Source organism: Streptomyces paludis, from assembly GCF_003344965.1.
Taxonomy (GTDB): Bacteria; Actinomycetota; Actinomycetes; order Streptomycetales; family Streptomycetaceae; genus Streptomyces; species Streptomyces paludis.
The window spans coordinates 5850525-5907651 of record NZ_CP031194.1; the positions used below are offsets into that span (position 1 = coordinate 5850525).

The window sequence follows — 57127 nt, forward strand, 5'->3', positions numbered from 1 at the left end:
CTCGCCTACGAGCGGATCCGCCACGGCGCCTTCACCACGCTCGGCGCCGCCTCCGGCGCGGTCGCGGGCCTCGTCGCCATCACCCCGTCCGGCGCCAACGTCAGCCCCTTCGGCGCCATCCTCATCGGCGTCGTGGCCGGCGCGGTCTGCTCCTGGGCCGTCAGCCTCAAGTACAAGCTCGGCTACGACGACTCCCTCGACGTCGTCGGCGTCCACCTCGTCGGCGGTGTCATCGGCACCCTGCTCGTCGGCCTGCTGGCCACGGACGGCCTCGGCGGTCTGGAGCAGTTCGGCAAGCAGGCGGTCGGCGCCGTCTCGGTGATGGCGTACTCCTTCGTCGTCTCCTGGATCCTCGCCAAGATCGTCGACGCCACCATCGGCTTCCGGGCCTCGGAGGACGACGAGACCAGCGGTGTCGACATGGCGTACCACGCGGAATCCGCCTACGACTACAGCGCGGTGGGAGGCTCCCCGGCCGGCCGTAGTAGCGTCGCCGCCCCGACGGAGACCCTCGCCACGGCGACGAACAAGAAGGTGGACGCATGAAGCTCATCACCGCAGTCGTGAAGCCACACCGACTGGACGAGATCAAGGAGGCGCTCCAGACCTTCGGTGTCCAGGGCCTCACGGTCACGGAGGCCAGCGGTTACGGCCGGCAGCGCGGCCACACCGAGGTCTACCGGGGCGCGGAGTACACCGTCGACCTCGTACCGAAGATCCGTATCGAGGTACTGGTCGAGGACGACGACGCCGAACAGCTCATCGATGTGGTGGTCAAGGCCGCCCGCACCGGCAAGATCGGTGACGGCAAGGTATGGAGCGTGCCGGTCGAAACGGCGGTCCGGGTCCGGACCGGCGAACGCGGCCCGGACGCACTTTAGAGACGGGAACGACTGGGTGACGAGCCTCGAAGAGACCACCGAAGAGACAGACTCGGGACCCAGCGGCTACGCGGCGGCCCGGCTGCGCCTCCTCCAGGAGAAGGCGCAGTCCGGGCCGCCGCGCCGTGCCGCGCTGGCCCGCCTCACCGACGACTGGCTGAACGCGCTGTTCACCACCGCCGCCCGGGAGGCAGGCGTCCGCGGCGCCGCCCTCGTCGCCGTGGGCGGCTACGGACGCGGCGAACTCTCCCCGCGCAGCGACCTCGACCTGCTGCTCCTCCACGACGGAAAGTCCGCCCCCGGCGCCATCGCCGCCCTGGCCGACCGCGTCTGGTACCCCGTATGGGACCTCGGACTCGCCCTCGACCACTCCGTACGGACCCCCGCCGAGGCGCGCAAGACGGCCGCCGAGGACCTCAAGGCACAGCTCGGGCTGCTCGACGCCCGCCATGTCTCCGGCGACCTCGGCCTGGTCACCGGCGTCCGCACCGCGATCCTCGCCGACTGGCGCAACACCGCGCTCAAACGCCTCCCCGCCCTCGACGAACTCTGCCGCGAGCGCGCCGAACGCCTGGGCGAGCTGCAATTCCTGCTGGAACCCGACCTCAAGGAGGCCCGGGGCGGCCTCCGCGACGCCACCGCCCTGCGCGCCGTCGCCGCCTCCTGGCTCGCCGACGCCCCCCGCGAAGGGCTCGCCGACGCCCGCCGCGCGCTCCTGGACGCCCGGGACGCCCTGCACCTGACCACCGGCCGCGCCACCGACCGGCTCGCCCTCCAGGAACAGGACCCCGTCGCCGCCGAACTCGGCCTGCTCGACGCAGACGCCCTGCTCCGCCAGGTCTACGAGGCCGCCCGTACGGTGTCGTACGCCTCCGACGTCACCTGGCGCGAGGTGAACCGGGTGCTCCGCTCCCGGTCCGTACGGCCCCGGCTGCGCGCCATGCTCGGCGGCAAACCGGTCCCCGAGCGCACCCCGCTCGCCGAAGGCGTCGTCGAACACGACGGCGAGGTCGTCCTCGCCCGTACCGCCCGCCCCGAACGCGACTCCGTGCTCCCGCTGCGCGCCGCCGCCGCGGCCGCCCAGGCCGGGCTGCCGATCTCGCTGCACGCCGTACGCCGGCTCGCCGCCGCCGCCAAACCACTGCCCGTACCGTGGCCCGCCGAGGCCCGCGAGGAGCTGGTCACGCTGCTCGGCGCCGGCGAGTCCACCGTCCCCGTCTGGGAGGCGCTCGAAGCCGAGGGGCTGATCACCCGGCTGCTGCCCGACTGGGAACGGGTCCGCTGCCGCCCCCAGCGCAACCCCGTCCATACCTGGACCGTTGACCGCCACCTCGTCCAGACCGCCGTCCAGGCGTCCTCGCTGACCCGCCGTGTAAGCCGCCCCGACCTCCTCCTCGTCTGCGCCCTCCTCCACGACATCGGCAAGGGCTGGCCCGGCGACCACTCGGTGGCCGGCGAGGTCATCGCCCGCGATGTCGCCGCCCGGATCGGCTTCGACCACGACGACACCGCCGTCGTCGCCACCGTCGTCCGCCACCACCTGCTGCTCGTCGACACCGCGACCCGGCGCGACCTGGACGACCCCGCCACCGTCGGCTCCGTCGCCTCCCGCGTCGGCTCCCTCACCACCCTGGAACTCCTGCACGCCCTCACCGAGGCCGACGCGCTGGCCACCGGACCGGCGGCCTGGTCGTCCTGGCGCGCCTCGCTCGTCGCCGACCTCGTCGCGCGCGTGGCCGCCGTCCTCGCCGGCGAGGACCCCGCGGAGCCCGAACCCGCCGCGCCCAGCGCCGAGCAGGAACGCCTCGCCGTCGAGGCGCTGCGCACCGGCGGGCCCGTACTCGCGCTGCACGCGCAGACCGAGCCCGCGCAGGACGGCGACCCCGGGGGCGCCCCCGAACCCGTCGGCGTCGAACTCCACATCGCCCTGCCCGACCGGCCCGGGGTGCTGCCCGCCGCGGCGGGAGTCCTCGCGCTGCACCGGCTCACCGTACGGGCGGCCGATCTGCGCGCGATCGAACTGCCCACCGAACTCGGCACCTCGGAAGTGCTCCTGCTGAGCTGGCGCGTCGCCGCCGCCTACGGCTCCCTGCCGCAGGCCGCCCGGCTCCGCGCCGATCTCGTACGGGCCCTGGACGGCTCCCTCGACATCCGCGCCAGGCTGGCCGAGCGCGAGGCCGCCTACCCGCGCCGCCGGGGCGTCCAGGCCCCGCCGCCGCGGGTCACCGCCCTGCCCACCGCCTCCCAGCACGCGACCGTCATCGAGGTCCGCGCCCAGGACGCGCCGGGCCTGCTGCACCGCATCGGCCACGCGCTGGAGACGGCGCGGGTACGGGTGCGCAGCGCGCATGTCTCCACCCTGGGCGCCAACGCGGTCGACGCGTTCTACGTGACGACCGACCGCGGGCGCCCCCTCCCGGCGGCGGACGCCGCCGAGCTGGCACGCGCGGTCGAGAGCGCGTTGCGCGGCTGACGCCGCGTGTGGCCCGGGGACGGCGCGCGTACGGCCGGGACGGCGGTCACCCGTCCCGGCCGTACGGCCTGCCGGACCTTGGCTGTCCACAGGGGCAGACCCCACCGCGTGCGGCCGGATACCCTGGGGGACGGTCCGTTCGTTCCGTACAACGGTCCCCACCCACCCGCCCCCGACCTGAGGATCCGCGACCGCCGTGTTCGACACTCTCTCCGACCGCCTCGCAGCCACATTCAAGAGCCTCCGGGGCAAAGGGCGCCTCAGCCCGGAGGACATCGACGCCACGGCCCGTGAGATCCGTATCGCCCTGCTCGAAGCCGACGTGGCGCTGCCTGTCGTCCGCGCCTTCATCGCGAAGGTCAAGGAGCGCGCGGCCGGCGCCGAGGTCTCCCAGGCGCTGAACCCGGCCCAGCAGGTCGTCAAGATCGTCAACGAGGAACTCGTCGGCATCCTCGGCGGTGAGACCCGGGTGCTGCGCTTCGCCAAGCAGCCGCCGACCGTGATCATGCTCGCCGGCCTCCAGGGCGCCGGTAAGACCACCCTCGCCGGAAAGCTCGGCCTCTGGCTCAAGGGCCAGGGCCACACCCCGCTGCTCGTCGCCTGTGACCTCCAGCGCCCCAACGCCGTCACCCAGCTCTCCGTCGTCGCCGACCGCGCGGGCGTCGCCGTGTACGCCCCCGAGCCGGGCAACGGCGTGGGCGACCCGGTCACGGTCGCCAAGGACTCCATCGAGTACGCGAAGACCAAGCTGCACGACATCGTCATCGTCGACACCGCCGGCCGGCTCGGCATCGACGAGGAGCTGATGAAGCAGGCCGCGGACATCCGCGACGCCGTCAGCCCCGACGAGATCCTCTTCGTCGTCGACGCGATGATCGGCCAGGACGCGGTCAACACCGCCGAGGCGTTCCGCGACGGCGTCGGCTTCGACGGTGTCGTCCTCTCCAAGCTCGACGGCGACGCCCGCGGCGGCGCGGCCCTCTCGATCGCGCATGTCACCGGCAAGCAGATCATGTTCGCCTCCAACGGCGAGAAGCTCGACGAGTTCGACGCGTTCCACCCGGACCGCATGGCGTCCCGGATCCTCGACATGGGTGACCTCCTCACCCTCATCGAGCAGGCCGAGCGGACCTTCAGCCAGGCCGAGGCCGAGAAGATGGCCTCCAAGCTGGCGAGCAGCAAGGGCGGCAAGGACTTCACGCTCGACGACTTCCTGGCGCAGATGGAGCAGGTCAGGAAGATGGGCTCCATCTCCAAGCTGCTCGGCATGCTGCCCGGCATGGGGCAGATCAAGGACCAGATCAACAACATCGACGAACGCGACGTGGACCGTACCGCCGCGATCATCAAGTCCATGACGCCCGGCGAGCGCCACGACCCGGTCATCATCAACGGCTCACGCCGCGCCCGTATCGCGCGCGGCTCGGGCGTCGAGGTCAGCGCCGTCAAGAACCTCGTCGAGCGCTTCTTCGAAGCCCGCAAGATGATGTCCAAGATGGCCCAGGGCGGCGGGATGCCCGGCATGCCGGGCATCCCGGGCATGGGCGGCGGCCCGGGCCGGGCGAAGAAGAAGGCCAAGCAGGCCAAGGGCAAGCAGCGCTCGGGCAACCCCATGAAGCGCAAGGCCGACGAGGCGGCGGCGGCGGAGCGCCGGGCGACGGGTCAGCCGGCGGCGGAGCCGGCCCAGTCGTTCGAACTTCCCGACGAGTTCAAGAAGTTCATGAGCTAGTCCCTCCCGGTGGGGGCCGGTTCGGGGTGCGGCTGGTTGTCCCGTGTGCCGGGGGCCGGGGCACTCCGGAGGCGCATCCCCGGATGCATGATTTACGCCGCCGCGCGGGCCGGTTCTTTGACTGCGGACCGTTCAGCGGCACAAATCACGCTCTACATCCGGGGACGTCACCTCCTGCGACCCCGGCCCCCTCCCGCCGGTGGTCGGCCGGGCCACGAACTCCCCGGGCCGGGGCCGGTGGGTCTGTGCGGGCGGGGAAGGGGGCACCGCAGGGGGTGCGTGTCCGGACGTAAAGCGCGATTTGTGCCGCTGAGCGAGACCCGCGGGTACGGTCCGGCCCGCACGCGGCGTAAATCGTGCAGTCCGGGCATGTGCCACCGGAGGGGACCCCGGTGACAACCCGCAGGTACCGCCGGGTCCCGCCCAAGACGGACAAGGCACCCCGCCCCGCTACCGCGTACGCGCGATCAGGTAGCGGAAGACGTTCGGCATCCAGACCGTGCCGTCGCGGCGCAGGTGTGGGTGGAGTGCCTCGCCGATTTCCTTCTCCACCTGCCGACGGTCCGTCGCCCCGATCGCTCCGTCGAAGACGCCCGTCGACAGCAGTCCCCGGACCGCGCTGTCCTGGTCCGCGTAGCCGAAGGGGCAGGCGACCCGGCCCGAGCCGTCCGGTTCGAGGCCGGCGCGGGCGGCGACGTCCTCCAGGTCGTCGCGGTGCGCCGGGTGCCAGCCGTCCTTGCGGAGGCGGTCGGTGAGGCGGCCCGCGACCCGGAGCACCGCGTCCGTGGCGCAGCGTTCGGGTGGGCCCCAGCCGGCCAGGACCACCGGGGTGCCGCGGCCGGCCAGCGGGATGGCCGTGCGGAGGGCCGGGGTCAGCCCCGAGGCGTCCCGCGCCGCCGAGCCGATCGGCTGGAAGGCGGTGATCAGGTCGTACGGGGAACGGCCGGGCTCCTCCGCGGCGTCGGCCAGCGCGGCGTCGGCGATCCGGTCGGCGGGCAGCAGGGTGCCGGGGCCGTGCTCCCGGGCCGCGCCCAGCCGCTCGCGGGCCAGCGCGAGCCGTTCCGTGTCGGAGTCGACGCCGGTCACCCGGGCGCCGCGGGTGGCGGCGAGCACCAGGGCGAGCCCGGAGCCGCAGCCGAGGCCGAGCACCCGGGTCCCGGCGCGGACCTCCAGGCGTTCATACACCGCTTCGTAGAGCGGCACCAGCATCCGTTCCTGGATCTCGGCCCAGTCACGCGCGCGCGTGACCGGGCCGTCGTCGCGCTGGATGAGCGTAGGTGTCATGGATAGCGCCCCAATCCGCCGAGAGGTCCGTGGTGTCCTGCTGGACAGCCCCCCGTGTATCCGCGCGCTCACATCCCCCGAATGCCAGGGAACTCCCCATCCGGGCCCGCGTCCAGTGGGTGACGGGCCATGTCGGGCGGGTGGGGCCGGTGGCCGGAGGGCGGGCCGCGGGGGGCTGTACGGGGCCCGGCGAGCGGTTCCGGCCATCTCCGGGAGCCGTCCCCGACTCCGGTGTACGGGAAGTGCCGAGGCCGGGCGGCCGGGCCGGGCTCCGGCGCGGTGCGGCGGCGGGCGGATTAGGCCATACGGGTGTGGATCGGCGTGGTGGCGGGCCGGTCCGGAAGCGTCGCGCCGATGTCCGGGGCGGTGCGGGAATTGGATTGTGCCCCCGGTACTGTCACCGTCGGGGACCGTGCCCGCCGGTGGTGGTGCCGCCCGGCCGGTGACCGGCGCGAAGGGCGCGGGGAGCCCGTAGACGTAGATCGTCTACGCGTGGCTGCGTACCCGGCGCTACGTACCGGCTTGCGATGGGCTGCGAGGCTTTCTCCGCAGATCGACGCACCCGCCCTCGTCAGGACGCATCAAGGGCAACTGACGGGTACGTGCAAATTATTTGGGATGCCCCGTAATGGAACCCGGGAGGGTTCCGGCTCGTTGTTCACGACGTGAGCACGACACCACCTGTTCTCGCCGCAGAGCTGGCACAGGCGTGGGCCGATATTCAGCGGTCCCACCCCGAGCTGCCGGATCTTGCCGCGCCAGAGTCCCTGATCGGAGAGTCGTCGTCCGCCTGTGGCGCCGAGCTCTCCTTCGAACGACTGCTTCACGAAGCGGTCCACGGCATCGCCGCGGCCAGAGGTGTCCGGGACACCTCGCGCGCGGGCCGCTACCACAACCGCCGATTCCTGGCGATCGCCGAGGAGATGGGCCTCGACCATCCCGATGAACCGCATGCGAGCAGCGGTTTCTCCCTGGTCGCGCTCAGCCCCGAGGCCAAGCGCCGGTATCGCCCGACCATCGAGCGACTCCAGCGCGCCCTCAAGGCGCACACGGTCGCGACAGCGGCCGACACCAAGCGCAGCTTCCGGGGGCCGGCCGCCCGGCACGGCTCCTCCGGGGGCGGTGTCCGCGTCAAGGCGGTCTGCGACTGCGGCCGGAACGTACGGGTCGTCCCGTCCGTCCTCGCCCAGGCGCCGATCGTCTGCGGGGGCTGCGGCAAGCCCTTCCGTATCCCGGAAACGGTCGCCGCCGCGAGCTGAGCCCGTCCCGCGGGTCCTGCCGCACCCCGGGCCGGTCAGGTCCCGGTCAGGGGTGTGGCAGAATGGCCAGCCGTACTCGACAGTCGCACAGGACCCCTCTCTCCTCCGGCTGACGCGTCCATCGGGCGGATCGGGTACCGCAACCCCACGCGGCTCCCGCAATGCCCAACCACGTCAAGACCAGGAGACACCACTCCAGTGGCAGTCAAGATCAAGCTGAAGCGTCTGGGCAAGATCCGTTCGCCTCACTACCGCATCATCGTCGCCGACTCCCGGACCCGCCGCGACGGCCGGGCCATCGAGGAGATCGGTCTGTACCACCCGGTGCAGAACCCCTCGCGCATCGAGGTCGACTCGGACCGCGCGCGCTACTGGCTCTCCGTCGGCGCCCAGCCGACCGAGCCGGTTCTCGCGATCCTGAAGCTCACCGGTGACTGGCAGGCGCACAAGGGCCTCCCGGCCCCCGCGCCGCTGCTTCAGCCGGAGCCGAAGGCCGACAAGCGGGCGCTCTTCGAGGCGCTCACGAAGGACGGCGACGAGCCGAAGGGTGAGGCCATCACCCCGAAGGCCAAGAAGGCCGACAAGAAGGCGGACGAGGCCGAGTCCTCGGCGGCCCCCGAGTCGACGGTCTGAGCATGCTCGAGGAGGCTCTTGAGCACCTCGTGAAGGGCATCGTCGACAATCCGGACGAAGTGCAGGTCGCCTCGCGCAACCTGCGGCGCGGCCGGGTGCTGGAGGTCCGGGTCCACCCCGACGACCTCGGCAAGGTGATCGGCCGCAACGGCCGCACCGCACGTGCTCTGCGGACCGTTGTGGGCGCCATCGGCGGCCGCGGCATCCGCGTCGACCTCATCGACGTGGACCAGGTCCGCTGACACCGCAGAACACCGGCACGGGCCGGGGAGGGCCACCGCCTTCCCCGGCCCGTGCTTTTTTGCTCAATGACCGCCGCGAAGAGGTGCTGTAGTGCAGTTGGTAGTCGCGCGGATCGGCCGCGCCCATGGCATCAAGGGTGAGGTCACCGTCGAGGTGCGCACGGACGAGCCCGAACTGCGGCTCGGGCCCGGCGCCGTACTCGCCACGGACCCGGCCGCGGCCGGACCGCTGACCATCGAGACCGGCCGGGTGCACAGCGGCAGGCTGCTGCTGCGCTTCGCCGGGGTACGGGACCGTACCGGCGCCGAGGCGCTGCGCAACATCCTGCTGATCGCCGAGGTCGACCCGGAGGAGCTGCCCGAGGACCCGGAGGAGTACTACGACCATCAGCTGATGGACCTGGATGTGGTCCTGGCCGACGGTACGGAGATCGGCCGGATCACCGAGATCACCCATCTGCCCTCGCAGGACCTGTTCATCGTGGAGCGGCCGGACGGCAGCGAGGTCATGATCCCGTTCGTCGAGGAGATCGTCACCGAGATCGACCTCACCGAGCAGCGGGCCGTCATCGACCCGCCGCCGGGGCTGATCGACGACCGGGCGGAGATCGCCTCCTCCCGCGACGACGCCGCGGTGGACGGGGACGCGGGGACGGGCGCCGGGGACGGCGACCGATGAGGCTCGATGTCGTCACGATCTTCCCGGAGTACCTGGAGCCGCTGAACGTCTCGCTCGTCGGCAAGGCGCGCGCCCGCGGGCGGCTCGATGTCCACGTACACGATCTGCGGCGGTGGACGTACGACCGGCACAACACGGTGGACGACACCCCGTACGGCGGCGGACCCGGCATGGTCATGAAGACCGGGCCCTGGGGCGACGCGCTGGACGAGATCCTCGCGGACGGGTACGAGGCGGACGCCCGGGGTCCGGTCCTCGTGGTGCCCACCCCCAGCGGCCGGCCGTTCACCCAGGAACTGGCCGTCGAGCTGTCCGAGCGCCCCTGGCTGGTCTTCGCGCCCGCCCGGTACGAGGGCATCGACCGCCGGGTCGTCGACGAGTACGCGACCCGGCTCCCGGTGGTCGAGGTGTCCATCGGCGACTACGTACTGGCCGGCGGTGAGGCGGCCGTACTGGTGATCACCGAGGCCGTGGCCCGGCTGCTGCCCGGGGTCCTCGGCAACGCCGAGTCGCACCGCGACGACTCCTTCGCCCCCGGCGCCATGGCCGACCTGCTGGAGGGGCCCGTCTACACCAAGCCGCCCGAGTGGCGCGGCCGGGGCATCCCGGACGTCCTGCTCAGCGGCCACCACGGCCGGATCGCGCGCTGGCGGCGGGACGAGGCGTTCCGCCGTACGGCGCTCAACCGGCCCGATCTGATCGAACGGTGCGACTCGGCCGGCTTCGACAAGAAGGACCGCGAGACGCTCTCCATCCTGGGCTGGTCGCCCGAGCCCGGTGGCCGATTTTGGCGCAGGCCCGACGGCGTGGAAGAATAGGCCGCTGCTGTGCGTCCGGCGTGCGCCCCTGCCACAGGGGGACCGACGCCCGCCCGGCGTGAACGGCACTCATACTCTCTCCCGATCATCCGCTGATGACCTGTGGCATCAGCGAGGAAGCAGACCCACATGTCCAACCTGCTCAGCACGGTCGACGCCGCGTCGCTCCGCAGCGACCTGCCCGCCTTCCGCCCCGGCGACACGGTGAACGTCCACGTGCGTGTCATCGAGGGCAACCGCTCCCGTATCCAGCAGTTCAAGGGTGTCGTCATCCGCCGTCAGGGCTCGGGCATCAGCGAGACCTTCACGGTCCGCAAGGTCTCCTTCTCCGTCGGCGTCGAGCGCACCTTCCCGGTGCACAGCCCGATCTTCGAGAAGATCGAGCTGGTCAGCCGCGGTGACGTGCGCCGCGCCAAGCTGTACTACCTCCGTGAGCTGCGCGGCAAGGCCGCGAAGATCAAGGAGAAGCGCGACAGGTAGTCGCGCCGGGTCCACAAGGCGGCCGGATAAGATCTGGCCCCGATGGACACCGATACGCAAGCGAACGGACGCGACCGCTCTTCCGACACCCCCGAGGTGGACGGAGAGCGGTCGCGTTTCGCGCGTTTCGGCCCCCTGGGGCTTTCGCTCTCCTGGCGGCGCGCGGGCCTGCTGAGTATTGCCTGCGCCGTTTTCGTACTGCTTTTCAGCACCTTCGTGCTCCAGCCGTTTCTGATCCCCAGTGGCTCGATGGAGCCGACCCTCCAGGTGGGGGACCGGGTGCTCGTCAACAAGTTGGCGTACCGTTTCGGTACCGAACCGGAGCGCGGTGATGTGGTCGTGTTCGACGGGACCGGATCCTTCGTCCAGGAGCCCCCGGAGGAGAACCCCGTCGCCACCCTGCTCCACGGCGCAGCCGCGGCCCTCGGTCTCGCCGAGCCGGCCGAGACCGACTTCGTCAAGCGCGTGGTCGGTGTGGGAGGCGATCGGGTGGTCTGCTGCGACAAGGGGGGCAGGGTCGAAGTGAACGGCAGAGCGGTCGAGGAACGGTATCTGTACCCGGGCGACGCGCCCTCCGAGGTCCCCTTCGACATCGTGGTGCCCGGGGGAACCCTCTGGGTCATGGGCGACCACCGCGCCAACTCGCGGGACTCCCGTGACCACCTCGGCGAGCCCGGCGGCGGCATGGTGCGCGTCGGCAGAGTGATCGGCAGAGTGGACCGGATCGGCTGGCCGCTGGGCCACTGGGGCTCCCTGGACCGTACGGACGCCTTCCGGGACGTGTCCGGGCCCGGAGGCTCGCATGGGTAAGCGTGGACGTACCGCGGCCCACGGGTCCGACACCCGGCTGCCCACCGGCAGCCGGCCCACCACGGGGCGGGCGCTGCCGGGCCGGGCCGAGCGGCGCAAGCTCGCCCGCCGGGTCAAGACGCGCCGGCAGCGCAACGCGATGAAGGAGATCCCGATCCTCATCACGGTGGCGCTGCTGATCGCCGTCGTCCTCAAGACATTCCTGGTGCAGGCGTTCGTCATCCCGTCGGGCTCCATGGAAGCGACGATCCAGGTCAGCGACCGGGTCCTGGTGGACAAGCTGACGCCGTGGTTCGGCTCGAAGCCGAAGCGCGGCGATGTGATGGTCTTCAAGGATCCCGGCGGCTGGCTCGAAGGCGAGCAGACCCCGCCGGACACCTCGCCCGCCGTGATCAAGAAGTTCAAGGAAGGGCTGACCCTGATCGGGCTGCTGCCGTCCGCGGACGAGCAGGACCTGATCAAACGGGTCGTCGGGGTCGGCGGCGACACCGTCAAATGCTGTGACGCGGCCGGCAAGGTCACCGTCAACGGCATGCCCCTCAACGAGCCGTACCTCTACCCGGGCAACGCGCCCTCCACGATCCCGTTCGAGGTGAAGGTCCCCGCCGACCGGTACTTCGTCATGGGGGACCACCGGTCCAATTCGGCCGATTCGCGCTTCCATCTCCAGGAGGGATTCAGCGGTACGGTCTCCCAGGAGGAGGTGGTCGGGCGCGCGGTCTACATCGCCTGGCCCTTCGGGCACTGGAGCGGACTGGAACAGCGCGACACCTACTCCTCCGTTCCCGACGTGCCCACGGCCCCCGCCGGGCCCGCTGTGCCGCCACCGGCACTGGGGCTGTCGAATAGTGTGTCCTCGCGAGATCTGAACGGATTGCTGCGGCTCCCGAGCCCTGCGGAACTCCCGCTCGTTATGGGAGTGGTGGGCCTGTCCCGTCTCCGGGACAGGCGATCTCACGGAGTATTCGCACGGAGTAAGGAGTGGATGTGGGGGATGTGGCGGTCGGCGCACGATCCGGACACGACGATCCCGAGGAGGGACGCGAGCAGCTCGCCGAGTCGCCCGAAGCCGTGACCGACGAGACGATGCGCATCAGAACGATCGGCGGTGAGGCGGGTTCCCTCCCGGGCTCCCTCCCGGGTTCCGGCACCGGAGGCGGGACGGCCGGCCGGACCGGCGGCGGGTCCGGCGGTGGCGGGGACCAAGGCGGTGACCAGGACGGCAGGGCCGATGACGGCGCGGCGGATGTGCGCAAGCAGCGCTCCTTCTGGAAGGAGCTGCCGCTCCTCATCCTGATCGCGCTGGCGCTCGCGCTGGTGATCAAGACCTTCCTGGTCCAGGCGTTCTCGATCCCGTCGGACTCGATGCAGGACACCCTCCAGCGGGGCGACCGGGTGCTGGTGGACAAGCTCACCCCCTGGTTCGGCTCCGAGCCGGAGCGCGGCGAGGTCGTGGTCTTCCACGACCCGGACAACTGGCTGGGGGACACCCCGGTCGCGGACCCGAACGCGGTGCAGAAGTTCCTGAGCTGGATCGGCCTGATGCCGTCGTCCGAGGAGAAAGACCTGATCAAGCGGGTCATCGCGATCGGCGGCGACACGGTGGAGTGCAAGAAGGGCGGCAAGGTCCAGGTCAATGGACACCCGCTGAACGAGACGGATTACATCTATCCGGGCAACACCCCCTGTGACGACAAGCCCTTCGGTCCCCTCAAGGTGCCCAAGGACCGGATCTGGGTGATGGGCGACCACCGGCAGAACTCGCTGGACTCGCGCTACCACCAGGAGTCGGGCCGGGACGGCACCGTACCCGTCAGCAAGGTCGTCGGCCGCGCGTTCGTGGTGGCCTGGCCGGTCAACCGCTGGTCGACGCTGCCCGTGCCCGGTACGTTCGACCAGTCCGGGCTGAGCGCGGCGGCGGCGCTCGCTCCGGCCGCGGTGCCCGGCGCACTCGGCCTGGCCGGAGCGGTCCCGATCGTGCTCTGGCGCAGGCAGAGGCTTACCCGCGGACGTACCGACGGGTAGGGTGCCGTCCCGGACCGTCTGTCTCCGAGGACGGAGTGATCGTTCTCCGGAACGGGGGAGGCTGGGATGAGCGGAACACCGGGACGTACGAACAGCGGCCACGGCCGCCTCGGCAGTGTGCTGTCGGGGCTGGCCGTGGCCGTCGGCTGTGTGCTCTTCCTCGGCGGGTTCGCCTGGGCGGCCGTCGAGTACCGGCCGTACGCCGTGCCGACCAACTCGATGGACCCGACGATCAAGGCCGGGGACCGGGTGCTGGCACAGCGGATATCCGGCGACCAGGTGCGCCGGGGCGATGTGGTGGTCTTCAGCGATGAGCAGTGGGCCAATATGCCCATGGTCAAGCGGGTGGTCGGGGTCGGCGGCGACAAGATCGCCTGCTGTGACGGCGACGGCCGGCTGACCGTGAACGGCAAGGCGGTCGACGAACCGTATGTGAAGGGGATGCTCGGCGGCCGGGCGTCCTCGTCCGACTTCTCCGCGACCGTCCCCTCCGGCCAGCTGTTCCTGCTCGGTGACGAGCGCAGCGGCTCCCTGGACTCCCGGTTGCATCTGGAGGACGCGGCGCAGGGCTCGGTGCCCCGTACGGCGGTGACCGCGCGGGTGGACGCGGTCGCCTGGCCCCTGGGCGGGACGATCGCGCGGCCCGACGGCTTCGCGGCGCTGCCGGGCGGGGTGTCCCGGCCGGGGCCGGTGGGGCTGATCGTCGCGGCGGTGCTGGCGGGGACGGTACTGATTCTCGGCGGCGCGGCCTACGGACCGGTGGCGGGGTGGCTGTCCCGGGCGCGGTCGGGCCGGGGCGCCGGAGCGGATCGGAGTACGGGCCGGAGTACGGGCCCGACGGGCCGCGGAACGGAAGGGACGGCCGCCGATGCAGGGCGATGACGCGGTGAGGGACGGGGCTGGGGCCGAGGCCGGGGAGGCGTCCGGGACAGCCGGGCCGCCCGCCGACGAGCGGCGGAAGGTGGCCCGGGTGGTGCTGCTGGACCCCGAGGACCGCATTCTGCTGATGCGGGGCCATGAGCCGGGGGACCCGGAGAACGGCTGGTGGTTCACGCCCGGCGGGGGCCTGGAGGGCACCGAGAGCCGGGCGGAGGCCGCGCTGCGCGAGCTGGTCGAGGAGACCGGGATCACCCGGGTGGAGCTGGGGCCGGTGCTCTGGCACCGGACCTGCTCCTTCCCGTTCGACGGCCGCCGCTGGGACCAGGACGAGTGGTACTTCCTGGCCCGTACGGCACAGACCGAGACCGCCCCCGGCGGGCTCACCGAACTGGAACTGCGCAGCGTATCGGGGCTGAGGTGGTGGACCTCCGCCGAACTGTCGGCGGCGCGTGAGACGGTGTATCCGACCAGGCTCGCCGAGCTGCTGCGCACGCTGCTCGACGAGGGTCCTCCGGGTGCACCGGTGGTCCTCGCCCCCGAAAGCGTCTAGTGGGCGCGGGGGCCGGAGCACAATGGGGGGACGTACGGCTGAAGGGGAACATGCCATGAGCGCCGAGGACCTCGAAAAGTACGAGACCGAGATGGAGCTGAAGCTCTACCGGGAGTATCGAGACGTCGTCGGTCTGTTCAAGTACGTGATCGAGACCGAGCGGCGTTTTTATCTCACCAATGATTACGAGATGCAGGTGCACTCTGTGCAGGGTGAGGTCTTCTTCGAGGTCACCATGGCCGATGCCTGGGTCTGGGACATGTACCGGCCGGCCAGATTCGTCAAGCAGGTGCGTGTACTGACGTTCAAGGACGTGAATATCGAGGAGCTGAACAAGAGCGACCTCGAAATGCCCGGGGGGTGACGTAACGGGCGCCGCTCACTCCGGAGGGTGAGCGAGTTTTCCACAACCGCCGCCCTGTCCACCAAGATCCACCAGCTTCGGGCGGACCCGGCAGAGTCGGTGCCGGAGGTGGTGCCGATATGAACGCTACGGGGGCGCTCGGGCGATACGGCGAGGATCTGGCGGCGCGACGGCTGGTCGCGGCGGGGCTGACGGTGGTGGCCCGCAACTGGCGGTGCGGCAGGACCGGCGAGATCGACATCGTGGCCAGGGACGTGGAGTCCCGGGGCCACGAGGTGCTCGTCGTCTGCGAGGTGAAGACCCGCAGAGCGGATTCGTTCGAGCATCCGATGGCCGCGGTCACTCCGGCGAAGGCCGACCGGCTGCGCCGGCTCGCCGCCTGCTGGCTGGAGCGGTGCGGCGGACCGCCCCCGCCCGGCGGCGTACGGATCGACCTGATCGGTGTCGTGCTCCCCGCCAGGGGCGCGCCCGTGGTCGAGCACGCGCGGGGGGTGGCCTGATGGGATTCGCGCGTGCGTGCTCGGTCGCCCTGGTCGGCGTCGAGGGAGTGGTCGTCGAGGTCCAGGCCGATCTGGAGCCGGGAGTGGCCGCCTTCACCCTGGTCGGACTGCCCGACAAGAGCCTGGTGGAGAGCCGGGACCGGGTCAGGGCCGCGGTCGTGAACTCCGGCGGGGAGTGGCCGCAGAAGAAGCTCACGGTCGGGCTGAGCCCGGCCTCCGTACCGAAGAGCGGCAGCGGCTTCGACCTCGCCGTCGCGGCGGCGGTGCTGGGCGCCGCCGAGCGGATCGATCCCCGGGCCATCGCGGATCTGGTGCTGATCGGCGAGCTGGGGCTGGACGGCCGGGTCAGGCCGGTGCGCGGGATCCTGCCCGCGGTGCTCGCGGCGGCCGAGGCCGGCTACCGGCAGGTCGTTGTCCCGGAGCACACGGCGGGCGAGGCGTCGCTGGTGCCCGGGGTCTCGGTCCTCGGAGTGCGGAGCCTGCGCCAGCTGATCGCCGTCCTCACCGACTCACCCGTCCCCGACGAGCCGCAGGAGCCGGAACCGGGCCGCCCGGACCCCATGCTGGCCGGGCTGCTGGTGCCCGGCGCGGGAGTCGGCACCGGCCTCGCGATCAGCGCCGGAAGCCCGGACCACCGCCCCGACCTCGCGGACGTCGCCGGCCAGGACGCGGCCCGTACGGCGCTGGAGGTGTCCGCGGCGGGCGGACACCATCTGCTGCTCCACGGGCCGCCGGGCGCGGGCAAGACCATGCTGGCCGAGCGGCTGCCCGGTGTGCTGCCGCCCCTGACCGAACAGGAGTCCCTGGAGGTCACCGCCGTGCACTCGGTCGCCGGGATGCTACCGCCGGGGGAGCCGCTCGTGCGCTCCGCGCCCTACTGCGCGCCGCACCACTCGGCCACCATGCAGTCCCTGGTCGGCGGCGGCAACGGACTGCCCAGACCGGGCGCGGTCTCCCTGGCCCACCGGGGTGTGCTCTTTCTGGACGAGGCGCCCGAGTTCTCCGGCCGGGCGCTGGACGCCCTGCGGCAGCCGCTGGAGTCCGGGCATGTGGTGGTGGCGCGCAGCGCCGGGGTGGTGCGGCTGCCCGCGCGCTTTCTGATGATCCTCGCGGCCAACCCCTGTCCGTGCGGACGGCACACGCTGCACGGCGCCGGGTGCGAGTGCCCGCCCTCGGCGGTCCGCCGCTATCAGGCACGGCTCTCCGGACCGCTGCTCGACCGGGTGGACCTGCGGGTCGGCGTCCAGCCCGTCGGCCGGGCGGACCTGCTCGGCCAGGGCGGCCGGGGCGAGTCGACGGCGGTGGTCGCCGGCCGGGTGCGGGAGGCCCGGGAGCGTTCCGCGCACCGGCTGGCCGGCAGCCCCTGGGCCGTCAACAGCGAGGTCCCCGGCCATGAGCTGCGCACCCGCTGGCCGGTGGAGCCCGGCGCGCTCGACGCGGCCGAACGGGACCTGGAGCGCGGTCTGCTCACCGCGCGCGGGGTGGACCGGGTGCTGAGGGTGGCCTGGACGGTCGCGGATCTCGCCGGCCGCGACCGGCCGGGGGCGCGGGACGTGGCCCTGGCGCTGGAGCTGCGCACCGGCGTCGCGCGCGGCACGGTGGCCGGGGCGGGAGCGGTGTCATGACGGCCGCGGGAATGGACGAGCGGCTGGCCAGGGCGGCCCTCACCCGGGTGTTCGAGCCGGGGGACGAGTGCGGCGGCCAGTGGCTGCGGCGGTTCGGCGCGGTCGCGCTGCTGGAGCTGCTGGCCACGTCGGACGCCGGGCCCCGGGATCTCGCCGGCGCCACCGAGCAGCGGCTCGGCGGCTACCGGCTGCGGGCGCGGGCGGCCGTCCCCGAGCGCGATCTCGCGGCCGTCGCGGGGCTCGGCGGCCGGTTCGTCTGCCCGGGCGACCCGGAGTGGCCCAGCCAGCTCGACGACCTCGGAGCGGCCCGGCCCATCGGGCTCTGGGTGCGCGGCCGTTCGGACCTGCGTATCTGGTCGCTGCGGTCCGTCGCCGTCGTCGGCGCCCGCGCGTGTACTCCGTACGGGGCACATATGGCGGCCGGTCTGGGCAGCGGGCTGGCCGAGCGCGGCTGGGTCGTGACCTCCGGCGCCGCGTTCGGGGTTGACGGCGCGGCCCACCGGGGCGCGCTGGCGGCGGGCGGTGCCACCGTCGCCGTACTCGCCTCCGGGGTCGACCGCGCGTATCCGCCGGGCCACGCGGAACTGATCGGACGCATTGCCGAACAGGGCCTGCTGGTGGCCGAGTTGCCGCCCGGCGACCACCCCACGCGCAGCAGATTCGTCCTCCGCAACCGGGTCATCGCCGCCCTCACCCGGGGGACCGTCGTGGTGGAGGCCGAGTACCGCAGCGGGTCCCTGGTCACCGCGCGCTGCGCGCAGCGGCTCGGCCGGTTCACGATGGGGGTCCCGGGACCGGCCACCAGCGGGCTCTCCGCCGGTGTGCACGAACTGCTGCGCGGGGAGGGCGTGCTGGTCACGGACGCGGCCGAAGTCGCCGAGCTGGTGGGCGACATCGGTGAGCTGGCCCCCTCGCGCCGCGGTCCCGTCCTCACCAGGGATCTGCTCGATCCGGTCAGCGCCCGGGTCCTGGAGGCGCTGCCGGCCCGGGGGAGCGCGGAGGGGAAGGAGATCGCGCGCGGCGCCGGCACGACCGTCGACGAGGCGCTCGGCAGGCTGTACGAACTCCACTCGTTGGGGTTCGTCGAACGGAGGGGCGACGGGTGGCGGCTGGCGGCGCGGCCGACTCCGGCCGGTGCCGCGCGGCGAGGCGGTACTTGACCTGGGGCATTCGGGTGAAAAGGTGAGAGCGATGATCCTTGCTCCGCCGTCGGTGACGTCCGGAGGGCCGGCGCGACCCACGTCGGCCCCGGATCGAAGGTGTGACCGACGGACCGCACCGGAGGGGACCACGCCGTCCGCTCCTCGCACAGCGCGACCTCTCAGTCACGCTACGCTCACCTGCATTCCGGCACGACAGATGTCCCCCACACGTACAGACCGTCCACCCCGGCACCCGCACCCCTCCCGCACCCCACGCCCCCACACTTCACGGCAGAACGGCTCAAGGCGACGCATGCCCCAGCACACCTCCGGGTCTGACCGCGCGGCAGCGCCCCCGGCTGCCCGGAGCGGCGTGCGGCCCCCCGCGCCCTCGTCGCTCGACGAGCTGTGGCGGTCGTACAAGGCCACGGGCGACGGGCGGTTGCGCGAGCAGTTGATCCTGCACTACTCGCCGCTGGTGAAGTATGTCGCCGGCCGGGTGAGCGTCGGGCTGCCGTCCAATGTCGAGCAGGCCGACTTCGTCTCCTCCGGGGTCTTCGGACTCATCGACGCCATCGAGAAGTTCGACATCGAGCGGTCGATCAAGTTCGAGACGTACGCGATCACCCGGATCCGCGGTGCCATGATCGACGAACTGCGCGCCCTGGACTGGATCCCGCGCTCCGTGCGGCAGAAGGCGAGAGCGGTCGAGCGGGCCTACGCCACGCTGGAGGCGCAGCTGCGGCGGACGCCCTCGGAGGGCGAGGTGGCCGCGGAGATGACCATCACGCTGGAGGAACTTCACTCGGTTTTCAGCCAGTTGTCCCTGGCGAACGTCGTGGCGCTGGAGGAGCTGCTGCATGTCGGCGGCGAGGGCGGCGACCGGCTCAGCCTGATGGACACCCTGGAGGACACCGCCGCCGACAATCCGGTGGAGGTCGCCGAGGACCGTGAGCTGCGGCGGCTGCTGGCACGCGCCATCAACACCCTCCCGCACCGGGAGAAGACCGTGGTCACGCTCTACTACTACGAGGGTCTCACCCTCGCCGAGATCGGCCATGTCCTCGGGGTGACCGAGAGCAGGGTCAGCCAGATCCACACAAAGTCCGTGCTCCAGCTCCGGGCGAAGCTGGCCGACGTCGGACGCTGACGCTGTGCCGCCGCGACCGGATCCGTAGAGTAGTGGTGTGCCCAGGATTCGAGCGGCCTCCGTGGCCGAGCACCGGACCATGCAACGAGGCGCCCTGCTGGACGCCGCGCGCTCCCTGCTGTCCGAAGGTGGTACGGAGGCGCTGACCTTCCCCGCCCTCGCCGAGCGCACGGGTCTCGCCCGCTCCTCCGTCTACGAGTACTTCCGCTCCCGCGCGGCCGTCGTGGAAGAGCTGTGCGCGGTCGACTTCCCGGTCTGGGCGGCCGAGGTGGAGGCGGCGATGGACGCCGAGGACACCCCCGACGCCAAGATCGAGGCGTATGTCCGCACCCAGCTCGCGCTGGTCGGCGACCGGCGCCACCGCGCTGTCGTCGCCATCTCCGCGAGCGAGCTGGACGCGGGCGCCCGGGAGAAGATCCGGGCCGCGCACGGCGGGCTGATCGCGATGATCGTCGAGGCGCTGGCCGAACTGGGCCACGACCACCCCCGGCTCGCCGCGATGCTCCTCCAGGGCATCGTGGACGCGGCGGTCCGCCGTATCGAACTCGGCGCGGCCGAGGTGCCGCCGGAGATCGTCGAGGCGGCGGTCTCCATGGCGCTGCGCGGCGTACGGGGCTGAGACCCGCGCGACCGGCCCGGGCTCGGGCACACCCCGTACCGGAAGCAGCCGCGACGGGCCCCGGCGCAGCAGTGACAGCGGGTTGAGATAGACCCTGCCCCGCAGCAGTCCCCAGTGGAGGCAGCCCGTCGCGCAGTGCGAGGGACCCGCCGCCACCGTGCCGACCGGCAGGCCCGGCCCCACCTCGTCCCCCTTCGCCACCAGCGGTTCCACCGGCTCGTAGGTGATACGCAGCGGAGGGTCGCCGGTGCCGGACAGGGTGATCGAGACGACCCCACGGCCCGCGACCCGGCCCGCGAAGGAGACCCGGCCGGCCGCGGCGGCCCGTACCGGAGTGCCCGCGCGGGCGGCGAGATCCACCCCGCGGTGCCCCGGGCCGTACGCCGACGCGGGTGGCCGCCAGCCGCGCTCCACCACGGGCGGCGGGCCCACCGGCCAGACGCGGCGCCCGTCGGGGACCCGGTCCGCGGGCGCCGCCGGGTCCGCCGGGTCCGCGCGGTCCGCCGAGGCGGCCGACGCGGTGTGCCGTGACAGCGGCGCGAGGCCGGCTGTGAAGCCGAGGGCGAGGGTGAGGGTGAGCGCGAAGGTCAAGGTGAGGACGAGGGTTACGGTGGGGGCCGACCGGCGTGCGGGAAGCCCGGGAACACGGACAGTGGTCATGCCCCACACCCTCGCGCGGACCGCCGGGAGCGCGCGGATCATGGCCCGGTTCTGTGGAGTACCGACCGGTTGTGGACAGCTCCGTCACCCGGGGGTGCGAAGGTCCCGTACACTTCATGTGGCGATCCGGGCCACCGGATCGACTTCGCACGCCCCGCCATCGGCCTCTTGTCGCCGATGACAGCGCTTCTCGGTCCTCCGCGGCACAGCGCGACCGGGGCGTCAGGCGCGACTGCCGTCCGGCGGACGCGACAACCGAGTACCTCAAGGAGTACGGCCATGGCCGTCGTCACGATGCGGGAGCTGCTGGAAAGCGGCGTCCACTTCGGTCACCAGACCCGCCGCTGGAACCCGAAGATGAAGCGTTTCATCTTCACGGAGCGCAACGGCATTTACATCATCGACCTGCTCCAGTCGCTGTCGTACATCGACCGCGCCTACGAGTTCGTCAAGGAGACCGTCGCCCACGGCGGCTCCATCATGTTCGTCGGTACGAAGAAGCAGGCCCAGGAAGCCATCGCCGAGCAGGCGACGCGCGTGGGCATGCCCTACGTCAACCAGCGCTGGCTGGGCGGCATGCTCACCAACTTCTCCACCGTCTACAAGCGCCTTCAGCGTCTGAAGGAGCTTGAGCTCATCGACTTCGAGGACGTGGCCGCCTCCGGCCTCACCAAGAAGGAGCTGCTGGTCCTCTCCCGCGAGAAGGCCAAGCTGGAGAAGACCCTCGGTGGTATCCGCGAGATGCAGAAGGTGCCCAGCGCCGTCTGGATCGTCGACACCAAGAAGGAGCACATCGCCGTCGGTGAGGCGCGCAAGCTCCACATCCCGGTCGTCGCGATCCTCGACACCAACTGCGACCCCGACGAGGTCGACTACAAGATCCCGGGCAACGACGACGCGATCCGCTCCGTCACCCTGCTCACCCGCGTGATCGCCGACGCCGTCGCCGAGGGCCTCATCGCCCGCTCCGGCGTCGCCACCGGCGACTCGAAGCCGGGCGAGAAGGCCGCCGGCGAGCCCCTCGCCGAGTGGGAGCGCGACCTTCTCGAGGGTGAGAAGAAGGACGACGCCGAGAAGCCCGCCGAGGCTCCGGCCGCCGCTGCCGCCGAGACCGAGGCCCCGGCTGTCGCCGAGACCGAGGCGCCGGCCGCCGAGGCACCCGCCGCCGAGGCCGCCCCGGCCGCGGACGCCGAGCAGGCCTGACCTTCACCGGTTCGGCAGTCGACGGCGGGGGCCCACCCGGACAGGAGCTGGGCCTCCGCCGTCAACCCGTAGATCTTTCAGACCTTCGAGAGAGAATTACAGATCATGGCGAACTTCACCGCCGCTGATGTCAAGAAGCTCCGCGAGCTGACCGGTGTCGGCATGATGGACTGCAAGAAGGCGCTGGACGAGGCCGACGGCAACGTCGACAAGGCCGTCGAGCTGCTCCGCGTCAAGGGTCAGAAGGGCGTCGCCAAGCGCGAAGGCCGTTCGGCCGAGAACGGCGCCGTCGTCTCCCTCATCGCCGACGACCACACCTCCGGTGTGCTGGTCGAGCTGAAGTGCGAGACGGACTTCGTCGCCAAGGGCGAGAAGTTCCAGGCCGTCGCCGGTGCGATCGCCGCGCATGTCGCCGCGACCTCCCCGGCCGACCTGGCCGCGCTGCTCGCCTCCGAGATCGAGGCCGGCAAGACCGTACAGGCCTACGTCGACGAGGCCAACGCCAACCTCGGCGAGAAGATCGTCCTGGACCGCTTCGCGCAGTTCACCGGCGGTTACGTGGCCGCGTACATGCACCGCACGATGCCCGACCTCCCGCCGCAGGTCGGCGTCCTCGTCCAGCTGGACAAGGAGAACGCCGAGGTTGCCAAGGACGTCGCGCAGCACATCGCCGCCTTCGCGCCGAAGTACCTGAACCGCGACGAGGTCCCGGCCGAGACGGTCGAGAACGAGCGCCGCGTCGCCGAGGCCACCTCGCGTGAGGAGGGCAAGCCCGAGGCCGCCCTTCCGAAGATCATCGAGGGTCGCGTCAACGGCTTCTTCAAGGACATCGTCGTCCTGGAGCAGGCGTTCGCGAAGGACAACAAGAAGTCCGTCCAGAAGGTGCTGGACGAGGCCGGTGTCGCCCTGGAGCGCTTCACGCGCATCAAGGTCGGCGTCTGAGTCCGTACGCGATCAACCTAAGACCCCGATAGGGTCTGAGGCAGTCGTCCGCGTCACGCGCCGGACGATCGCAGATCTGACGAGGAGGCCATTGCCGTACAGGGAACCGCAAGGACCCCCCGGCAATGGCCTTCTTCGTATGTGCACGAGGAGATCTCCATGAATCAGGCCGACCACAGCGACGAGGGCACGAAGCACAGCACGAAGCACGGACGTTTCATGCTGAAGCTGTCCGGTGAGGCGTTCGCCGGCCGGGGCGCGCTCGGCGTCGACCCCGACGTCGTCCACGCCGTGGCCCGCGAGATCGCCGCCGTCGTCCGGGACGGCGCCCAGATCGCGGTCGTCATCGGCGGCGGCAACTTCTTCCGCGGCGCCGAACTCCAGCAGCGCGGCATGGACCGGGCGCGCTCCGACTACATGGGCATGCTCGGTACGGTGATGAACTGCCTGGCCCTCCAGGACTTCCTGGAGAAGGAGGGCATCGACTCCCGCGTCCAGACGGCCATCACCATGGGCCAGGTCGCGGAGCCGTACATCCCGCTGCGGGCCGTGCGCCATCTGGAGAAGGGCCGGGTCGTCATCTTCGGCGCCGGCATGGGCATGCCGTACTTCTCCACCGACACGACCGCCGCCCAGCGCGCCCTGGAGATCGACGCCGAGGCGCTGCTGATGGGGAAGAACGGGGTGGACGGGGTGTACGACTCCGACCCCAAGACCAACCCGGCCGCGGTGAAGTTCGACGCGCTGGAGTACAGCGAGGTGATCGCCGGTGATCTGCGGGTCGCCGACATGACCGCCATCACGCTGTGCCAGGACAACAAACTGCCGATCCTGGTCTTCGAATTGCTGACCGAGGGCAATATCGCGCGCGCGGTCAAGGGTGAGAAGATCGGCACACTCGTGAGCGACCAGGGCACCCGCGACTGACCACAGGTCGGCCGCCCGGGCCGCCCCGCACGGGGATGGACAAAGCCTGTCCGGTCGGAGACCGTGCAGGACAGGACGCGACGCAGGATCCGCCGGCCGAGACGCGCCGGGCCACTCAAAGACACGCAGGAGCAAGTGGTGATCGAAGAGACCCTCCTTGAGGCCGAGGAGAAGATGGAGAAGGCCGTCGTAGTCGCCAAGGACGACTTCGCCGCGATCCGTACCGGGCGCGCGCACCCGGCGATGTTCAACAAGATCGTGGCGGACTACTACGGTGCCCTGACCCCGATCAACCAGCTCGCCTCGTTCGCCGTGCCCGAGGCGCGGATGGCCGTGGTGACCCCGTTCGACAAGAGCGCGCTGCGCAATATCGAGCAGGCGATCCGTGACTCCGACCTCGGTGTGAACCCGAGCAACGACGGCAACATCATCCGCGTCACGTTCCCGGAGCTGACCCAGGACCGCCGCAAGGAGTTCATCAAGGTCGCCAAGACCAAGGCCGAGGACTCCAAGATCTCGATCCGCGCCGTGCGCCGCAAGGCCAAGGAGACCATCGACAAGCTGGTCAAGGACGGCGAGGTCGGCGAGGACGAGGGCCGTCGCGCGGAGAAGGAGCTGGACGACACCACCGCGAAGTACGTCGCGCAGGTGGACGAGCTGCTCAAGCACAAGGAAGCCGAGCTGCTAGAGGTCTGATGAACGACTCTTCCCGGGGGGCCCCGCCGACAGCCGGTTACTGGGGACCGACCGACCAGGGGGCCGCCCCGGCGGGTCCCGCGTACGACGGGCAGTCCGCACAGCAGACTCGGCCCATGCCCATCGTGCCCGACGGATTCGGCGACGAATCCCATGCCGAACTCCGTGACGATCCTCCGCAGGAGCCCATGGCCGTCCCGTCATCGCCCCCGCCACCGCAGAAGAAGCGGGCCGGCCGTGACCTGCGGGCGGCCATAGGAGTCGGCGTCGGACTCGGCGCGGTGGTCGCGGCGTCCCTCTTCATCGTCAAGGCCGTCTTCATCGGCGTCATAGCGGTCGCGGTGGTCATCGGGCTCTGGGAGCTGACCTCGCGGCTGGACGAGAAGAAGGGCATCAAGGCCCCGCTCGTACCGCTGGCCGTCGGCGGCGCCGCGATGGTCGTCGCCGGTTACGCGCGCGGCCCCGAGGGCGCCTGGGCCGCCATGGCGCTCACCGGGCTCGCGGTGCTGGTCTGGCGTATGACACAGCCGCCCGAGGGCTATCTGCGGGATGTGACCGCGGGGGTCTTCGCCGCGTTCTACGTGCCGTTCCTGGCGACCTTCGTCGCGCTGATGCTCACGGCGGACGACGGACCGCAGCGCGTGCTGATGTTCCTGGTGCTGACCGTCGTCAGCGACACGGGCGCGTACGCCGTCGGCTGGCGCTTCGGCACCCACAAGCTGGCGCCCCGGATCAGCCCCGGCAAGACCCGGGAGGGTCTGGGCGGCGCAGTCCTCTTCGCCATGGTGGCCGGCGCGCTCCTGATGGAGTACCTGATCGACGGCGGCTACTGGTGGCAGGGGCTCCTGCTGGGCCTGGCGGTCGCGGCCAGTGCCACGCTGGGCGACCTGGGCGAGTCCATGATCAAGCGGGACCTCGGCATCAAGGACATGGGCACCCTGCTGCCGGGCCACGGCGGCATCATGGACCGGCTCGACTCCCTGCTGCCGACCGCTCCGGTGGTCTGGCTGCTGCTGGTGCTCTTCGTCGGCTCCTGACCAGGAGCCCTGACCGGGGCCGGACCGGTCCCCGACCAGGGGCCGAGCGGCCCGGGGGGTTCGTTGTCCACAGGACGGCGGGCCCCCTTCGTACGTCTGCGACACTGGACGGACCATGCCTGTACCTGGAGAACTCACTTTCGTCGCGCCCCGCGGAGCCAAGAAGCCCCCGCGGCATCTCGCCGACCTCACCCCCGACGAGCGCCGCGAGGCCGTCACCGCGATCGGCGAGAAGGCGTTCCGCGCCAAGCAGCTGTCGCAGCACTACTTCGCGCGGTACGCCCACGACCCCGAGCAGTGGACCGATATCCCGGCCGCCGCGCGGCAGCGGCTCGCGGCGGAGCTGCTGCCGGACCTGATGTCGGTGGTGCGGCACATCTCCTGCGACGACGACACCACCCGCAAGACGCTCTGGCGGCTGCACGACGGCACCCTGGTCGAGTCCGTGTTGATGCGCTACCCGGACCGGGTCACGATGTGCATCTCGTCCCAGGCCGGCTGCGGGATGAACTGCCCGTTCTGCGCCACCGGACAGGCAGGTCTCGACCGGAACCTCTCCACGGCCGAGATCGTGCACCAGATCGTCGACGGGATGCGGGCCCTGCGCGACGGCGAGGTCCCCGGCGGGCCCGCGCGGCTCTCGAACATCGTCTTCATGGGGATGGGCGAGCCGCTCGCCAACTACCGGCGGGTCGTCGGCGCGATCCGCCGGCTGACCGACCCCGAGCCGGACGGGCTGGGTATCTCCCAGCGCGGGATCACGGTCTCCACGGTCGGTCTCGTGCCGGCGATGCTGCGCTTCGCGGACGAGGGCTTCAAGTGCCGCCTCGCCGTGTCCCTGCACGCGCCGGACGACGAGCTGCGCGACACCCTCGTCCCGGTCAACACCCGCTGGAACGTAGCGGAGGTGCTGGACGCCGCCTGGGAGTACGCGGAGAAGTCCGGCCGCCGTATCTCCATCGAGTATGCCCTGATCCGGGACATCAACGACCAGGCGTGGCGCGGCGACCGGCTGGGCCGGCTGCTCAAGGGCAAGCGCGTGCACGTCAATCTGATCCCGCTCAACCCGACGCCCGGCTCCAAGTGGACGGCCTCGCGCCCGGAGGACGAGAAGAAGTTCGTCGAGGCGATCGCCGCCCATGGCGTGCCCGTGACCGTACGGGACACCCGGGGCCAGGAGATCGACGGGGCGTGCGGACAGCTGGCCGCCTCGGAGCGGTAGTACGGCCGGAGGGTAACCTTGGGCCGAAACGCATTGCTATTTTCCGACAGGGGAGCGCCACAGCGCTGAGAGTGCGGCACGTATCCGTGGAAGCGGACGGCGGTCGCAGACCCTCTGAACCTTGCCCAGGTCATTCTGGGTAGGAAGTTCGGACACCACTCAAGCTGTTGCGCCCTGCCCCGGTTCCGGTCCCGCCGGACACCGGGGCAGGGCCGCGTCTTCTCCTGGACATCCCAGGAGGAAAACACCAGTGAGCACCATCAGGAACAGCCCCGTCAGACTGGCCGCCGTCGCACTCGCGGCCGCGCTCGGTGTCTCGGCGCTCGCCGCCTGCGGCGGGTCCGACAGCGCCGGCGGAAGCGGTGACGGAGGCTCCGGCGGCAAGGGGTCGAAGACCGTCACCCTCGTCAGCCACGACTCGTTCAACGCCTCCCCCGCCGTGCTGAAGGCGTTCACCGCGCAGACCGGCTACACGGTCAAGGTCCTCAAGAGCGGGGACGCGGGCGAGGCCCTCAACAAGGAGATCCTCACCAAGGGCTCGCCGCAGGGCGATGTCTTCTTCGGCGTCGACAACACCCTGCTCTCGCGCGCCCTCGACAACGGCATCTTCACACCGTACGAGGCGAAGGGCCTCGGCTCGGTCGAGGCGGCGGCTCAGCTGGACGCGGACCAGCACCGGGTCACGCCCATCGACACCGGCGACATCTGCGTCAACTACGACAAGAAGTACTTCGCCGACCGGAAGCTCGCGCCGCCCGCGTCCTTCGACGACCTGGTCAAGCCCGCGTACAAGAACCTGCTCGTCACCGAGAACGCCGCGACCTCCTCGCCCGGCCTCGGCTTCCTCCTCGGCACGGCCGCGCGCTACGGCGACGACGGCTGGCAGGACTACTGGAAGAAGCTGAAGGCCAACGGCGTCCAGGTCGTCGACGGCTGGGAGCAGGCGTACAACGAGAACTTCTCCGGCTCGGCCGGCGGGAAGAAGGCCAAGGGCGACCGCCCGCTCGTCGTCTCGTACGCCTCCAGCCCGCCCGTCGAGGTGCTGTACGCCGATCCGCAGCCCAAGACCGCCCCCACCGGCGTCGCCACCGGCACCTGCTTCCGGCAGATCGAGTTCGCCGGGCTGCTCAAGGGCGCGAAGAACGAGGCCGGGGGCAAGGCCCTGCTGGACTTCCTCATCAGCGAGAAGTTCCAGGCGGACATGCCGCTGAACATGTTCGTGAACCCCGTCGTCAAGGGGGTCGCGCTGCCCGCCCTGTTCACGGAGTTCGGCGCGACCGTCGAGCGGCCGGAGACCCTCGCCCCCGCGAAGATCGCCGCCAACCGTGACCAGTGGGTCCAGTCGTGGTCCTCGCTCGTCGTGAAGTAGCGCGGGCGACCGGGCCGGAGCGGACCGTCCGGGGCCGGTGGGCTCTCCGGGCCCGGCGGGCCGCGCGCGCCCACGCGCCGCGGCTCGCCCTCATGGCCGTGCCCCTCGCCTTCTTCGCCGTCTTCTTCGCCTACCCCGTGGCCGCGATCGTCGGCCGCGGGCTGAGGACCGGCGACGGCTGGCAGTTCGGCCGGCTCGCCGCGGTGCTCGGCCGCCCGGACATCCTCGGCGTCCTGTGGTTCACCACCTGGCAGGCGCTCGCCTCCACGGCGCTCACCCTGCTGATCGCCCTGCCCGGCGCCTATGTGTTCGCGCGCCTGGACTTCCCCGGCAAGGCGGTGCTGCGCGCGGTGGTCACCGTGCCGTTCGTGCTGCCGACCGTCGTCGTCGGTACGGCCTTCCTCGCGCTGCTCGGGCGCGGGGGGCTGCTGGACGAGCTGTGGGGGATACGGCTCGACACCACCGTCTGGGCCATCCTCCTCGCCCATGTCTTCTTCAACTACGCGGTGGTCGTACGGACCGTGGGCGGCCTGTGGTCGCAGCTCGACCCGCGCCAGGAGGAGGCCGCGCGGGTCCTCGGCGCGGGCCGGTTCGCGGCCTGGCGGCGGGTGACCCTGCCCGCGCTCGCGCCGGCCGTCGCCGCCGCCGCGCTGATGGTCTTCCTCTTCACCTTCACCTCCTTCGGCGTGGTGCAGATCCTCGGTGGACCCGGCTTCTCCACCCTGGAGGTGGAGATCTACCGGCAGACCGCGCAACTGCTCGACCTGCCCACCGCCGCCGTGCTGACGCTCCTCCAGTTCGCCGCCGTCGGCGCGATCCTGGCCGTCCACGCCCGGACCGTACGGCGCCGGGAGAGCGCCCTGCGGCTGGTCGACCCCGCGCGGACCGCTGGCCGGCCGCGCGGGCGGGGCCAGTGGGCGCTTCTCGGCGGCGTCCTCGGATCCGTCACCCTGCTGATCCTGCTGCCGCTCGGTGTGCTGGTCGAACGCTCCCTCGACGGACCCGGCGGGTACGGCCTCGGCTTCTACCGGGCGCTCGGGTCGGTGGAGGCGAGCGGCGGCACCTTCCTCGTACCGCCGCTGGAGGCGGTCGGCAACTCGCTGCGGTACGCGCTGGTAGCGACCTTGATCGCGCTGGTGATCGGGGGGCTGGCCGCCGCCGCGCTGACCCGCCGGGCGGGGCCGCTGGTGCGGGGCTTCGACGCGCTGCTGATGCTGCCGCTGGGGGTCTCCGCCGTGACCGTCGGCTTCGGTTTCCTGATCACCCTCGACAAACCGCCGCTGGATCTGCGGGCCTCCTGGATCCTTGTCCCGCTCGCCCAGGCGCTGGTCGGTGTGCCGTTCGTCGTACGGACCATGCTGCCCGTGCTGCGGGCGGTCGACGCGCGGCTGCGCGAGGCGGCGGCGGTGCTCGGCGCGTCCCCGGTACGCGCCTGGCGGGAGGTCGATCTGCCGCTGGTACGGCGGGCGCTGCTGGTCGCGGCGGGCTTCGCGTTCGCGGTGTCCCTGGGCGAGTTCGGCGCGACGGTCTTCATCGCCCGCCCCGACCGGCCGACGCTGCCGGTGGCCGTGGCCCGGCTGCTGGGGCGGCCCGGTGAGCTGAACTACGGGCAGGCGATGGCGCTGTCCACGGTCCTGATGGTGGTGTGCGCGGTGTCGCTGCTGGCGCTGGAACGTATCCGTACCGACCGCTCCGGAGAATTCTGATGGCCCTGCTGACCCTGTCGGACGTGACCGTACGGTTCGGATCCGGCCCCGGAGCCCGCTCGGCGCTCGACGCGGTGGATCTGGAGATCGCCGAGCACGAGATCGTCTGTGTGCTCGGCCCGAGCGGCAGCGGCAAGTCCACGCTGCTGCGGGTGGTCGCCGGACTCCAGCGCCCGGACGGCGGGCGGGCGCTGCTCGACGGCGCGGACCAGGCGGCGGTGCCGGTGCACCGGCGCGGGGTGGGGCTGATGTTCCAGGACCACCAGCTCTTCCCGCAGCGGGACGTGGCCGGCAACGTCGCCTTCGGGCTGCGGATGCGCGGCGCGTCGCGCGGCGAGCAGAGCGCCCGGGTCGCGGAGCTGCTCGATCTCGTCGGACTGCCCGGCGCCGGTCCGCGCGCCGTCGCCGCGCTCTCCGGCGGCGAACAGCAGCGGGTCGCCCTGGCGCGGGCGCTCGCGCCGCGCCCCAGGCTGTTGATGCTGGACGAGCCGCTCGGCCAGCTCGACCGGGGGCTGCGGGAGCGGCTGGTGGTCGAGCTGCGTGGGCTGTTCGGACGGCTCGGGACGACCGTGCTCGCCGTCACCCACGACCAGGGCGAGGCGTTCGCGCTCGCCGATCGGGTCGTGGTGATGCGCGACGGCCGGATCGCCCAGACCGGCACCCCGCTGGAGGTCTGGCAGCGGCCCGCCTCAGCCTTCGTGGCCCGCTTCCTCGGCTTCGACAATGTCGTGCCGGCGACGGTGAAGGGCGCCTGGGCCGCCACGGTCTGGGGCCCGGTTCCCGTACCGGACGGCTCCCCGGAGGGCGAGCGGACGCTGCTGGTACGGCCGGCCGGCGTACGGCTCGGGGACCCGGCCGGCGGACTGCGCTGCACGGTCGGGGCGCGGGCGTTCCGGGGCGGGCGCGTCGCCGTGACGCTGCGTCCGGATGGGGGACGGCCACCAATCGAGGCCGAATGCGGTCTGCGCGAGGTGCCGGACGAGGGGGCCGCGGTGGGGGTCTCCTTCGCCGCGGAGGATGTGGTGGTGCTGGCGGGCGGGGACGACACCGGGGACTGACCCGGCCGGGACGACGCGGAGAACCGCCCCGGGCCGGCCGATGCGCATCGGCCGGCCCGGAACGGTCACCTCGACCCGGTCACCTCGTCAGCGGGACCGCCGCCAGCGAGGCCACCGCCCAGGTCAGCGGGGCGAAGACCGCCACGATCGCCGTCGCCCGTACCGCCGCAGCCGTACGGACGAGGGTGACCGGGGCGCCGACCAGGCGCAGCGACCGGGTGATCGCGGCGCGGCTCTGGCGCGCCTCCAGCGTGGCCGTCAGGACCGTCGCGGCCGTACAGCCGATCACCAGGACGGCGCCCAGGGCGGTGAGCGGGCCGAAGGGGCGTTCGTCGCCCGGACCGTACAGGGAGTTCGCGGCGAGCACCCCGGAGAGCACCGCGCACAGCACGCCCAGCGGCCGGCCGATCCGGCGCGCCTCGGCCATCAGCGTGCGGCCGGCCAGCAGCCGGAGCGCGCCCGGGCGCAGGATCTGGAGCAGCCAGCCGCACAGATACGTGATGCCGGGGCCGGCCAGCGCGAGCCCGACGGCCGTCAGGGTCCAGCCCGCCAGCACCCCGGCCGGACTGCCGTCGAAGTGGCCTGGGAGCGGCAGTACGGAGCCGCCGCCGCCCCGGCTCGCGTAGGTCTCGACGGCGAGCCCCGCCGCCGTGAGCGCCACGCCCCAGGGCAGTCCGGACGGCGCGGGCGCCGGGGCCGGAGGGCGTACGGGCGGCAGCCGGGTCGCGCCGTCGGCGGCCGGGGCGACGGCGGTGTCCGTCTCCGGAGCCGTATCCGCCTCCGCTGCTGCCTCGGAGGAGGACGCGGACGCGGATGTGGAGACGGCTGCGGGCGCGGTGCGCCGGGGGCGGGGTCTGCCGGCTTCGGCGTGTTCCCCCCGCAGCGCCAGCGCCGTCGCCGCCGTCGCCAGTACGGGCACCGCCGCGAGCAGCGTCAGCGCCGCGCCCAGCGGCAGCGGCCGGCCGGCGGCGAGCAGCTCCGCCGCGTCCCCGTCGAACGGCAGCCCGGTGAGATCACCGCGCAGATGGAGGAAGAGGAGCAGCGCGACGGCGCTCCCCAGCGTGCAGGACACGGCGGTCGAAGCGGCGGCCAGCGCCGTCATCCTGGCCGGTCCGAGGCCCACCGCGGAGAGCCCGGCGCGCAGCCGGACGCTCGGGTCTGTACGGGCCACGGCGACCGCGAACTGGACCGCCGCCGCCAGCGGGATCAGGCACCACAGCAGCCGTACCGTGGACCCGGCGGGGTGGCCCATGGCCCAGCCCAGCGTGCACAGCAGCAGGAAGCCGACCCCGGCGGAGGCGGCGGCGACCAGCAGCCGGCGGAGCTGGATCAGCAGATGGGTGCGGCGGCCTAGACGGAGAGCGAGCACGCGGCCCGGCCTTCCGCCTCGGACGGGCGCGCCGCGGTGACACGGCGGCCGTCGACCAGGGTGATCACACGGTCCGCGAGCGTCGCGACCTCCGTGTCCAGCGTGGCCAGCACCACCGTGATGTGGTGCGAACGGGCCGCGGTGGTCAGCGTGCGGAGCACCTGGGCCCGGTCCGTGCGGTGCAGCGGAGCGGTCGGCTCGTCGGCGAAGAGCACCGCGGGCTCGGTGACGAGGGCGCGGGCGACGGCGACCCGCTGCCGCTGCGACTGGAGCAGCGCGAAGGGACGTTTACGGGCGTACGGGCCGATGTCGAGGCGCTCCAGCCACTCCATCGCGGCGGTCTTGGCGGCCCGGTGCGACGCCCCGCGCATCAGCAGCGGCAGGGCCGCGTTCTCCCAGGCGCTCAGCTCGGGGACGAGGGACGGCTCGGGGCCGATCCAGCCGAACCGGTCGCGGCGCAGCCGTTCGCGGAGCACGGCGCTCATGGTGTGGAGGGGCGTGCTGTTGAACCAGACCTCGCCGCCGCGCGGGACCAGCTGGCCCGACAGGCATCTCAGCAGGGTCGTCTTGCCGCTGCCGCGCGGTCCGTTGACGGCGAGGATCTCGCCCTCGCGCACGCCGAGCGAGACCTCGTCGAGGGCGGGTGATCCGTTGTGGGAGTAGTGCAGGGAACGCGCCCAGAGCACGTCGTTGTCCGGCGGGGCCACCATGGCGTACACCTCGGTTCTGGTCTGACGTACCTGGCACGCTAGGGACGTGGGACCGGGTGTGCGGACAGCACACGGCCCGAATGCCGTCCTTCTCACTCGAAAGAGGGCAAACGGGCCGCCGGGGTGAAGTGCCGGTGACGGCGCCGGATCAGAGCTTCGTCCACGCCTCCGCGAGGACCGTGCGCAGGATCCCCTCGATCTCGTCGAACGTCGACTGGTCGGAGATGAGCGCCGGCGCCAGCTGCACCACCGGGTCGCCCCGGTCGTCGGCGCGGCAGTACAGCCCGCTGTCGTACAGCTTCTTGGAGAGGAAGCCGTACAGGACGCGCTCGGTCTCCTCGTCCGTGAACGACTCCTTGGTGTCCTTGTCCTTCACCAGCTCGATGCCGTAGAAGAAGCCGTTGCCGCGGACGTCGCCGACGATCGGCAGGTCGTGGAGCTTCTTCAGGGTGTCGAAGAACGCGCCCTCGTTGTCGAGGACATGCTGGTTGAGACCCTCGCGCTCGAAGATGTCGAGGTTGGCGAGGCCGACGGCGGCGGAGACCGGGTGGCCGCCGAACGTGTAGCCGTGCAGGAAGGTGTTGTCGCCCTGATAGAACGGCTCGGCCAGCCGGTCGGAGATGACGCACGCGCCGATCGGGGAGTAGCCCGAGGTCATGCCCTTGGCGCAGGTGATCATGTCCGGGACGTAGTCGAACTTGTCGCAGGCGAACATCGTGCCGAGCCGGCCGAAGGCGCAGATGACCTCGTCGGAGACGAGCAGTACGTCGTACTGGTCGCAGATCTCCCGGACCCGCTGGAAGTAGCCGGGCGGCGGCGGGAAGCAGCCGCCCGCGTTCTGCACGGGCTCCAGGAAGACCGCGGCGACCGTGTCGGGGCCCTCGAAGAGGATCTCCTGCTCGATCTGGTCGGCGCACCAGCGGCCGTACGCCTCGGGGTCGTCCCCGTGGATCGGCGCCCGGTAGATGTTGGTGTTGACGACCTTGTGCGCGCCCGGGACGAGCGGCTCGAAGGGCGCCTTGAGGGCGGGCAGTCCGGTGATGGACAGGGCTCCCTGAGGGGTGCCGTGGTAGGCGACCGCGCGGGATATGACCTTGTACTTGGTGGGCTTGCCGGTCAGCTTGAAGTACTGCTTGGCGAGCTTCCAGGCGGTCTCGACCGCTTCGCCGCCGCCGGTGGTGAAGAAGACCTTGTTGAGGTCGCCGGGCGCGTAGTGCGCGAGCCGCTCGGCCAGTTCGACGGCCTTGGGGTGGGCGTACGACCACACCGGGAAGAAGGCCAGCTCCTGCGCCTGCTTGTAGGCGGTCTCGGCCAGCTCGTGACGGCCGTGCCCGGCGTTGACGACGAACAGCCCGGAGAGACCGTCGAGGTAGCGCTTGCCCTTGTCGTCGTAGATGTAGGTGCCCTCGCCACGCACGATGGTGGGCACGGGCGCGTTCTCGTACGACGACATGCGGGTGAAGTGCATCCACAGGTGGTCGTACGCGGTCTGGGAGAGGTCCTTGCTCACGGCTATCGGGTTCCCCACATGTAGGTCTGCTTCTTCAGCTTGAGGTAGACGAAGCTCTCGGTGGAGCGCACGCCGGGGAGCGCGCGGATCCGCTTGTTGATGACCCGCAGCAGATGGTCGTCGTCCTCGCAGACGATTTCCACCATGAGGTCGAAGGAGCCCGCGGTCATCACCACGTACTCGCACTCGTCCATCGCGGCCAGCGCGTCCGCGACCGACTCGGTGTCGCCCTCCACATTGATGCCGACCATCGCCTGCCGCCGGAAGCCGACGGTGAGCGGGTCGGTGACGGCGACGATCTGCATCACGCCCTGGTCGATCAGCTTCTGTACGCGCTGGCGCACAGCCGCCTCGGAGAGGCCGACGGCCTTGCCGATCGCGGCGTACGGACGCCGTCCGTCCTCCTGGAGCTGCTCGATGATGGCGAGGGAGACGGTGTCGATCGTCTGGGACGATCCGCTGGAATCTGCGCTACGGCTGGCCACGCGGTTCACTGTGCACTGCGAGTCGTCGGTCCCGCAAGCCCGTATCGATGAAATTCGTTGTCGTGAGGTGCGAATAACACCGAATCCGAAGTTGTGGAGGGTCGGGCCTGTCGAAAGCGTCGACCGACGGAATAAGCTGGCTGCCCTGCCCGTGGGGATCGACACGGGTGCACCGAAACTGGAGGGATGGCAGTGACCACCGAGCTGCGCCGGCTGCGTAACTACATCAACGGGGAATTCCGGGACGCCGCGGAGGGCGGCACGATCGAGGTGGTCAACCCGGCCACGGGCGAGCCGTACGCCACCTCTCCGCTCTCGCGAGAGGCCGATGTCGACGCCGCGATGGCCGCCGCCGCGGCGGCCTTCCCCGCCTGGCGCGACTCGACCCCGGCCGAGCGCCAGAAGGCCCTCCTCAAGATCGCGGACGCCTTCGAGGAGCGCGCCGAGGAGCTGATCGCCGCGGAGTCGGAGAACACGGGCAAGCCCCTGGAGCTGACCCGTACCGAAGAGATCCCGCCGATGGTCGACCAGATCCGCTTCTTCGCGGGCGCGGCCCGGATGCTCGAAGGCCGGTCGGCGGGCGAGTACATGGAGGGCCTCACCTCCATCGTCCGCCGCGAGCCGGTCGGGGTCTGCGCGCAGGTCGCGCCCTGGAACTACCCGATGATGATGGCCGTGTGGAAGTTCGCCCCGGCCCTCGCCGCGGGCAACACCGTCGTCCTGAAGCCGTCGGACACCACCCCCGCCTCGACCGTGCTGATCGCCGAGATCATCGGCGCGATCGTGCCCCCGGGCGTCTTCAACGTCATCTGCGGCGACCGGGACACCGGGCGCGCGATGGTCGAGCACCCGACCCCGGCGATGGCCTCCATCACCGGGTCCGTCCGGGCCGGCATCCAGGTCGCCGGGTCGGCGGCCAAGGACGTCAAGCGGGTCCATCTGGAGCTGGGCGGCAAGGCGCCGGTCGTGGTCTTCGAGGACGTCGACCTCGCGAAGGCCGTCGAGGACATCGCGGTCGCGGGCTACTTCAACGCGGGCCAGGACTGTACGGCCGCCACCCGCGTCCTGGTCCAGGAGTCGATCCACGACGACTTCGTGACCGCGCTCGCCAAGGCCGCCGCCGACACGAAGACGGGCGCGGCCGACGACGAGGACGTGCTGTACGGCCCGCTCAACAACGCCAACCAGCTCGCGCAGGTGTCCGGCTTCATCGAGCGGCTGCCCGCCCACGCCAAGGTCGAGGCGGGCGGCCACCGGGTCGGTGACAAGGGCTACTTCTACGCCCCGACCGTTGTCTCCGGCCTCCGGCAGGACGACGAGATCATCCAGAACGAGGTCTTCGGACCGGTCATCACCGTCCAGTCCTTCACGGACGAGGCCCAGGCCCTGGAGTACGCCAACGGGGTCGAGTTCGCGCTCGCCTCCTCGGTGTGGACCAAGGACCACGGCCGTGCCATGCGGATGTCCAAGTCGCTGGACTTCGGCTGCGTCTGGATCAACACCCACATCCCGCTGGTCGCGGAGATGCCGCACGGCGGCTTCAAGAAGTCCGGCTACGGCAAGGACCTCTCGGCGTACGGCTTCGACGACTACACCCGGATCAAGCACGTGATGACGTCCCTCGACGGCTGACACACCCGGACCCGACGCCCGCCACCGACCGGGGTGGCGGGCGCCGGGCGCTCCCCGGCTGCGTTTGTTGGCCCCCGGCGATACGGGCATCCTGGGTGGTGAGGGGACCGCGGAGGCGAATCGAGGGCGATGAGCACGGGTGGCAACACTTCTCACGACGGGCTGAGGGGCCGCCGCGAGCGGGAGTCCGCGGCCGTCGTCACCGTGGACGCGCGCGGGATCGTCACCGGATGGAGCAAGGGCGCCGCGTCTCTTCTCGGCTACGCGGCCGAGCACGCCGTAGGCCGCCCCGCCGCCCGGCTGCTCGCCACGGACCGGGCCGGGGCCGCCGACGCGGTGGCGGCGCTCCGGCGCGCGGACGTGTGGCGCGGCACCGCGGCCCTGCGGCACCGGGACGGCGGCCGGCTGGAACTCGGCCTGGTGGCCTGCCCGCTGCTGGCCGCCGACGGCGCCGTCCGGGGGTACGTGGTGACCGTCAACGCCATGGCGCAGCCGCCGGGAGCCGACCCGCTCACCGTGGACGCGGCCGTCGCCCAGGCCCCCGTCGCCCTCTCCTCCTTCGACACCGAAGAGCGCTACATCCGGCTCAACGACGCCGCCTGCGCGATCCTCGGCATGCGCGAAGAGGACCTGCGCGGACGGCACTTCGCCGACACCATCGACCCCGGCGACCACGACAGCGCGCACTTCCTGGAGCATCTGCGCCGGGTGAACCGGACCGGGCGGCCCGTGCACTACGAGAGCTACACCAATGCCCTGACCTCCTCCCGCGTCCACGCCTGGAACATCCACATGTGGCCGGTCCGGGACCCCGGCGGCCGTCAGCAGGGCGTCGCCATGCTGGCGTTCGACAGCAGCGAGCAGTACTGGGCCAGACAGCGGCTGCTGCTGCTCAAGGAGGCCGGCACCGCCATCGGCACCACGCTGGACGTGGTCCGCACCGCCGAGGAACTCTCCCAGCTCGTCCTGCCCGTCCTCGCCGACTTCAGCAGCGTCGACCTGCTGGACTCCGTACTCCAGGGCGACGAACCGGCCGAGGGACCGCTCGACACCGCCGTACGGCTGCGCCGGGCGGCCCACCGGGCCGCCGACCCCCGTATCACCTCCGGCGCCGTCGCGCTCGGCGGCCTCGAAACCTACCCGGAGTCCTCCCCGCCCGCCCGCTGTCTGGCCACGGGCCGGCCCACGCTCAGCCGGCGGGGCGACGCCGACTTCGCCCTGTGGATCGGGGAGAACGCGACCCGGGCGAAGATGGTCGGGGAACTCGGCGTGCACTCCCTGATGGCCGTGCCGCTGCGGGCGCGCGGCATCACCCTCGGGGTGGCCGTCCTCACCCGCGCGCAGCGCCAGGAACCCTTCGAGCAGGACGATGTGGTGCTCGCCGAGGAGCTGGCCGGCCGCGCCGCCGTCTGCATCGACAACGCCCGCCGCTACACCCGGGAACACACCACGGCGCTCGCCCTCCAGCGCAGCCTGCTCACCCAGCGGCTGCCGGACCAGGCCGCCGTGGAGGTCGCCTCCCGCTATCTGCCCGCCGGCTCCCGCGCCGGGGTCGGCGGCGACTGGTTCGATGTGATCCCGCTCTCCGGGAACCGGGTGGCGCTCGTCGTCGGTGATGTCGTCGGCCACGGAATCCACGCCTCCGCCTCCATGGGGCGGCTGCGTACCGCCGTACGCACCCTCGCCGATGTGGATCTGCCGCCCGACGAACTGCTCACCCACCTCGACGACCTGGTGAGCCACCTCGCCGACGACGACAGTTACGCGACGGCCGCCGAGACCACCGGCGAGCTGGGCGCCACCTGTCTGTACGCCGTCTACGACCCGGTCTCGCGCCGCTGCGCGATGGCCTCGGCGGGGCATCTGCCGCCCGCGCTCCGGCTCCCGGACGGCACCGTCGAGCTGTTCGACATCGTCGTGGGGCCTCCGCTGGGCATCGGGGGCGTGCCGTTCGAGGTCACCGAACGGGAGCTGCCCGAGGGCAGTGTGCTCGCGCTCTGCACCGACGGGCTGATCGCCGGCCCGGACCGCGATGTCGAGGCGGGCCTGGAGCGGCTGCGCGCGGTCCTGGCGGCGGAGCCGGCCGGGGGACCGGCTTCGGAACCTGCCTCGGGCCCGGCTTCGGGACCGGCCTCGCGGGAGTGCCCGTCGCTGGAGGCCCTCTGCGACCGGGTGATGACCACGCTCCTGCCCGGCCGCCCGACCGACGACGCCGCGCTCCTCGTCACCCGTACCCGCGCGCTCCACTCCGACCAGGTCGTCTCCTGGGAGCTGACCGGGGACCCGGCGCAGGTGGCGGACGCCCGGGAGAACGCCTCGGCGCAGCTGACCGCCTGGGGGCTGGCGGACGCCGCGTTCGTCACCGAACTCGTGGTGAGCGAACTGGTCACCAACGCGATCCGCTACGGCGCCGCGCCCATCCGGCTCCGGCTGATCCGCGACCGTACCCTCATCTGCGAGGTCTCCGACGGCAGCAGCACCGCCCCGCACCTGCGCCGGGCGCACGCCTTCGACGAGGGTGGCCGCGGGCTGCTGCTGGTCGCGCAGCTCACCCAGAGCTGGGGGACCCGCCAGACCGGGTCCGGGAAGACCATCTGGGCCGAGCAGGTCCTCACGCATCTGGCCGATGTCTAGTGCGTGTTCGGGCCGGTGGGTGCGGCTTCTGGGCCGAGGAGGCGGGTCAGGACGTCGATCCGGTTGGTGGTGATCGAGTCGACGCCGCACGCGATCAGCCGGCGCATCGAGCGGCGGGTGTCCGCCGTCCACGCCGAGACCAGCAGCCCGTCCCGGTGGTCGCGCTCCACCAGCGCCCGGCCGACCAGCCCGAACCGGTAGTTGAGCCAGCGCGGCCGGACCGCCGTGAGCAGCGCCGGCCGCGGCGGCGCCAGGGTCGTCCAGGTCATCGCGATCTCGGCCGACGGATCGGCGGCGCGTACGGCGAGCATCGTGCCCGGGCCCGCGCAGTAGTAGACGCGCTCGGCGGCGCCGCACTCGCGCACCGTACCGATGACCGTACGGACCGACGCCTCGGTGGCGCCCGGCAGATCGATCATCAGCCGGCCGTCCCCGCCGAGCGCCTCCCGGAGCGTCGGCACACCGCCGCGCGTCAGCTCGTACAGCTCGTCGTACGTCACCTCCGCGAGACGCCGGTCATGGCCCCAGAGCCGTCCCAGCGACGCGTCGTGCAGCAGCACGGGCACACCGTCGCGGGTGAGCCGCACATCGACCTCGACCGCCCCGGCGCCCCGCTCCCGCGCCGAACGGACCGAGGGCAGTGTGTTCTCCCGGGCGCGGTACGGGTCGCCGCGGTGGCCCACGGCGACGACCGCGCGCTCGGTCGCGACCGTCGCCGCCATCAGCGCGCGAGCCACTCGGCGGTGTACGTGTCGATCTTCGCCGCGAGCGTCTTCTTGCCCGCCGCGTCCAGGAAGGACGCCTCCACGGCGTTCTTCGCGAGATCGGCGATACCGCGCTCGTCCAGACCGAGCAGCCGGGCCGCGACCGCGTACTCCTGGTTGAGGTCCGTACCGAACATCGGCGGGTCGTCGCTGTTGACGGTCACCGTCACCCCGGCCGCCACCATCGCCTTGATGGGGTGCTCCTCGATGTCGGCGACCGCGCGGGTGGCGATGTTGGAGGTGGGGCACACCTCCAGCGGGATGCGGTGGCGCGCGAGGTGCGCCAGCAGCTCCGGGTCCCGTACGGCGCTGGTGCCGTGGCCGATGCGCTCCGCGCCCAGGTCGCGCAGCGCGTCCCAGATGGTCTCCGGCCCGGTCGTCTCGCCGGCGTGCGGTACGGAGTGCAGCCCCGCGGCGATCGCCCGGTCGAAGTACGGCTTGAACTGCGGCCGGGGCACCCCGATCTCGGGCCCGCCGAGCCCGAAGGAGACCAGGCCCTCGGGGCGCAGATCCACCGCGAGCCGCGTGGTCTCCTCGGCGGCAGGCAGCCCCGCCTCGCCGGGGATGTCGAAGCACCAGCGCAGCACGACGCCCAGTTCGGCCTCGGCCGCCTTCCGCGCGTCCTCGATCGCCTCCATGAACCCCTGCGCGGGGATGCCCCGGCTGGTCGAGCTGTACGGGGTCACGGTCAGTTCGGCGTAGCGGATGTTCTGCCGCGCCATGTCCCGGGCGACCTCGAACGTGAGCAGACGGACGTCCTCGGGGGTGCGGATCAGGTCGACGACGGAGAGATAGACGGTGATGAAGTGGGCGAAATCGGTGAAGGTGAAGTAGTCGGCGAGCGCTTCGGGGTCGCTGGGCACCTGGGAGTCCGGGTGCCGGGCGGCCAGTTCGGCCACGATCCGGGGAGAGGCCGATCCGATGTGGTGGACATGCAGCTCGGCCTTGGGCAGGCCCGCGATGAACGGGTGCGGGTCGGTCATCGGAATCCTCCGGGAACGGTGGGTACGGCGCGGGCGGGCGGTACGCCGTACATGCTCGTCCGGGCCCGGGACCGTGTGGGGCAGGGAACATCGTAGGCTGGGCCGGTTCGGCCCGGGGCACAGGCCGTAGCATGACCGGGAATCACGATGGGGGAGGCCCATGTCAGACCAGAGCGAGCAGCCGTCGGGCGGCTCCGCGCCGCATGATCCCTGGGCGCCGCCGGAGCGGAAGACCTCGCTGGACAAGCAGACGGGCCCGCCCGAATCCGTGCACGACCAGCACACCGTCCTCGGCATACCCGGGCTGGGACAGGGCGCGGGGCAGGCGCCGGGCGCCGCACCCGCGGCCGGGCCCACTCCGCCGTCTCCGTACGGGAACGCGTCCGGAGCCGTACCGCCGCCGCCGACCGCCCCCGGGGGTCCGGCCCAGGCGCCGCCCGGCGCGTACGGCTACCCGGGCATTCCGCCCCAGGCCACCCAGGGCTTCCAGCAGCCCGGCTCGCCCTACGGACCCGGCCCCGGCCCCGGCCCCGGTCCGGGCGCCGGTCCCGGCTACGGCTATCCCGCGTACCCGGCCGCGCCCGGTTACCCCGGCTATCCGGGCCAGGGGCAGAACCCCTGGCAGCAGCCCCCGGCCAACGGTCTCGGTACCGCCGCGCTGGTGCTCGGGATCATCTCCGTCGTGGGCTTCTGCCTCTGGGGCCTGAACATCGTCATCGGCATTCTCGCGTTGGTCTTCGGCATCATCGGCCGCCGCCGCGCCGGCCGCGGCGAGGCCACCAACGGCGGTATGGCGCTGGCGGGCATCATCCTGGGCATCGTCGGGATCGTGATCGGCACCATGATGATCGGGCTGACCATCGTGGGCTTCATCGCCGATGTCGAGGAGAACTCGGGCAGCAGCGACGACGACCCGTTCGCCACCTCCCTGGTCGTCGGCGCCGACCGCTAGCTTTCCGCGCCCGGCTCCGCCCGGAGCCGCTCGCGCGTCTCCATCAGCGCGAAGCCCAGCAGATTGAGCCCGCGCCAGCGGGCGGGGTCCTGGGCGCGCTCGTCGTCCGAGGCCAGTCCGATGCCCCAGATGCGGTCCATCGGGCTGGCCTCGACGAGTATCCGGTCGCCCGTCGACAGCAGGAACCCGCGCAGCGCGGCGTCCTGGCCGAACTTGTGGACCCCGCCGGCCACCACGATCGCGTAGCGCTCCCGCTCCCAGACGGCCTCGTCGAAACCGCGCACCAGCCGCCCGGCCTTCTTCGCCAGCGCCGGATTCGCCGCCGTCAGCGCGGCGCGCTCGGCCTCCGCGTCCCCGAAGAGGCGGGCCTTGCGCGCCATCATCCAGTGCTCCGCCGTCGCGTACCCCACCCCGTCCACGGTGAACGGCGCGGGCCACCACTGGCTGAGGCAGCTCACGTCGAGCGTGCCCTCCCGCCGGGGCGTGTGCCCCCAGAAGCGCAGATACTTCAGCCGCTCACCCCGCTCCGCGCGCGCGATCAGCCCGGCCACGCCACCGCCCGCACCGGCCGTGCCACCGCCCGCGGCAAGCGCCTCCGCGACGCTTTCCGCACCGTCCCCCGTACCGCTCCCCGTGTGCTCGTTCATGTCCCGGATTCTGGCACCCACCACTGACAACGCGTCCGGCCGGGCCCGTTCAGCGCATCCGGGGGGCGACCGAATCCGTCGTGTAATCAAAAGGCAACAACGGAATCCCTTGTTGGGATGGGATGCCTCTGTCAGGATCGGCACTCAATTGGAGCCGGGGCCACCACCGCGACATTCGGAGAGCTGCATGGGCGACCACTTCCAGGTGCGCGACCGCTTCGCGAGCGGGGCGCAGTTCGTCGACGGGCGGGCGCGGCACGGCGGTTCGGGGCGTACGCAGACCGTCGTGAACCCGGCCACCGGCGAGGAACTGCTGACCTATCCGACCGCGGGCCCCGACGACGTGGACGACGCCGTCGCCGCCGCGCACGCGGCCTTCCCCGGCTGGGCCGGCGCCACGCCCGCCACCCGCTCGGACGCCCTGCACCGGTTCGCGGAGATCCTGGCGGACCAGGCCCCGGACTTCGCGTACGCCGAGTCGCTCCAGTGCGGCAAGCCGATCAAGCTGTCCACCGAGTTCGACGTCCCGGGCACCCTCGACAACACCGCGTTCTTCGCCGGCGCCGCCCGCCGCCTCGAAGGCGCCTCCGCCGGGGAGTACAGCGGCGACCACACCTCGTACGTACGCCGGGAGCCGATCGGGGTCGTCGGCTCCGTCGCGCCCTGGAACTACCCGCTCCAGATGGCCGCCTGGAAGATCCTCCCGGCGATCGCCGCCGGCAACACCATCGTGCTCAAGCCCGCCGAGATCACCCCGCTGACCTCACTGATGTTCGCCCGGGCCGCCCAGGAGGCCGGACTCCCCGACGGAGTGATCAACATCGTCGCCGGGACCGGACCCGGCGCCGGGGAGCACCTCGTCGGGCACCCCGATGTCGCCATGGTCTCCTTCACCGGCTCCACCGCCGTCGGCCGGCGCGTCGCCGGGATCGCCGCCGCCGGGGCCAAGCGCCTCCACCTCGAACTCGGCGGCAAGGCGCCCTTCGTCGTCTTCGACGACGCCGACCTGGAGGCCGCCGTCCACGGCGCGGTCGCCGCGTCCCTCATCAACGGCGGCCAGGACTGCACCGCCGCCACCCGCGCCTATGTGCAGCGGCCCCTGTACGACGCCTTCGTCAGCGGGGTCGCCGACCTGATGGGGACCGTACGCCTCGGTGACCCCTTCGACCCGGCCACCGACCTCGGCCCGCTCGTCTCCCACGCCCACCGCGACCGCGTCGCCGGTTTCGTCGAGCGGGCACGCGGCCACGCGCGCGTGGTGACCGGCGGCGAGGCCCCCGGCGGCGACTGGAGCGACGGCGCCTACTACCGCCCCACCCTGGTCACCGGCGCCGCCCAGGACAGCGAGATCGTCCAGTCGGAGATCTTCGGGCCCGTCCTCACCGTGCTGCCCTTCGACACCGACGACGAGGGCATCCGGCTCGCCAACGACACCCCGTACGGCCTCGCCGCGTCCGCCTGGACCCGCGATGTCTACCGGGCCGGCCGGGCCACCCGCGAGATCGCGGCGGGCTGCGTCTGGGTCAACGACCACATCCCGATCATCAGCGAGATGCCGCACGGCGGATTCGGGGCCAGCGGCTTCGGCAAGGACATGTCCGCCTACTCCTTCGAGGAGTACACGCAGGTCAAGCATGTGATGTACGACAACACGGCGGTGGTCAGGAAGGACTGGCACCGCACGGTCTTCGGCGACAGACACCGTCCTTGATCACCGGCCCGCGAGGGCACCACCCGAAAGGGCACAGCGCATGGAGCAGTACGAGCCCGACCGCCTCTCCGCTGCCCGGTCGGCCGCGGTACGGCGCAGCCTGACCAGCGGCAGGGGCGCCCTCACCCGCCGCTCCCTGCTGCGCGCCTCCGGTATCGGCGCGCTCACCGTCGGCGGTCTAGCCGGACTGAGCGCCTGCGGGATCCCGCCCGCCAAGCTCGCGGACGCCGGCGCCGCCTCCGACGACCACTCGGCGAAGGAGAAGCGGGTCGTCTTCTCCAACTGGACCGAGTACATGGACGTCAGCGACGACGAGAAGCACTATCCGACGCTGGAGGCGTTCACCCGGCGCACCGGTATCACCGTCAAGTACACCGCGGACATCAACGACAACGTCGAGTTCTTCGGCAAGGTCCAGCCCCAGCTGGCGGCCGGCCAGGACATCGGCCGCGACCTCATCTGCGTCACCGACTGGCTCGCCGCCCGCATGATCAGGCTCGGCTACGCGCAGAAGCTCGACCCCTCCCACCTGCCGCACGCCTTCGCCAATCTCTCCGAGCAGTTCCGCACACCCGACTGGGACCCCGGCCGCGCCTACTCCTATCCGTGGACCGGCATCCCCACCGTCATCGCGTACAACACCCGGGCCACCGGCGGCCGTACGGTCGACTCCGTCTCCCAGCTGCTCGACGACCCGAAGCTGCGCGGCCGGGTCTCGTTCCTCTCCGAGATGCGCGACACCATCGGGATGACCCTGCTCGACCTGGGCAAGGACCCGGCGTCCTTCACCGACGACGACTTCGACGCGGCCGTCGCCCGGATCCAGAAGGCCGTCGACCGGAAGCAGGTCCGCCGCTTCACCGGCAACGACTACACCGCCGACCTGGAGAAGGGCGATATCGCCGCCTGTGTCGCCTGGGCCGGGGACATCGTCCAGCTCCAGAACGACAGCCCCGACATCAAGTACGTCATCCCCAAGACCGGTTACATGCTCTCCAGCGACAATCTGCTGGTCCCGGCCAGGGCACGGCACAAGACCAACGCCGAACGGCTCATCGACCACTACTACCGGCCGCCGATCGCCGCGCAGCTCGCCGCGTACATCAACTACGTCTGTCCGGTCGACGGCGTACGCGCCGAACTCACGAAGATCGACAAATCGATGGCCGACAACACCCTGATCCTCCCGGACGCGGCCATGGCCGCCGCCTCGCACGCCTTCCGCTCCCTCAGCGCCGAGGAGGAGACCGCGTACGAGCAGAAGTTCGCCAAGCTCATCGGCGCGTAGGACACAGGACACAGCGAGCAGACCCTCCCTCTTCTCCCCGGGACCGTGACCCATGACAGACACCGCATCCACCAGCCGGAGCGGCGGCGACGTCCGCCTCAGCGGGATCAGCAAGACGTACGGCTCTTTCCGCGCGGTCCGGCCGCTCGATCTCACCGTGCCCCAGGGCTCGTTCTTCGCCCTGCTCGGCGCGTCGGGCTGCGGCAAGACCACCACCCTGCGCATGATCGCCGGCCTGGAGGAACCGACCACCGGATCGGTCTTCCTCGGTGACCGGGACGTCACCGCGCTGCCCCCGTACAAACGCCCCGTCAACACCGTCTTCCAGAGCTACGCGCTCTTCCCGCACCTCGACATCCACGAGAACGTCGCCTTCGGGCTGCGCCGCCGGGGGATCAAGTCCGTCGCCGGCCAGGTCGGGGACATGCTCGATCTCGTCCAGCTCGGTGACTTCGCCCGGCGCAAGCCGCACCAGCTCTCCGGCGGCCAGCAGCAGCGGGTGGCCGTGGCCCGCGCGCTGATCAACCACCCGCAGGTGCTGCTCCTGGACGAGCCGCTCGGCGCCCTCGACCTCAAGCTCCGCCGCCAGATGCAGCTGGAGCTGAAGCGCATCCAGACCGAGGTCGGCATCACCTTCATCCATGTGACCCACGACCAGGAGGAGGCCATGACCATGGCCGACACGGTCGCGGTGATGAACGGCGGCCGGGTGGAGCAGCTCGGCAGCCCCGCCGATCTCTACGAGAACCCCGAGACGACCTTCGTCGCCAACTTCCTCGGCACCTCCAACCTCATCGGGACCGAGATCGCCGGGGCCGAGGGGGACGAGCTGGTCGTCAAGACCGCCGGTGTCACCCTCCGGCTGCCCGCCGCCCGATGTCCGGCACCGGCCACGGACGGCGGCGGGCCGGCGGCCGGCGGGCGGCTGCCGGCCGGGGGGCGGCTGCTGGTCGGCGGGCGGCTGCTGGTCGGCGTACGGCCCGAGAAGATATCCCTGACGCACGCGGACGACGCGGACACGATCCCCGAGGGCCGCAACCGGGTCCCCGGCCGGATCGCCGACTCCAGCTTCATCGGCGTCTCCACCCAGTACGTGATCGACAGCCCGGTCTGCCCCGGGCTGGAGGTGTACGCCCAGAACATCGAACGGGACGGCCGGCTCGCCCCCGGCGCCGAGGTCGTCCTGCACTGGAACCCGGCGCACACCTTCGGCCTCGACGCGGCGCAGGATATCGACGCGGGCGTCGAGACGGTGGCCGAGGAGGCCGCGTGACCACCACCGAGGCCCCGCCCGCCGCCGCGCCCCCGCCGTCCCCGGCGCCCCCCGTCCCGGCCGCGCGCAAGCCGTCCGCCCGCAGGCGGCTCGTACCGTACTGGCTGCTGCTGCCCGGCATCCTGTGGCTGCTGGTCTTCTTCGCGCTGCCGCTGGTCTACCAGGCGTCGACCTCCGTGCAGACCGGCTCCCTCGAAGAGGGCTTCACCGTCACCTGGCACATCCAGACCTACGGGGACGCGCTCCAGGAGTACTACCCGCAGTTCATCCGCTCGCTGCTCTACGCGGGCACCGCCACCGTGCTCTGTCTGCTGCTCGGCTACCCGCTCGCGTATCTCATCGCCTTCAAGGCGGGCCGCTGGCGCAATCTGCTGCTGGTCCTCGTCATCGCGCCGTTCTTCACCAGCTTCCTGATCCGCACCCTGGCCTGGAAGACGATCCTCGCCGACGACGGGACGGCCGTCAGCCTGCTGAACTCGCTGCACATCCTCGATGTGACCAGCTGGCTCGGCTGGACCGAGGGCAGCCGGGTGCTGGCCACCCCCATGGCGGTGGTCTGCGGACTGACCTACAACTTCCTGCCCTTCATGATCCTTCCGCTCTACACCTCGCTGGAGCGCGTCGACGGACGGCTCCACGAGGCGGCCGGCGACCTCTACGCCCGGCCGCTGACCACCTTCCGCAAAGTGACCTTCCCGCTCTCGATGCCCGGCGTCGTCTCCGGCACCCTGCTCACCTTCATCCCGGCCAGCGGCGACTACGTCAACGCCGAACTGCTCGGTTCGACGGACACGAAGATGGTCGGCAGCGTCATCCAGACGCAGTTCCTGCGGGTCCTCGACTATCCGACGGCCGCCGCGCTCTCCTTCATCCTGATGGCGATCGTCCTCGTCATGGTCACCTTCTACATCCGCCGAGCCGGGACGGAGGATCTCGTCTGATGCGCTGGTTCCGACGCAACCTCGTCGTTCTCGCGGGTCTGGGCACGCTCGCCTATCTGATCCTGCCGAACATCGTCGTGATGGTCTTCTCGTTCAACAAGCCCAACGGCCGCTTCAACTACACCTGGCAGCGCTTCTCCACGGACGCCTGGCAGGACCCGTGCGGAGTGGCCGACCTGTGCGGCTCGCTGAGCCTCTCGCTGCGGATCGCCGCCTGGGCGACGCTCGGCGCCACCGTGCTCGGCACGATGATCGCGTTCGCGCTGGTCCGCTACCGCTTCCGGGGACGCGGCCCGATCAACTCGCTGATCTTCCTGCCGATGGCGATGCCCGAGGTCGTCATGGCCGCCTCCCTGCTGACGCTCTTCCTGAACCTCGGCGCGCGGCTCGGCTTCTGGACCGTCCTCATCGCCCACATCATGTTCTGCCTCAGCTTCGTGGTGACGGCGGTCAAGGCACGCGTCATGTCCATGGACCCACGGCTCGAAGAGGCGGCCCGCGACCTCTACGCGGGCCCGGTGCAGACGTTCGTACGGGTCACCCTGCCGATCGCCGCGCCCGGTATCGCGGCGGGCGCGCTGCTCGCCTTCGCCCTGTCCTTCGACGACTTCATCATCACCAACTTCAACGCCGGCTCGACCGTGACCTTCCCGATGTTCGTCTGGGGCTCCGCGCAGCGCGGCACACCGGTGCAGATCAATGTCATCGGGACGGCGATGTTCGTCCTGGCCGTCCTGCTGGTGCTCGCCGGGCAGATCGTCGGCAACCGGCGCAAGAAGACCGCCACCACCTGAACACGTCTCTTCCCCTTAGGAGTTGGAAGCCATGGCCTCAAGTGCCCCGCGCGGTACGGCGGTCACGGCCTCGCTCGCCGACGCCCGTCCCGCCCCGTACTGGCTGGACGACCCCGGCAGGCCGGCCGCGCTGCCCGCCCTCAGCGGCGACGAGCACACCGATCTGCTGGTCGTCGGCGGCGGCTACAGCGGGCTGTGGACCGCGCTCCTCGCCAAGGAACGCGATCCGGCCCGGGATGTCGTCCTGGTCGAGGGCCGCGAGGTGGGCTGGGCGGCCTCCGGCCGCAACGGCGGCTTCTGCGCCGCCTCCCTCACCCACGGCTTCGCCAACGGACTCGCCCGCTGGCCCGGGGAGCTGGCGGAGCTGGAGCGGCTCGGCGCGCGGAACCTCGACGCCATCGAGGCGGCCGTCGGCCGGTACGCCCTCGACTGCGACTTCGAGCGCACCGGCGAGATCGACCTCGCCACCGAGCCGCACCAGCTCGCCGAACTCCACGCGGCGTACGAGGAGGCCACCGCGCTCGGCGTCCCCGGTCTGGAGCTGCTCGACCGGGACGCCGTACGCGCCGAGGTCGACTCGCCCACCTTCCTCGGCGGGGTGTGGGACCGGCGCGGTGTCGCCATGCTCCACCCGGCCAAGCTGGTCTGGGGCCTCAAGCGGGCCTGCGCGGACCTCGGCGTACGGATCTACGAGCGCACCCCGGCCCTCGGGCTGGCCCGCTCCGGCGCCGCGATGGCCGTCCGTACGCCGCACGGCAGGATCTTCGCGCGGCGGGTCGCGCTCGGCACCAACGTCTTCCCGTCGCTGGTCCGGCGTGTCCGCCCGTACACCGTCCCGGTCTACGACTACGCGCTGATGACCGAGCCGCTGACGGCGGAGCAGCTCGGCGCGATCGGCTGGCGCAACCGGCAGGGGCTGGCGGACAGCGCCAACCGCTTCCACTACTTCCGGCTGACCGCCGACCACCGTGTCCTGTGGGGCGGTTACGACGCGGTCTATCCGTTCGGCGGCCGGCTCAGCGCCGACCGGGACCACCGCCCGGAGACGTACCGCACGCTCGCCGCCCACTTCTTTACCTGCTTCCCGCAGCTGGAGGGGGTGCGCTTCAGCCACACTTGGGGCGGCGCGATCGACACCTGCACCCGCTTCGCGCCGTTCTTCGGCACGGCGTACGGCGGCCGGGTCGCGTACGCCGCCGGTTACACCGGGCTCGGGGTCGGCGCGACGCGCTTCGGCGGCGAGGTGATGCTCGATCTGCTGGCGGGGGAGCGGACCGAACGCACCGCGCCGGCCATGGTGCGCGAGAAGCCGCTGCCGTTCCCGCCCGAGCCGGCCGCCTGGGCGGGGATCGCCCTCACCCAGTGGTCGCTGGCGCGGGCGGACGCCCGGGGCGGGAGGCGCAACGCGTGGCTGCGGACGCTGGACCGGCTGGGGCTGGGGTTCGACAGCTGAGGTCCGGCTGCTGAGGTCCGGCGGTACGGGGTCACCGCTCGCCGCCGCCGCTGGCTGTGAGGCAGATCACCGGCGGCGCCGGGCGAACCCGCGTCATCGCACGGCAGCAGCGCGCTCCCTCCATCAACGGGCCGTCCAACAAGGCGGCGGTCCACAGATGGAGGGAGGCCGGGCGATGACCGACCCGGGGGAGAAGAGCACGGTGGAGCGGAGCGCCGTCGCGTGGCTGGCGTCGGTGGCACCCGACCCCGACGCCTGCCGCCGGGAGTGGGAACGCAGCCCGGCCGGGGTGGCGCTGCTGCCCGCCGGCCGGCGCTGGGACGTCCTGATCCTCCCCGGCGAGCTGGGCTATCCGACGCTCGACGTGCTGACCGGCCTGGTCGACCGGCTGGGCCCCGTGCTCGCCGACTTCGGCGACGCGCGGATGGGCTTCTTCGTACCGCCGGACACGGTGGAGCGCTGGCTCGGTACGGGCGTACGGGGCGCCGGGCGCGGCACCTGGATCGTCGTCCCGTACCCGGGGCGCGCGAGCGGCGGGGTGCGCTGGCTGATCCCCCCGGACGGTACGGGCACCCTCACGGACCCGGCGCTGCTGGAACTGGCGATGCACGAGGCGGCGGCGGGCCTGGCGGAGCGCCGGAAGACGGACGAGAAGGCGGACGGGAAGGACGGGGACTGACCGGCCGGTCAGTCGCCGGGCCGAGCAGTCTCCCGGGGCCGGCGGACCCGTCGTACCAAGGCCGCCACCACCCCCGCGACCAGCGGGAACATCGCGCACAGCAGCACACTGCCGATCACGTCCAGCGGCCAGTGGTAGCCGCGCAGTACCAGTCCCGCGCCCGTCGCCACGGTGAGTACGGCGGCGGCGGGCAGGGTACGGCGGCGGCCGGCGTAAGGGGCCAGCAGCAGCGCGGCTCCGCCGTACGCGACCATCGCCGTGGCCGTGTGCCCGGACGGGTAGTAGCCGGTGGCGTCGGTGAACGGGCCCGGTCGGTCGGTCCAGAGCTTGAGCGGTACGACCAGCGCGGGCACCGCCGCCATCGCGCCGGCCGCCGCCCACGCCCGTACCCGCTCCCCGCGCCACACCGCGTAACCGATCGCCGCCACCAGCACCGGCAGCGCGACCGGCAGGGAGCCCAGATCGGCGAGGAGTTCCGTCAGCGGCCGTGGACCCCGGCCCGCCAGCGCGCCACCGAGGCGCTCGTCCGCCGCGCGCAGCGGGCCGCCCGCCACCACCTGCCGGGTGACGAGCGCGAAGAGGACGGCGAGCGAAGCTAGAGAGAAGGCAGAAACAAGAGAAAACGGCCGCCCGGGAACAGGGGGGGGAGTTCCGGGGCGGCCGTACGGACCGGTGTGCCGCACGCCCCGGGGGGTTTGGGGCGGGCGGCCATCCGATCGGTGAGGAGATCCGGAGCCAGAAGCTCCAGTGATGTGCGCGAAGGCACGACCGAAGCGGCGCTGGGGATGCCCCGCATCAGTCTCGCCCGCAGTCTCCTGCGAGCGGGGTGTATCTCTCATCTGGGAAGACCGTACGTGAGGTGCGAGGGTGCCGACAGCCACATCGGCCTCTCGCCATGGCCCCCGCACACCTTCTTCACAGGCCCTGCTCAGAGGCCCGCGAGCGCCTCCTCGATGATGTCCAGACCCTCGTTCAGCAGGTCCTCGCCGATCACCAGCGGCGGCAGGAAGCGCAGCACATTGCCGTACGTGCCACAGGTCAGCACCAGCAGCCCCGCCGCGTGGCACGCCTTGGCGAGCGCGGCGGTCGCCTCGGCGGCGGGCTCCTTCGTACCGCGGTCCTTCACCAGCTCGACCGCGATCATCGCGCCGCGGCCCCGGATGTCACCGATCAGCTCGTGCTTCTCGGCCATGGCCGCGAGCCGGTCCTTCATGACCGTCTCGATGCGCTTGGCCTTCCCCGCCAGATCCAGCTCCCGCATCGTCTCGATGGAGCCGAGCGCGGCGGCGCACGCCACCGGGTTCCCGCCGTACGTACCGCCGAGTCCGCCCGCGTGCACGGAGTCCATGATCTCGGCGCGGCCGGTGACGGCGGCGAGCGGCAGCCCGCCCGCGATGCCCTTGGCCGTGGTGATCAGGTCGGGGACGATCCCCTCGTCCTCGCAGGCGAACCACTGGCCGGTACGGCAGAAGCCCGACTGGATCTCGTCCGCCACGAACACGATCCCGTTGTCCTTGGCGAACTTCGCCAGCGCGGGCAGGAAGCCCTTCGCCGGCTCGATGAAGCCGCCCTCGCCGAGCACCGGCTCGATGATGATCGCGGCGACGTTCCCGGCGCCGATCTGCTTGCTGATCTGGTCGATGGCCTGGGCGGACGCCTCGGCGCCACAGTTCTCGGGGCCGGTCGGCCAGCGGTAGCCGTACGCGACCGGTACCCGGTAGATCTCCGGGGCGAACGGGCCGAAGCCGTTCTTGTACGGCATGTTCTTCGAGGTCAGCGCCATGGTCAGATTCGTACGGCCGTGGTAGCCGTGGTCGAAGACGACGACGGCCTGGCGCTTGGTGTACGACCGGGCGATCTTCACGGCGTTCTCGACGGCCTCGGCGCCCGAGTTGAACAGCGCCGACTTCTTGGCGTGGTCGCCCGGCGTCAGCTCCGCGAGCCGCTCACAGACCTCGACGTACCCCTCGTACGGCGTGACCATGAAACAGGTGTGGGTGAAGTCCGCGAGCTGCGCGGACGCCCGGCGCACCACGGCCTCGGCGCTCGCGCCGACCGAGGTCACGGCGATACCGGAACCGAAGTCGATCAGCCGGTTGCCGTCCACGTCCTCAAGGATCCCGCCGTCCGCGCGGGCGGCGAACACGGGCAGCACGGACCCCACCCCACCGGCGACCACGGAGGTACGGCGGGCCTGGAGTTCCCGCGACTTGGGTCCGGGGACGGGGGTGACGAGGCGGCGCTCCTGCGGAACAGTGGTCATGAGGGGCTCCTGGGGGAGTTTCACGGGATGAGACCGACCGGCGGTCTTTTCGGCTTTCCCCGCAGGCTAGGGGGGACGGGCGGGCCCGGGCATGCGCCGTTCGGGAGTGGTGCGCGCGTGTCGTTGTCCGCGACGGACATAGCGTGGGGCACACCTTGGCGGGCGCGGGACGGCGATCCACCCGGCGATCCCCCGGCGATCCACCCGGCGCCCCCCGGTGATCCACTCGGTGAGCTACCCGCCGAATCCCGTACGGGGACAGTAGATTGACGGGGGCACAAGGGCGGAGACCGCACAGGGGGCAGGGCTTTCATGGACACGGACGGCACCGGCACGCACAACGCACCCCCCGGCCCGGTCCCGGCGCCCACCGGCTCCGTACCCCCGCTGCCGCGCCCGGCGGCGCCGCCCCGGCCCTCGTACGCCCCGGCCCCGCCGTCGCACCCCCCGGCGGAGGCCGCCGCGCGGTCCGCCGCCGTCTCCCTGGACGACTGGCTCCGTACCCCCCGGCGCGCCGAGGCCCCCGGGGTCTGGGGGTACGGACATGTGCCGAGGCCGCCCGAGAAGCCCGACGGCGTGCCCCATCGACAGCTGTTCGTCGGCGTGCTGATCTCCGTGTTCGTCGGCACGCTCGTCTGGACCCTCTGGCGCAACGGCTACATCCCGTACCGGCTGGTCCCGCTGAAGCTCTTCACCCCGGGCGACTGGTGGTACGCGGGAAGCTTCGGCGGTCCGCGGACCCAGGAGGCGGCGCGGGCCGTCGTCGTCTACGAAGCGCTGCTCTTCGGGCTGCTGGTGTACGTCTGCGCCCGGCTCGGGAACTGGGCCGAGCTGTTCCGGCGCCATGTCGCCCGCCGGGGGCAGCCCTTCCGCGCCGCCGCCACCGCGGCCGGAGGCGCGCTGGCGCTGCTGCTGGTCTGGCAGGACATCCTGCCGGTCGCGCGGCCGGTGCTGATCGTGGTCGCCTGGATCGCGGGCGGCGAGCTGTTCCAGAGCCAGAACACCGTGAACGTGATCTACGTGCTGATCAGCGTCGGCGTGCTCTGGCCCTTCGCCCGGCTGGGCGAGTGGCGCGCGCTCGTGGCGCGTTACGCGGGGGCCCGCGCGACGACGGGACCCGGTGCCGGGGCGGGATCCGGTGCCGCGGTGGCCGATGGCGCCGCGCACCCGGACGCGGAGGCCGCCGCCCCCTCGCCCGCCGAGTGGCCGGAGCTGCGGGCCGCCGGGCAGCGGGACGCCGCCGAGACCCTGGCCGCCGAGGCGCGCGCCGGCGGGATGAACGACGTCGACTGCGCCCGGCTGCGCCGCGCGTGGTCCGTTGCCGCCGCCCGGCCCGAACGGATCGCCGCCTTCACCGAGGCGGTGCTGCGCAAGGGCGCCGCCGCCTGCCCGCACCCCTCCGGGGACCGCGACCTGCCGCAGCGCACCGCCCGGCACGACCTGCTCACCGGCCAGGTCAGGATCGGCAGCTGCGCGGACGACCCGCACAACCCCTACGAGCGCCGCGGCTCCGGCGTCGCCCTGGAACCCGCCCTCCTCGGCACCTCGCTGCTGGCCGTCGGCCCGCCCGGCGCCGGGAAGTCCGGCCGGCTGGTGCGGCCCCTCGTCGAATCCCTCGCGCTCCAGGCGCTCGCCGGGCAGGCCGCCGTGGTCGCGGTCTGTGCCGCCGGCACCCCGCTCGGGCCCGACAGCGCGTACGACGTCGTCATCAAGATCGGTGACCCCGCGTCCCCGCACGACCTCGACCTGTACGGCGGCACCACCGACCCCGACGAGGCCGCGGCGGTCCTCGCGGAGGGGCTGGCCGGCGATGTCGGCACGGTCGACGGCCGCCGCGCGGCCTCCGCGCTGGCCCAGCTCATCGGTCCGTACCGGGCCGCCCACGGCCACTTCCCGGCGGTGCCCGTGCTCCGCGAGCTGCTCGACGGGGACCCGGCCGCGCTGACCGGCCTGCGGGCGGCGCTGACGGCCGCCGACGACCGCGCGATGCTCCGCGAACTCGACGCCCGCGCCCGCCAGGCGGGCGGCGCGGGCGACCCCGGTCCGCTGCTCTCCGACCGGCTCGCGCTGCTCGACCGGCCCGCGTTCGCGGAGTTCTTCGCCACCGGAGCGCGGACCCGCGTCTTCTCGCTGCGCTCCTTGGAGGGGCTGCCCGTACGGGTACGGATCGAGCTGCCCGAGCGCGCCCACGCCGAGGCGTCCCGGCTGCTCGCCCGGCTTGTCCTCGCCCAGTTCACGGCGGTCGCGGCGGCCCGTACGGACCGGTCGCTCTTCATCTGCCTCGTCCTGGACGACGCGACCCACACCCTCACCCCCGAGACCGTGCGCGGGGTGCGGCGGCTCCGGTCGGTGAACGCGGGGGCGGTCCTCGCGCTGCGGACCATTGACGATGTAGCGGAAGGGCTGCACACGGCGCTGCTCGGCGCGGTCGGCTGCTGCATGGCGTTCTCGGGTGTCACCACCTGGGACGGCAAGCGCTTCGCCGAGGTGTGGGGCAAGGAGTGGGTGGAGACCCGCGAGGTCGCCCAGCACACGGTCTTCGCGGACCAGCCGTTCACCCGGGCCGTCCACGCGCTGCGGAAGCTCGTCACCGGCAAGGCCGTGACCACGGACGCCGTTACCGTCCGGCAGGTCGAGCGCGAGCGCTGGTCCGCCTCCGAGCTTGCGTACGAGGTCCCCGCCGGGCACGCCGTGCTGTCCCTCCGTACGGTGGCGGGCGACCACGCCCCGCCGCTGCTGGTGGACCTGCGGGGCTGAGGGCGGGCCGGGGTGCGAGGCCGGGGGCCGAGTGCGAGCACCTCGCTTCGTACAGGCTGGCAGAATCGGGGTACGCCGTTCATACGGGACGGCGTACTCGTCTCGTCCCGCGTTTCCTCCGGAGCGGGCGGTGACGGTGGCAGCGGCATCGGCCTCCGTGACCGGCCCGCCGTTCCCGAAAGTACGACGGTTCCGCCATGCCGCCCACGCTCGCCTCGCTCGTCCAGCACTCGGCGCTCCATCTGACCGTGCACGCGGGGGAGGACCGGCTGCGGACGCCCGTGCGGTGGGTGCACGCGAGTGAGCTGGCCGATCCCGTGCCGTACATGGAGGGCGGCGAGCTGCTCCTCATCACGGCGACCACGCTCGACGCCGCGGATCCGGAGGCGATGCGGCGCTACGTACGGCGGCTGACCGGCGCGCGCGTGGCCGGGCTCGGCTTCGCGATCGGCGTGAACTACGACGAGATCCCCGAGGCGCTCGTCACGGCGGCCCGCGAGGCCGGGCTGCCGCTGCTGGGCGTGCCGCGCCGGACCCCGTTCCTCGCCATCAGCAAGGCGGTGTCGGCGGCCCTCGCGGCCGACCAGTACCGCGCCGTCACCGCCGGGTTCGACGCCCAGCGCGAGCTGACCCGCGCGGCGCTCGCCGACGGGCCCGCCGGGCTGCTGGCCCGGCTCGCGGCGCATGTCGACGGCTGGGCCGCGCTGTACGGCGCGTCCGGCGCGGTCGTGGCCGTCGCCCCGGAGTGGGCCGCGCGGCGGGCGGCGCGGCTGACGGACGAGGTACGGCGGCTCCGTGAGCGGCCCGCGCCGGCGAGCGCGGTGGTGTCGGGGGCCGACGCCGGTCCCGATGCCGGTCCCGATGCCGATGCCGATGCCGATGCCGATGCCGGTGGCGGTGGCGGTGGCGATGGCGGTCCCGATGGCGACGCCACCGCCACCGACGCCACCGACCGCGTCGAACTCCAGTCGCTCGGCACCGGCCGTCGCGTACGCGGCGCGCTCGCCGTAGGTACGGGCGCGGCGCTCGGGACCGCCGAGCGGTACGCCGTGCACTCCGCGATCGCCCTGCTCACCCTCACGACCGAGCGCTCCCGTGCCCTCCAGTCGGCCGAACAGCGCCTCGGCGCCGCCGTGTTGCGCATGCTGCTCGCCGGACAGTCCGACCACGCGCGCGCCGTCGCGGGCGACCTGTACGGAGCGCTGCTGGACGCCCCGTTCCGGCTGCTGATCGCGGAGACCGCGACCGGACAGACCGCGGCTGTACGGGCCCCCGCCGCGCAGGGCGCCGCCGATCCGTCCGACCACCCGCTCCACGTCC

Annotated in this window: 51 protein-coding genes and 2 pseudogenes (2 of these 53 only partly in view); 42 read left to right on the forward strand and 11 right to left on the reverse strand. The window is 72.1% G+C overall.

All coding sequences use genetic code 11. The annotated features are described in order from the left end of the window. The 4 genes from DVK44_RS25895 to ffh all read left to right on the forward strand — a co-directional run. On the forward strand, positions 1 to 546 hold the 3' end of the coding sequence (locus tag DVK44_RS25895; protein WP_114662375.1) for an ammonium transporter. Its footprint begins 738 nt before the window's first position; only the last 546 of its 1284 coding nucleotides appear in the window; the start codon falls outside the window, past its left edge; its stop codon occupies positions 544 to 546. Beyond that, positions 543 to 881, forward strand: a complete 339-nt coding sequence (locus tag DVK44_RS25900) for a P-II family nitrogen regulator (protein WP_114662377.1) — start codon at positions 543 to 545, stop codon at positions 879 to 881. Before DVK44_RS25895 ends, DVK44_RS25900 begins: the two co-directional genes overlap by 4 nt. Positions 882 to 897: 16 nt before the next feature. Continuing rightward, complete coding sequence (locus DVK44_RS25905) at positions 898 to 3354, forward strand: [protein-PII] uridylyltransferase (protein ID WP_114662379.1); 2457 nt, start codon at positions 898 to 900, stop codon at positions 3352 to 3354. Between the two features lie 196 nt (positions 3355 to 3550). Further along, positions 3551 to 5083 (forward strand): signal recognition particle protein, encoded by a 1533-nt coding sequence (ffh, locus tag DVK44_RS25910; RefSeq protein WP_114662381.1) that lies wholly within the window; start codon positions 3551 to 3553, stop codon positions 5081 to 5083. Positions 5084 to 5533: 450 nt separating this feature from the next. Here ffh and DVK44_RS25915 read toward each other — a convergent pair whose 3' ends face one another. Further along, complete coding sequence (locus DVK44_RS25915; protein ID WP_181957527.1) at positions 5534 to 6367, reverse strand: methyltransferase domain-containing protein; 834 nt, start codon at positions 6365 to 6367, stop codon at positions 5534 to 5536. Positions 6368 to 7032: 665 nt separating this feature from the next. On the opposite strand from DVK44_RS25915, the gene DVK44_RS25920 reads away from it, so the two are divergent. The 17 genes and pseudogenes from DVK44_RS25920 (at position 7033) to DVK44_RS26000 (ending at position 20142) form a co-directional block, all read left to right on the forward strand. Then, positions 7033 to 7626, forward strand: a complete 594-nt coding sequence (locus tag DVK44_RS25920; RefSeq protein ID WP_114662383.1) for a hypothetical protein — start codon at positions 7033 to 7035, stop codon at positions 7624 to 7626. A 198-nt stretch (positions 7627 to 7824) separates the two neighbouring features. Then, positions 7825 to 8259, forward strand: coding sequence for a 30S ribosomal protein S16 (rpsP, locus tag DVK44_RS25925; RefSeq protein WP_114662385.1), 435 nt, complete (start codon positions 7825 to 7827; stop codon positions 8257 to 8259). A 2-nt stretch (positions 8260 to 8261) separates the two neighbouring features. Then, entirely contained in the window at positions 8262 to 8501 is a 240-nt protein-coding gene (locus DVK44_RS25930) for an RNA-binding protein (protein WP_030351741.1), read from the forward strand. A 91-nt stretch (positions 8502 to 8592) separates the two neighbouring features. Further along, positions 8593 to 9180: a ribosome maturation factor RimM gene (rimM, locus tag DVK44_RS25935; protein ID WP_114662387.1), complete on the forward strand. Its 588-nt coding sequence runs from the start codon at positions 8593 to 8595 to the stop codon at positions 9178 to 9180. Continuing rightward, the gene (trmD, locus tag DVK44_RS25940) at positions 9177 to 9998 is read left to right on the forward strand and encodes a tRNA (guanosine(37)-N1)-methyltransferase TrmD (protein WP_114662389.1); all 822 of its coding nucleotides are present in this window, start codon (positions 9177 to 9179) and stop codon (positions 9996 to 9998) included. The genes rimM and trmD overlap by 4 nt, the downstream gene beginning before the upstream one ends. A gap of 129 nt (positions 9999 to 10127) precedes the next feature. Beyond that, entirely contained in the window at positions 10128 to 10478 is a 351-nt protein-coding gene (gene rplS, locus DVK44_RS25945) for a 50S ribosomal protein L19 (protein WP_114662391.1), read from the forward strand. Positions 10479 to 10520: 42 nt separating this feature from the next. Further along, a complete protein-coding gene (gene lepB, locus DVK44_RS25950; RefSeq protein WP_114662393.1) occupies positions 10521 to 11288 on the forward strand; it encodes a signal peptidase I in 768 nt (255 codons plus the stop codon). Further along, positions 11281 to 12400, forward strand: a pseudogene (lepB, locus tag DVK44_RS25955) (signal peptidase I). The gene lepB (DVK44_RS25950) and the pseudogene lepB (DVK44_RS25955) overlap by 8 nt, the downstream one beginning before the upstream one ends. Continuing rightward, a complete protein-coding gene (gene lepB / locus DVK44_RS25960) occupies positions 12285 to 13313 on the forward strand; it encodes a signal peptidase I (protein ID WP_228447677.1) in 1029 nt (342 codons plus the stop codon). Before lepB (DVK44_RS25955) ends, lepB (DVK44_RS25960) begins: the two are co-directional and overlap by 116 nt. A gap of 66 nt (positions 13314 to 13379) precedes the next feature. Next, positions 13380 to 14195, forward strand: coding sequence for a signal peptidase I (gene lepB / locus DVK44_RS25965; protein WP_114662403.1), 816 nt, complete (start codon positions 13380 to 13382; stop codon positions 14193 to 14195). After that, positions 14182 to 14742, forward strand: coding sequence for an NUDIX hydrolase (locus tag DVK44_RS25970; protein ID WP_114662405.1), 561 nt, complete (start codon positions 14182 to 14184; stop codon positions 14740 to 14742). Before lepB (DVK44_RS25965) ends, DVK44_RS25970 begins: the two co-directional genes overlap by 14 nt. 55 nt (positions 14743 to 14797) lie before the next feature. Beyond that, the gene (locus DVK44_RS25975) at positions 14798 to 15106 is read left to right on the forward strand and encodes a DUF2469 domain-containing protein (protein ID WP_114621795.1); all 309 of its coding nucleotides are present in this window, start codon (positions 14798 to 14800) and stop codon (positions 15104 to 15106) included. Positions 15107 to 15225: 119 nt separating this feature from the next. Continuing rightward, entirely contained in the window at positions 15226 to 15606 is a 381-nt protein-coding gene (locus tag DVK44_RS25980; RefSeq protein ID WP_114662407.1) for a YraN family protein, read from the forward strand. Further along, positions 15606 to 17231 carry a YifB family Mg chelatase-like AAA ATPase gene (locus DVK44_RS25985; RefSeq protein WP_114662408.1) on the forward strand — a complete coding sequence of 542 codons (1626 nt, stop codon included), beginning with the start codon at positions 15606 to 15608 and terminating at the stop codon, positions 17229 to 17231. Before DVK44_RS25980 ends, DVK44_RS25985 begins: the two co-directional genes overlap by 1 nt. Beyond that, positions 17228 to 18391 carry a DNA-processing protein DprA gene (gene dprA, locus DVK44_RS25990; RefSeq protein ID WP_114662418.1) on the forward strand — a complete coding sequence of 388 codons (1164 nt, stop codon included), beginning with the start codon at positions 17228 to 17230 and terminating at the stop codon, positions 18389 to 18391. The genes DVK44_RS25985 and dprA overlap by 4 nt, the downstream gene beginning before the upstream one ends. A gap of 295 nt (positions 18392 to 18686) precedes the next feature. After that, on the forward strand, positions 18687 to 19523 hold the full coding sequence (whiG, locus tag DVK44_RS25995; protein WP_114662420.1) for an RNA polymerase sigma factor WhiG: 837 nt from the start codon (positions 18687 to 18689) through the stop codon (positions 19521 to 19523). 79 nt (positions 19524 to 19602) lie between these two features. Continuing rightward, positions 19603 to 20142, forward strand: a complete 540-nt coding sequence (locus DVK44_RS26000) for a TetR/AcrR family transcriptional regulator (protein WP_162794282.1) — start codon at positions 19603 to 19605, stop codon at positions 20140 to 20142. A 138-nt stretch (positions 20143 to 20280) separates the two neighbouring features. Here the strand turns inward: DVK44_RS26000 and DVK44_RS37975 are convergent. Next, positions 20281 to 20844 (reverse strand): annotated as a pseudogene (locus DVK44_RS37975) (peptidoglycan DD-metalloendopeptidase family protein); the annotation flags it as partial. 237 nt (positions 20845 to 21081) lie between these two features. On the opposite strand from DVK44_RS37975, the gene rpsB reads away from it, so the two are divergent. The 9 genes from rpsB to DVK44_RS26050 all read left to right on the forward strand — a co-directional run bounded on the left by rpsB (position 21082) and on the right by DVK44_RS26050 (position 30962). Next, entirely contained in the window at positions 21082 to 22005 is a 924-nt protein-coding gene (gene rpsB, locus DVK44_RS26010; RefSeq protein WP_114662424.1) for a 30S ribosomal protein S2, read from the forward strand. Positions 22006 to 22110: 105 nt separating this feature from the next. Continuing rightward, on the forward strand, positions 22111 to 22947 hold the full coding sequence (gene tsf, locus DVK44_RS26015; protein WP_114662426.1) for a translation elongation factor Ts: 837 nt from the start codon (positions 22111 to 22113) through the stop codon (positions 22945 to 22947). 159 nt (positions 22948 to 23106) lie between these two features. Continuing rightward, positions 23107 to 23874, forward strand: a complete 768-nt coding sequence (gene pyrH, locus DVK44_RS26020) for a UMP kinase (protein ID WP_181957528.1) — start codon at positions 23107 to 23109, stop codon at positions 23872 to 23874. 138 nt (positions 23875 to 24012) lie between these two features. Next, complete coding sequence (gene frr / locus DVK44_RS26025; protein ID WP_114665441.1) at positions 24013 to 24570, forward strand: ribosome recycling factor; 558 nt, start codon at positions 24013 to 24015, stop codon at positions 24568 to 24570. Then, on the forward strand, positions 24570 to 25607 hold the full coding sequence (locus DVK44_RS26030) for a phosphatidate cytidylyltransferase (protein WP_114662430.1): 1038 nt from the start codon (positions 24570 to 24572) through the stop codon (positions 25605 to 25607). Before frr ends, DVK44_RS26030 begins: the two co-directional genes overlap by 1 nt. A 115-nt stretch (positions 25608 to 25722) precedes the next feature. After that, positions 25723 to 26829, forward strand: coding sequence for a 23S rRNA (adenine(2503)-C(2))-methyltransferase RlmN (rlmN, locus tag DVK44_RS26035; protein WP_114662432.1), 1107 nt, complete (start codon positions 25723 to 25725; stop codon positions 26827 to 26829). Between the two features lie 259 nt (positions 26830 to 27088). Beyond that, the gene (locus tag DVK44_RS26040) at positions 27089 to 28198 is read left to right on the forward strand and encodes a thiamine ABC transporter substrate-binding protein (RefSeq protein ID WP_114665442.1); all 1110 of its coding nucleotides are present in this window, start codon (positions 27089 to 27091) and stop codon (positions 28196 to 28198) included. A 92-nt stretch (positions 28199 to 28290) separates the two neighbouring features. After that, entirely contained in the window at positions 28291 to 29904 is a 1614-nt protein-coding gene (locus DVK44_RS26045; RefSeq protein WP_114662434.1) for an ABC transporter permease, read from the forward strand. After that, a complete protein-coding gene (locus tag DVK44_RS26050; protein ID WP_408055358.1) occupies positions 29904 to 30962 on the forward strand; it encodes an ABC transporter ATP-binding protein in 1059 nt (352 codons plus the stop codon). Before DVK44_RS26045 ends, DVK44_RS26050 begins: the two co-directional genes overlap by 1 nt. Positions 30963 to 31041: 79 nt before the next feature. Here the strand turns inward: DVK44_RS26050 and DVK44_RS26055 are convergent, their stop codons facing one another. The 4 genes from DVK44_RS26055 to DVK44_RS26070 all read right to left on the reverse strand — a co-directional run bounded on the left by DVK44_RS26055 (position 31042) and on the right by DVK44_RS26070 (position 35036). Then, positions 31042 to 32331 carry a hypothetical protein gene (locus DVK44_RS26055; RefSeq protein WP_114662436.1) on the reverse strand — a complete coding sequence of 430 codons (1290 nt, stop codon included), beginning with the start codon at positions 32329 to 32331 and terminating at the stop codon, positions 31042 to 31044. Continuing rightward, a complete protein-coding gene (locus DVK44_RS26060; protein ID WP_114662438.1) occupies positions 32313 to 33041 on the reverse strand; it encodes an ABC transporter ATP-binding protein in 729 nt (242 codons plus the stop codon). Before DVK44_RS26060 ends, DVK44_RS26055 begins: the two co-directional genes overlap by 19 nt. A 148-nt stretch (positions 33042 to 33189) precedes the next feature. Beyond that, positions 33190 to 34569 (reverse strand): aspartate aminotransferase family protein, encoded by a 1380-nt coding sequence (locus tag DVK44_RS26065; protein WP_114662440.1) that lies wholly within the window; start codon positions 34567 to 34569, stop codon positions 33190 to 33192. Then, positions 34554 to 35036, reverse strand: coding sequence for an Lrp/AsnC family transcriptional regulator (locus tag DVK44_RS26070; protein ID WP_114662442.1), 483 nt, complete (start codon positions 35034 to 35036; stop codon positions 34554 to 34556). The genes DVK44_RS26065 and DVK44_RS26070 overlap by 16 nt, the downstream gene beginning before the upstream one ends. A 192-nt stretch (positions 35037 to 35228) precedes the next feature. Between DVK44_RS26070 and DVK44_RS26075 the strand changes: the two genes are divergently transcribed. Both DVK44_RS26075 and DVK44_RS26080 read left to right on the forward strand, forming a co-directional pair. Continuing rightward, positions 35229 to 36668, forward strand: a complete 1440-nt coding sequence (locus DVK44_RS26075) for a gamma-aminobutyraldehyde dehydrogenase (RefSeq protein WP_114662444.1) — start codon at positions 35229 to 35231, stop codon at positions 36666 to 36668. A gap of 129 nt (positions 36669 to 36797) precedes the next feature. Beyond that, the gene (locus DVK44_RS26080; protein WP_114662446.1) at positions 36798 to 39302 is read left to right on the forward strand and encodes a SpoIIE family protein phosphatase; all 2505 of its coding nucleotides are present in this window, start codon (positions 36798 to 36800) and stop codon (positions 39300 to 39302) included. Here the strand turns inward: DVK44_RS26080 and DVK44_RS26085 are convergent. Together DVK44_RS26085 and DVK44_RS26090 are read right to left on the reverse strand one after the other, a co-directional pair. Beyond that, the gene (locus DVK44_RS26085) at positions 39299 to 40024 is read right to left on the reverse strand and encodes a glycerophosphodiester phosphodiesterase (protein WP_114662448.1); all 726 of its coding nucleotides are present in this window, start codon (positions 40022 to 40024) and stop codon (positions 39299 to 39301) included. The two genes, DVK44_RS26080 and DVK44_RS26085, sit on opposite strands and share 4 nt — an antisense overlap. Continuing rightward, positions 40024 to 41049 carry an adenosine deaminase gene (locus tag DVK44_RS26090; RefSeq protein ID WP_114662450.1) on the reverse strand — a complete coding sequence of 342 codons (1026 nt, stop codon included), beginning with the start codon at positions 41047 to 41049 and terminating at the stop codon, positions 40024 to 40026. The genes DVK44_RS26085 and DVK44_RS26090 overlap by 1 nt, the downstream gene beginning before the upstream one ends. Before the next feature lie 160 nt (positions 41050 to 41209). On the opposite strand from DVK44_RS26090, the gene DVK44_RS26095 reads away from it, so the two are divergent. Then, on the forward strand, positions 41210 to 42001 hold the full coding sequence (locus tag DVK44_RS26095; protein WP_114662451.1) for a DUF4190 domain-containing protein: 792 nt from the start codon (positions 41210 to 41212) through the stop codon (positions 41999 to 42001). On the opposite strand, the gene DVK44_RS26100 is transcribed toward DVK44_RS26095, so the two are convergent. Continuing rightward, positions 41998 to 42648, reverse strand: coding sequence for an NADAR family protein (locus DVK44_RS26100; RefSeq protein WP_114665444.1), 651 nt, complete (start codon positions 42646 to 42648; stop codon positions 41998 to 42000). The two genes, DVK44_RS26095 and DVK44_RS26100, sit on opposite strands and share 4 nt — an antisense overlap. A gap of 187 nt (positions 42649 to 42835) precedes the next feature. On the opposite strand from DVK44_RS26100, the gene DVK44_RS26110 reads away from it, so the two are divergent. From DVK44_RS26110 to DVK44_RS26140, 7 genes are all read left to right on the forward strand, one after another. Further along, complete coding sequence (locus tag DVK44_RS26110; RefSeq protein ID WP_114662453.1) at positions 42836 to 44359, forward strand: gamma-aminobutyraldehyde dehydrogenase; 1524 nt, start codon at positions 42836 to 42838, stop codon at positions 44357 to 44359. 40 nt (positions 44360 to 44399) lie between these two features. Beyond that, a complete protein-coding gene (locus DVK44_RS26115; protein WP_114662455.1) occupies positions 44400 to 45647 on the forward strand; it encodes an ABC transporter substrate-binding protein in 1248 nt (415 codons plus the stop codon). 52 nt (positions 45648 to 45699) lie between these two features. Next, complete coding sequence (locus DVK44_RS26120) at positions 45700 to 46920, forward strand: ABC transporter ATP-binding protein (protein WP_114662457.1); 1221 nt, start codon at positions 45700 to 45702, stop codon at positions 46918 to 46920. Continuing rightward, positions 46917 to 47861, forward strand: coding sequence for an ABC transporter permease (locus DVK44_RS26125; protein ID WP_114662459.1), 945 nt, complete (start codon positions 46917 to 46919; stop codon positions 47859 to 47861). Before DVK44_RS26120 ends, DVK44_RS26125 begins: the two co-directional genes overlap by 4 nt. Beyond that, on the forward strand, positions 47861 to 48655 hold the full coding sequence (locus DVK44_RS26130; protein WP_114662461.1) for an ABC transporter permease: 795 nt from the start codon (positions 47861 to 47863) through the stop codon (positions 48653 to 48655). The genes DVK44_RS26125 and DVK44_RS26130 overlap by 1 nt, the downstream gene beginning before the upstream one ends. A gap of 31 nt (positions 48656 to 48686) precedes the next feature. Next, the gene (locus DVK44_RS26135; RefSeq protein ID WP_114662463.1) at positions 48687 to 50108 is read left to right on the forward strand and encodes an NAD(P)/FAD-dependent oxidoreductase; all 1422 of its coding nucleotides are present in this window, start codon (positions 48687 to 48689) and stop codon (positions 50106 to 50108) included. Between the two features lie 175 nt (positions 50109 to 50283). Then, on the forward strand, positions 50284 to 50787 hold the full coding sequence (locus DVK44_RS26140; protein ID WP_114662465.1) for a bifunctional DNA primase/polymerase: 504 nt from the start codon (positions 50284 to 50286) through the stop codon (positions 50785 to 50787). 8 nt (positions 50788 to 50795) lie between these two features. Here the strand turns inward: DVK44_RS26140 and DVK44_RS26145 are convergent, their stop codons facing one another. Then, positions 50796 to 51626, reverse strand: a complete 831-nt coding sequence (locus DVK44_RS26145) for a phosphatase PAP2 family protein (protein ID WP_114662466.1) — start codon at positions 51624 to 51626, stop codon at positions 50796 to 50798. A gap of 89 nt (positions 51627 to 51715) precedes the next feature. Beyond that, positions 51716 to 53050 (reverse strand): 4-aminobutyrate--2-oxoglutarate transaminase, encoded by a 1335-nt coding sequence (gene gabT, locus DVK44_RS26150; RefSeq protein WP_114662467.1) that lies wholly within the window; start codon positions 53048 to 53050, stop codon positions 51716 to 51718. Positions 53051 to 53362: 312 nt separating this feature from the next. Between gabT and DVK44_RS26155 the strand changes: the two genes are divergently transcribed. Together DVK44_RS26155 and DVK44_RS26160 are read left to right on the forward strand one after the other, a co-directional pair. Beyond that, positions 53363 to 55807, forward strand: coding sequence for an ATP/GTP-binding protein (locus DVK44_RS26155; protein WP_114662468.1), 2445 nt, complete (start codon positions 53363 to 53365; stop codon positions 55805 to 55807). 197 nt (positions 55808 to 56004) lie between these two features. Beyond that, on the forward strand, positions 56005 to 57127 hold the 5' portion of the coding sequence (locus DVK44_RS26160) for a PucR family transcriptional regulator (protein WP_114662470.1). The gene runs 605 nt beyond the window's last position; the window shows 1123 of its 1728 coding nt (coding positions 1-1123); it begins with the start codon at positions 56005 to 56007; the stop codon falls past the right edge of the window.

Coding starts and splice junctions, on each gene's coding strand:
- DVK44_RS25900 (WP_114662377.1), top strand. CDS start 543: ATGAAGCTCATCACCGCAGTCGTGAAGCCACACCGACTGGACGAGATC.
- DVK44_RS25915 (WP_181957527.1), bottom strand. CDS start 6,367: ATGACACCTACGCTCATCCAGCGCGACGACGGCCCGGTCACGCGCGCG.
- DVK44_RS25930 (WP_030351741.1), top strand. CDS start 8,262: ATGCTCGAGGAGGCTCTTGAGCACCTCGTGAAGGGCATCGTCGACAAT.
- trmD (WP_114662389.1), top strand. CDS start 9,177: ATGAGGCTCGATGTCGTCACGATCTTCCCGGAGTACCTGGAGCCGCTG.
- rplS (WP_114662391.1), top strand. CDS start 10,128: ATGTCCAACCTGCTCAGCACGGTCGACGCCGCGTCGCTCCGCAGCGAC.
- lepB (WP_114662393.1), top strand. CDS start 10,521: ATGGACACCGATACGCAAGCGAACGGACGCGACCGCTCTTCCGACACC.
- lepB (WP_114662403.1), top strand. CDS start 13,380: ATGAGCGGAACACCGGGACGTACGAACAGCGGCCACGGCCGCCTCGGC.
- DVK44_RS25970 (WP_114662405.1), top strand. CDS start 14,182: ATGCAGGGCGATGACGCGGTGAGGGACGGGGCTGGGGCCGAGGCCGGG.
- DVK44_RS25975 (WP_114621795.1), top strand. CDS start 14,798: ATGAGCGCCGAGGACCTCGAAAAGTACGAGACCGAGATGGAGCTGAAG.
- DVK44_RS25980 (WP_114662407.1), top strand. CDS start 15,226: ATGAACGCTACGGGGGCGCTCGGGCGATACGGCGAGGATCTGGCGGCG.
- DVK44_RS25985 (WP_114662408.1), top strand. CDS start 15,606: ATGGGATTCGCGCGTGCGTGCTCGGTCGCCCTGGTCGGCGTCGAGGGA.
- dprA (WP_114662418.1), top strand. CDS start 17,228: ATGACGGCCGCGGGAATGGACGAGCGGCTGGCCAGGGCGGCCCTCACC.
- whiG (WP_114662420.1), top strand. CDS start 18,687: ATGCCCCAGCACACCTCCGGGTCTGACCGCGCGGCAGCGCCCCCGGCT.
- DVK44_RS26000 (WP_162794282.1), top strand. CDS start 19,603: ATGCAACGAGGCGCCCTGCTGGACGCCGCGCGCTCCCTGCTGTCCGAA.
- rpsB (WP_114662424.1), top strand. CDS start 21,082: ATGGCCGTCGTCACGATGCGGGAGCTGCTGGAAAGCGGCGTCCACTTC.
- tsf (WP_114662426.1), top strand. CDS start 22,111: ATGGCGAACTTCACCGCCGCTGATGTCAAGAAGCTCCGCGAGCTGACC.
- pyrH (WP_181957528.1), top strand. CDS start 23,107: ATGAATCAGGCCGACCACAGCGACGAGGGCACGAAGCACAGCACGAAG.
- DVK44_RS26030 (WP_114662430.1), top strand. CDS start 24,570: ATGAACGACTCTTCCCGGGGGGCCCCGCCGACAGCCGGTTACTGGGGA.
- rlmN (WP_114662432.1), top strand. CDS start 25,723: ATGCCTGTACCTGGAGAACTCACTTTCGTCGCGCCCCGCGGAGCCAAG.
- DVK44_RS26045 (WP_114662434.1), top strand. CDS start 28,291: ATGGCCGTGCCCCTCGCCTTCTTCGCCGTCTTCTTCGCCTACCCCGTG.
- DVK44_RS26050 (WP_408055358.1), top strand. CDS start 29,904: ATGGCCCTGCTGACCCTGTCGGACGTGACCGTACGGTTCGGATCCGGC.
- DVK44_RS26060 (WP_114662438.1), bottom strand. CDS start 33,041: ATGGTGGCCCCGCCGGACAACGACGTGCTCTGGGCGCGTTCCCTGCAC.
- DVK44_RS26080 (WP_114662446.1), top strand. CDS start 36,798: ATGAGCACGGGTGGCAACACTTCTCACGACGGGCTGAGGGGCCGCCGC.
- DVK44_RS26085 (WP_114662448.1), bottom strand. CDS start 40,024: ATGGCGGCGACGGTCGCGACCGAGCGCGCGGTCGTCGCCGTGGGCCAC.
- DVK44_RS26090 (WP_114662450.1), bottom strand. CDS start 41,049: ATGACCGACCCGCACCCGTTCATCGCGGGCCTGCCCAAGGCCGAGCTG.
- DVK44_RS26095 (WP_114662451.1), top strand. CDS start 41,210: ATGTCAGACCAGAGCGAGCAGCCGTCGGGCGGCTCCGCGCCGCATGAT.
- DVK44_RS26100 (WP_114665444.1), bottom strand. CDS start 42,648: ATGAACGAGCACACGGGGAGCGGTACGGGGGACGGTGCGGAAAGCGTC.
- DVK44_RS26110 (WP_114662453.1), top strand. CDS start 42,836: ATGGGCGACCACTTCCAGGTGCGCGACCGCTTCGCGAGCGGGGCGCAG.
- DVK44_RS26115 (WP_114662455.1), top strand. CDS start 44,400: ATGGAGCAGTACGAGCCCGACCGCCTCTCCGCTGCCCGGTCGGCCGCG.
- DVK44_RS26120 (WP_114662457.1), top strand. CDS start 45,700: ATGACAGACACCGCATCCACCAGCCGGAGCGGCGGCGACGTCCGCCTC.
- DVK44_RS26130 (WP_114662461.1), top strand. CDS start 47,861: ATGCGCTGGTTCCGACGCAACCTCGTCGTTCTCGCGGGTCTGGGCACG.
- DVK44_RS26135 (WP_114662463.1), top strand. CDS start 48,687: ATGGCCTCAAGTGCCCCGCGCGGTACGGCGGTCACGGCCTCGCTCGCC.
- DVK44_RS26140 (WP_114662465.1), top strand. CDS start 50,284: ATGACCGACCCGGGGGAGAAGAGCACGGTGGAGCGGAGCGCCGTCGCG.
- DVK44_RS26145 (WP_114662466.1), bottom strand. CDS start 51,626: ATGAGAGATACACCCCGCTCGCAGGAGACTGCGGGCGAGACTGATGCG.
- gabT (WP_114662467.1), bottom strand. CDS start 53,050: ATGACCACTGTTCCGCAGGAGCGCCGCCTCGTCACCCCCGTCCCCGGA.
- DVK44_RS26155 (WP_114662468.1), top strand. CDS start 53,363: ATGGACACGGACGGCACCGGCACGCACAACGCACCCCCCGGCCCGGTC.